The following is a 57,671-nucleotide window of genomic DNA, read 5'->3' on the forward strand; positions in this document are numbered from 1 at the left end:
CTCCTTCCCATCCCGAACAGGACAGTGAAACGACTTCGCGCCGATGATAGTGCGGATTCCCGTGTGAAAGTAGGTCATCGTCAGGCTTTTATTCCCAAACCCCCTCAGTCTTCGACTGCGGGGGTTTTGCTTTTTGGCGCTAGGTTTGTCGTTCAAACGCTTGTGTGACGTTTGCACGCGCAACTCAGGCTCATAATGCAGACATAGCAACAGGAATACTGCATGGGGACAACTGCACTCACTTACACCATCAGCGACCTTGCAGCGGAGTTCGACCTCACGACGCGAGCCATTCGCTTCTATGAAGACATGGGTCTTCTGCATCCAGATCGGGCGGGAGCCAGTGGCAAGCAGCGCATATACTCCGCCAAGGATCGTACGCGCCTGCGTTTGACTTTGCGCGCGAAGCGCTTGGGCCTGAGTCTGCAGGAGGCCAAGGAGATTCTTGATCTCTATGAGTCACCACGCGATACACAGATGCAGTTGAATCGCTTTGTTCAAGTGCTTTCGGCACAACGCGGGCGCTTGCTGGGGCAACTGGCAGATTTGCAGGCCAATTTGGCAGAAATTGATGAACATCTGAGAGAAGCGCAGGAGCTGCTGCAGATGCCAGCGGAAAAAAAATAGCTTATATTTGACGTTAACGTAAACGTAGTTGTCATCTGAAGCCTTCAAGCTGGCAACTCGTTGACCATATGACAGCGAACCCAAGGAGACAAGCATATGTCCGGACTTCCAGGATTGAATTTCCAACTCGGTGAAGATATTGATGCGCTGCGCGATGCAGTGCGCGAGTTTGCACAGGCGGAGATTGCGCCGCGAGCTGCGGAGATTGATCGCAATGATCAGTTCCCCATGGATCTGTGGCGCAAGTTTGGTGATCTGGGCGTACTGGGCATTACGGTGTCAGAGCAGTATGGCGGTGCCGACATGGGCTATCTGGCGCACATGGTGGCGATGGAGGAAATCTCGCGTGCTAGTGCGTCTGTGGGCCTGTCGTATGGCGCGCACAGCAACCTGTGCGTGAATCAGATCAACCGAAATGGCAATGAGGCGCAGAAGGCGAAATACCTGCCCAAGCTGATCAGCGGCGAGCACGTAGGTGCCTTGGCAATGAGCGAGCCTGGTGCGGGTTCCGACGTGATCAGCATGAAGCTGAAGGCCGAGGACAAGGGTGGCTATTACCTGCTAAATGGCAACAAGATGTGGATCACCAATGGCCCCGACGCGGATACGCTGGTGGTGTATGCCAAGACGGAGCCGGAACTCGGTGCGCGCGGCGTGACAGCCTTTTTGATCGAGAAGGGAATGAAGGGCTTCTCGATTGCACAGAAGCTCGACAAGCTGGGTATGCGAGGCAGCCACACGGGTGAGCTGGTGTTCCAGAACGTGGAAGTGCCGGCTGAGAACGTGCTGGGTACAGTCAATGGCGGTGCCAAGGTGCTCATGAGCGGCCTGGACTATGAACGTGCCGTGTTGACCGGTGGTCCGCTGGGCATCATGCAGAGCGTGATGGACAATGTCGTGCCCTATATCCATGACCGCAAGCAGTTTGGCCAGAGCATTGGTGAGTTCCAGCTCATCCAGGGCAAGGTGGCGGATATGTACACCGTGCTGCAAGCGGGGCGCTCTTTTGCCTATACGGTTGCTAAAAACCTCGATCTCCTGGGATCTGACCACGTTCGCCAGGTGCGCAAGGACTGCGCGAGCGTCATTCTGTGGTGCGCAGAAAAGGCGACATGGATGGCTGGCGAAGGTGTGCAAATCTATGGCGGCAATGGGTATATCAACGAGTACCCGCTCGGTCGTCTGTGGAGAGATGCGAAACTCTATGAAATTGGCGCCGGCACCAGCGAGATCCGTCGCATGCTGATTGGCCGCGAGTTGTTTGCTGAAACCTGCTGAAAACTGCGGGCTGCTGGCGTCATCCTTGTAAAAACAACCTAAAGGATTGCTTATGTCCCAAACCTCCATCGAAGAATTGTTTGTCCACAACCGCGAGTGGGCGGACCAGATGGAGCGTGATCGCCCCGGGTTCTTCACCGGACTGATGGCGCAGCAGAACCCCAAATACATGTGGATTGGCTGCTCCGACAGCCGCGTGCCGGCCAATCAGATCACCGGCCTGGCTCCGGGTGAAGTGTTTGTGCACCGCAATATCGCCAATGTGGTGGTGCCCAGCGACCTGAACTGTCTCTCCACCATCCAGTACGCCATCGACCAGTTGCAGGTGGAGCACCTGATGGTGGTGGGCCACTATGGCTGCGGTGGCGTGCTCGCTGCGCTGGAAGATGCCCGGGTCGGCCTGGCCGACAACTGGATCCGCCATGTGAAGGATGTCCGCGACAAGCACACTGAACTGCTGCAAAGCCTGTCGCCACAATGGCGCCATGATGCGCTGTGCGAACTCAATGCCATCGAGCAGGTGATGAATGTGGCGCAGAGCACCGTGATGCAGGATGCCTGGGCGCGCGGCCAGAAGGTGGTGCTGCACGGCTGGTGCTACAGCCTCAAGAACGGTCACATCACGAATCTGGAAATGACCGTGCCTGATGTGGGTGGCATCGCTGAAGTCCGCCGCCGTGCGGTAGAACTCGTGGCCAAGCGTGAGCGCAGCTGAATTCCATTGATTTAAAAACAATAGCGGTTACCGCTTGATGCACAACGATTTCAATATCACACGCATTTGAATCCATTGTGTATCAAGCGCAGGCTGCTCCTCTTTTGTTCCAGGAGACTCCCATGCAAGATTCCGTCGTCATCGTCAGCGCTGCCCGCACCCCCATGGGGGGCTTCATGGGTGATTTTGCCGAACTTTCTGCCAACGATCTGGGTGGCGCCGCCATCAAGGCAGCAGTGGAGCGTGCGGGCATTGCGCCTGAAAAGGTGGAGGAAGTGCTGTTTGGCAACTGCCTGATGGCTGGCCAGGGCCAGGCACCAGCACGCCAGGCGCTGTTCAAGGGAGGCCTGCCCAAGAGCACGGGTGCTGTGACGCTCTCGAAGATGTGCGGCGCAGGCATGGAGGCCACCATTCTGGCCCATGACCAATTGGTGGCGCACAGCCGCGATGTGATGGTTTCTGGCGGGATGGAGAGCATGACCAATGCGCCCTATCTGCTCAAGAAGGGCCGCGGCGGCTACCGCATGGGCCACGACAAGGTGTTTGACCACATGATGCTCGATGGCCTCGAGGATGCCTACGAGCCGGGTCGTTCCATGGGTACCTTTGGGGAGGACTGTGCGGCCAAGTACAACTTCACCCGTGAACAGCAAGACAAATTCGCCATTGCGAGCGTGGAGCGTGCGCAGGCTGCTACCAAATCAGGTGCTTTCAAGGAAGAAATCACGCCGGTGACGGTTTCCACTCGCAAGGGCGAGGTGACGATTTCCGAGGACGAGGGCCCCGCCAAGGCGCGTCTGGACAAGATTGCCGCGCTCAAGCCTGCGTTCAAGAAGGACGGCACCATCACCGCCGCATCCAGCTCCAGCATCAACGACGGTGCTGCAGCCCTGGTGCTGATGCGCGAATCGACTGCCAAGGAACTGGGCTGCACGCCGCTGGCTCGCATTGTTGGTCATGCCACGTATGCACAAGAGCCGGAATGGTTCAGCACGGCTCCCGTGGGCGCGACCGAGAAGCTGCTCAAAAAGATCGGCTGGTCTGTGGCAGATGTGGATCTGTGGGAAATCAACGAGGCTTTTGCCGTGGTTCCCATGGCGCTGATGGCGGAGCTGAACATCTCGCACGACATCGTCAACGTGAATGGCGGCGCCTGCGCCTTGGGTCACCCGATTGGAGCGAGCGGCGCCCGCATTCTGGTCACGCTGCTGCATGCCTTGAAGGCTCGTGGCAAGAAGCGCGGCCTGGCAACCCTGTGCATCGGCGGGGGTGAAGCAACCGCCATGGCGATCGAAATCATCTAAATCTTGCACAATGGGCTGGTAAAGGAGGCTCCTCGCCATGAACGACGAAGCACATACCGACCAGCCCGTGCTGCTGGAGGCCGCAGCCATTGAAGGCTTCTGGCAGGCATTTGCCTACGACGAACGCAATCTCGCGCTTTTGCCCGAGCAGGAGTTTGTCACCAAGGCCAACGAGATTCTGGCGCGGTATGCCCCCGAACTGGCGCTGGAACTGGAGCATGCCGATGGCAGCCTGTTCAAGCGCCTGGTGATCAGCGCCCACGGCAACACCGAGCAGTTCGAAAATGCCATGGCCCTCGTGCGCGCAGCCCCCAGCCTGCCGGGTTACAAGGTACAGGCTTTCCGTACGCGCACCTTGGGTAGCGATTTCAGCATGGGCATGAATGGCTTCGAGCTGGCCTGCTCGGATGTGCTCGTGGCGCACTACGATGCAGGTGGCGTGGTGGGGCTGGAGTTGTCGTTTGAAAAGATCATTCCGCAGGATATGCTGGACCATGCGCGGCACATGAGCTTCATCATGCTCGACCACGTGCTGGGCGAATGGGATTTTGCGGTGCGCGTGGGGCCGGTGGATTTTGTCGAGGCTTTCTCGCAAGGCGTCAGCGGTGCGGAGCCGCTGTCGGTGTTTCCTGCCATATTCGATGCGTTCCTGCGCGACGAAATGGGGCGCAGCTACCGTTTCCCCAAGGGGGATGACGACCGATGGACGGTGTTTGAGGTGCGTCAGCGCGATGCACATGAGGATGCGCCTGCCGATCTGCTGTCGCTGCGCATCGGCGCCAACGCGGTCGCCACGCGGGCTGATCTGGCGCATTACCTGGAGGTGGTCATGCCCGTGGGCACCCAGGACGAGCTGGACGCCGCCAAACAGGTGCAGGAAAGCCTGCAAACTCTCTGGGAGCCAATGGAGCAAGGCATTCTGGCCTTCAGCCGCCTCAATGGCGAGGGCGAATTGGTGTCTGGCTACTACATCGAGAATCCACTGTCTGCCGTGCCGCAGGTGCATGCGGCTGCTCAGCAGTACGCTGAATCTCTGGATGTGGAGGTCAGTGCCATGTTCGATCCATCGTGGCAGGAGTTCTGCGCGCTTTATGCCGCCACGGGCCCGCGGCCCGAGGGGGGCGCTGCATGATCACCACACTCGAACAACTGCGAGCCCTGTATGCCCAGCCGGCAGAGCGTGCCGTGCGCAAGGAACTGAACCATCTCGACGCGCACTGCCAGCGCTTTGTGGCATTGTCGCCCCTATGCGTGATGGCCACGGCGGGCAAGGATGGCGCCATGCTGGACGCCTCGCCGCGCGGCGGGCCGCCGGGCTTTGTCAAATGCACCGATGCGCAGCACCTGCTGCTGCCTGATGCGGGCGGTAACAACCGGCTTGATTCGCTGGATAATCTGGTGCGCGATCCGCGCATCGGGCTGCTTTTTCTGCTGCCAGGCGTGGACGAAACCCTGCGGGTCAATGGAGTAGCCCGGTTGCGCGACGAGGATGCGTTCATCCAGCAGTTTGCCGGTGAGCGGCAATTGCCCAGGCTTGTGATCGAGATCGAGGTGCACGAAGCCTATCTGCACTGTGCCAAGGCGCTGATGCGCTCGCGGCTGTGGAGTGCGCAGGCACAGGTGGCGCGCAGTGTGCTGCCGTCGCTCAACCAGATGATCCACGACCAGATCGGCTTGCAGACGGCACCGGAGCCGCAGGCAGACATGGTGGCTCGTTATGAGGCGCTGATTGCGCAGGAGCAGGTGGGCCGATGACCACGGTTCTGATCATTGGCGCATCGCGCGGTATTGGGCTGGAGTTGGTGCGGCAGTACCGCGCCGAAGGTTGCCGGGTGATTGCCACGGTTCGTGATGCGGGCGCACAGGCGCGTTTGACGGCGCTGGGTGCCGAAGTGCAACGGGTGGATGTGGCACAGCCCGCCAGTGTCAGCGGCCTTGCATGGCTGCTGGATGGCGAGAAAATTGACCTGGCCATGTTCGTGGCAGGTGTCATCCGTCAGCCCGATGCGCGCACGCCGCCCACGCAACCGGATTTTGATGCCGTCATGCACACCAATGTGCTGGGTGCCATGCAGGTACTGCCCCAGGTTGCGCCCTTGGTCGAAGATGCGCGGGGCGTGTTTGCCTTTGTATCGTCTTCCATGTCGCAGATCGAGGGTGTGGACGGGAGTGACGCCTGGCTCTATCGCGTCAGCAAGGCGGCGCTCAACATGGCTGTGGCGGCCGCGCAGCATGACTATCCGCGCGCCAGGCTGGTCACCATTGACCCCGGCTGGGTGCAGACCGAGATGGGTGGTGATGGTGCGCCACTGACCGTGCAAGAGAGCGTGGCGGGCATGCGCGAGACCCTGGCCTCGGTCACCGATGCTGACAAGGGCCGCCTGCTGCACCACGATGGCCGACGCGCCGCCCATTGGTAGCCCATTGAGCAATGTGTGGCGCAAAACCTCTTGCCAGCGTTGAATCTGCATACGCGCAAGCCCCATTTTTTATCGAAACCAAAAAAACACTGGAGACCGACACATGCTTCTGACCGATGATCAGAAAATGATACGAGACGCCGTGCGCGAGTTTGCGCAGGCCGAGCTGTGGCCCCATGCGCCGCAGTGGGACCGTGACCACAGCTTTCCCACGGCCGCACACAAGGGCTTGGCGCAATTGGGTGCATACGGTATTTGTGTGCCCGAAGCCCTGGGCGGAGCCGGGTTGGACTACATCAGCCTGGCATTGGTTCTGGAGGAGATTGCCGCTGGCGACGGCGGCACCAGCACGGCCATCAGCGTCACCAACTGCCCTGTCAATGCGATTTTGATGCGCTACGGCAGCGATGAGCAGAAAAAGCAGTGGCTTGCTCCATTGGCGCGGGGCGAAATGCTGGGCGCCTTCTGCCTGACGGAACCACACGTGGGCTCAGACGCAAGCGCACTGCGCACCACTGCCACCCGCCAGGGCGACAGCTATGTGATCAACGGCGTCAAGCAGTTCATCACCAGCGGCAAGAACGGCCACATCGCCATCGTGATTGCAGTCACCGACAAAGGCGCCGGAAAAAAGGGCATGAGCGCATTCCTGGTGCCCACCAGCAACCCTGGCTACCAAGTGGCCCGCCTTGAAGACAAGCTCGGCCAGCACAGCAGTGATACGGCACAGATCAATTTTGACAACTGTGTGGTTCCTGCCGAGAACCTGATCGGCGCCGAAGGCGAAGGCTACAAGATTGCGCTGGGTGCGCTGGAAGGCGGCCGCATCGGCATTGCGGCGCAAAGCGTAGGCATGGCACGCAGTGCGTTTGATGTGGCGGTGCAATATGCCAAGGAGCGTGAGAGCTTTGGCACACCCATCATCAACCACCAGGCCGTCAGCTTTCGCCTGGCCGATTGCGCCGTGCAGATCGAGGCTGCGCGCCAGCTGATCTGGCATGCCGCCAGCTTGCGGGATGCCGGCTTGCCGTGCTTGAAGGAGGCCGCCATGGCCAAGCTGTTTGCCAGCGAGATGGCTGAGCGTGTCTGCAGTGCCGCCATACAGACCCTGGGCGGTTATGGCGTGGTGAATGACTTCCCTGTCGAGCGCATCTACCGCGATGTGCGGGTATGCCAGATCTACGAAGGCACCAGCGATGTGCAGAAAATCATCATCACCCGCGCGCTGATGTAACCGCTATCGGTTTTGATGCCATGCCCCGCTGTGGTTGCGCGCAGCGGGGCATTTTTATTGAGATTGCTCGCCTTGGGCGGAGAGGAGCAATCCACTGGTCTTCATTCCGGAAAAGGACAGCGTCTACCGTGCTCGCCTAGACCGGCAAAGGCTCAGGGGAGGGGATTTCAGCTCTCCTCCTTGCCCGCATTTTGCCGGGCATCAATGGCCTTCATGTTGTCCAGCAGCTTGAGCAGGTAGTGCAAGGTGTGAACCATGTCGTTGCTCGAAAATCCCTCCAGCGCCTGCTCGTAGTAGCGGCCAATCGATTCGGCTGCATCGTGCTGCCACACCTGCTGGCCTGCCTCCGTCAGCTGCACCAGGCGTGAGCGCTTGTCTGCAGGGTCGGGCACGCTGTGCACATAGCCTGAGGCCTCCATGCGCGAAAGCAGTCCGGTCAGGTTCTGGCGACTCATCAACAGGTAGCGCGCCAGATCTCCCATGCCCATACCTGGTGCGGATTCGGGCCGCGACAGCGCTCCCATCACTGCCCACTGCTGCGTCGTCAGGCCTTGGGCCTCCACGGCCTTGGTACCAGTTTTGTGCAACATATTGGCGCATTGGTACAGCTTGAAGTACAGCCTGTTGGCCAGATCGGTGCGCAGTGGATTCGGGTTTTCTCCAATGCTATTTGCGGATTTGCTCATGATTTTCATATTGCCATGACAATGCATTTGTGTAAATATATTGTCTAATTAAACGATGCAATGCGCAAGAAAGGTTAAATCATGGCACGTTTTGATGGGCAACATGTTGTGGTAACGGGCGGTGGTGGTGGTATTGGCGGAGCCACCTGCAAACGATTTGCTGCCGAAGGCGCCCGGGTGACGGTGCTCGACAGGCAATTGGCTGCAGCCCAGGCAGTGGCCGATGCCATTGTGGCGGCGGGTGGCCGGGCGCAGGCAGTTTCGTGTGACATCACCGACAGAGCTGGCGTGGATGCCGCAGTGCAGCAGGCCGAACAGTGGGCTGCTATCGACGTGCTGGTCAACAACGCTGGCTGGGACGTGTTCAAGCCATTCACCAAGACGAACGAGAGTGAATGGCAGCAGCTCATTGCCATCAATCTGGTGGGCGCATTGCATATGCACCATGCGGTGCTGCCGCGCATGGCAGAGCGCAAGAAGGGGCGCGTTGTCAATATCGCATCTGATGCAGCGCGTGTGGGTTCATCCGGTGAAGCGGTGTATGCCGCCTGCAAAGGCGGGCTGGTGGCGCTGTCCAAAACGCTGGCGCGCGAACATGCGCGCCACAACATCACCGTGAACGTGGTCTGCCCCGGCCCGACGGACACCGCCTTGTTCGCCAGCTACAAGGAAGGAGCAGCCAACCCTGAAAAACTGCTTGAAGCCTTTACCCGATCCATTCCGCTGGGCCGCATCGGCCAGCCGGAAGACCTGCCAGGCGCGATTCTGTTCTTTGCCTCCGGTGATGCTGCCTACGTGACCGGCCAGGTCATCAGCGTATCCGGTGGCCTCACGATGGCCGGTTGAAGGCCCCATTCAAGAAGGAGACTCACATGAAATTCGAAGACATCCTGTACGAAGTGCGCAACCACGTGGCCTGGATCACCATCAACCGGCCCGAGAAGATGAATGCCTTTCGCGGCACCACCTGTGACGAGTTGATTCGTGCGTTGAACAAGGCGGGCTACGACAAGCGTGTGGGCTGCATCGTGCTGGCGGGTGCTGGCGACAAGGCGTTCTGCACCGGAGGTGATCAATCGGCCCACGACGGCAATTACGATGGTCGTGGCACGATTGGCTTGCCGATGGAAGAGCTGCACGATGCGATCCGCAACGTGCCCAAGCCGGTGATCGCCCGCGTGCAAGGCTATGCCATTGGCGGCGGCAATGTGCTGTGCACGATCTGTGACCTGACCATCTGCTCCGACAAAGCCATCTTCGGCCAGGTGGGCCCCAAGATGGGATCGGTGGACCCCGGTTACGGCACCGCATTCCTGGCGCGTGTGGTGGGCGAGAAAAAGGCGCGCGAGATCTGGTACCTGAACAAACGCTATTCCGGCGAGGAGGCCGTGGCCATGGGCCTGGCAAACCTCTGCGTGGCGCCGGAGCAGCTCGATGCAACCGTACAGGAATGGGCCGAGACCATCTGCGAGCGTAGCCCCACCGCGATTGCCATCGCCAAGCGCAGCTTCAATATGGACACCGCGCACCAGGCGGGCATAGCGGGCATGGGCATGTACGCGCTCAAGCTGTATTACGACACCGACGAGTCGCGCGAAGGCGTGGCAGCGCTCAAGGAAAAGCGCAAGCCCGATTTCCGCAAACACGTCAAGTAAAGCGACTTGCAGCAAGAGGTGCCCATGAATCCGTACTTGAACGATGATTTGATGACCTTGGCCGAATCGGTGCGCAGGTTTGCCCAAGAGCGCGTGGCCCCCGGCTTTCTGGAGCGCGACCAGACCCGCGTTCTTGATCGCGGCCTGATGCGCGAGATGGGTGGCATGGGCCTGATTGCCCCGGAGTTGCCTGAGCATCTGGGCGGGCAGGGAATGGGGTGTCTGGCAGCCGGAGTGGTGCATGAGGAGCTGGCGCGCGCGGATCTGAGCATGTCATACGTGCCGTTGCTGGCGTCGCTCAATGCACAAATCCTGTCTGCCTATGGCCAACCTGCTATTGCCGGGCCGTGGCTGCAGAAAATGGTGGCGGGCGAGGCGCTCTGCGCCATTGCGCTGACCGAACCCCGGGGCGGCTCTGACGCGGCCAACCTGCGCCTGCGGATCGAGCGCGATGGTGACTGCTATGTGGTCAATGGTGAGAAGACCTCCATCTCTGCTGCTGATCAATGCGATATTGCCGTGGTGTTTGGGCGCACTGGCACGGTGGAATCGGGAGCGCATGGCGTGACGGCTTTGCTGGTGCCGATGGATTTGCCGGGCATCACGCGCAGCCGCTTTGATTGCCATGGTCAGCGCGCCATCGGCCGGGGATCGCTGTTTTTCGACAATGTGCGGGTGCCGCTGTCGCATCGCCTGGGGGACGAGAACAAGGGCTTTGTACAGGTGATGCAGGGCTTTGACTATTCGCGCGCGCTGATTGGCTTGCAGGTGCTGGCCGTGGCGCGTGCGGCGCTGGACGATGCCTGGCAATACGTCGCGCAGCGCCAGGCCTTCGGCAAGCCCCTGTCTGCCTTCCAGGGCGTGTCGCACCCGCTGGCCGACTTTGATACCCAGGTGAGTGCAGCGCGTCTGTTGTGCCTGCAGGCACTGTGGCTCAAGGACCAGGGCAAGCCCCACAGTGCGGAAGCGGCCATGTGCAAATGGTGGGCGCCCAAGCTCGCATATGACTGCATCCACCAGTGTCTGCTGATGTTCGGCCATGGCGGCTACGACCGGGGTGTGATGGAGCAGCGCCTGCGGGATGTGCTGGGCTTTCAGATCGGAGACGGAACAGCCCAGATCATGAAGACCATCATTGCCCGCGACCGAGCTGGCAGGCAAGCGGTGCCTGCATAGGCAGTACGGCCGCCATCGCGCGGTGACAGGTGCAGAGCTAGTCCATAACAGACAGGAGACACATATGCAGTTTGATGCCGTATTGCTGGCACCGCGCCGCGCGCAGATGCGAAGCCAAGGCTGGTGGCGGGACATCACCATCAACGATGCTCTTGACCATGCGGCGCGGCAGTGGCCTGACCGGCTGGCGCTGGTAGGGCTGCGCGCCGGTGAAGAGACCGCGCAGCAATTTTGCTATGCGGAGCTGGCGCGCATGACTGACCGTGTGGCGGTGGGGCTGTGGCGACTGGGGGTGCGGCCCGCGGATGTGGTGGCCTGCCAGTTGCCCAATGTCTGGCAGTTTACTGTGTTGTACCTGGCATGCGCCCGCATTGGCGCTGTGCTCAATCCATTGATGCCAATCTTCCGTGAGCGCGAACTGCTGTTCATGCTTGGCCATGGTGAAACCAAGGTGATCGTGGTGCTCAAGGACTTTCGCAATGTGGATTACGAGGCCATGCTCAAAGGCATTCAGCCGCAGTTGCCGCACCTGCAGCATGTCGTGGCGATTGGCGGAGCGGGTGCTGACAGCTTTGAAGCCTTGCTTGCGCAGCCCGCGTGGGAAGAGGGTGCCGATGCGGCGCAGATTCTCAAACAAAACCGGGTACAGCCCGATGCCGTCACACAGCTCATCTATACCAGCGGCACCACGGGTGAGCCCAAGGGCGTCATGCACTCGTCCAATACCTTGATGGCCAACATCCACGCCTATGCAGAACGGCTGGCTTTGAACAGCGCCGACGTGGTGCTCATGGCGTCGCCCATGGCACACCAGACCGGCTTCATGTACGGGCTGATGATGCCGGTGATGCTGGGCGCGACGGCGGTGCTGCTGGATGTATGGAACGCGGCCACTGCTGCGCAGCTGATACGGCAATGGCATTGCACCTTCACAATGGCATCGACGCCGTTTCTGGCTGACCTGTCGCGCGAAGTGGCGGTGAGTGGCCCGGTGCCCAGCCTGCAAACTTTTCTGTGCGCGGGTGCGCCGATTCCCGGCCCTCTGGTCGAGCAAGCGCAGGCGGCGCTGGGGGCGCAGATCATCTCCGCCTGGGGCATGTCGGAAAATGGTGCTGTCACCACCACGCTCCCCAGTGATGGCGCGCAGCGTGCGGTAGACACCGACGGGCTGCCACTGCCTGGCGCTGAGGTGAAGGTGGTGGACGATCTGGGCCGGGAGTTGCCGCGCGGTGAAATTGGGCAACTGTGGGTCAGGGCCAATTCCAATTTTGGCGGCTATCTGAAACGCCCGCATCTCAATGCCACCACGGATGATGGCTGGTTCGATACCGGCGACCAGGCGCGCATGGATGCGCAAGGCTATATCCGTATCACCGGCCGCAGCAAGGATGTGATCATCCGGGGCGGCGAGAACATTCCGGTGGTGGAGGTGGAATCTCTGCTTTACAAGCATCCAGCTGTCGCGCAAGCCGCCGTGGTGGCCTATCCGGACGAGCGCCTGGGCGAGCGCGCCTGTGCGGTGATCGTGCTCAAGCCGGGAGCAGCCGAGCCGGCGCTGAGTGATGTGACCGACTTTCTGCGAGCGCAGAAGGTGGCGCCGCACTACCTGCCCGAGCGCCTGGTGGTATTGGCAGAGATGCCCGCCACGCCATCGGGCAAGATCCAGAAGTTCAAGCTGCGCGAGCAGTTGAAGGCCGCACTTGCCTAGCTACACCCCGTCGGGTGCGTCCTCGGTGCTGTCGCGGTTGCGCAGCACAATCGTGATCTGGCCATTGGTTTCGATGGTTGCCTGCTCCACCTCGTAGGTGTGCAGGCAACCGGCGCCGCGAAGGGCGGCTTTCAGGTCATCGCTCGTAATGAGCTCGGCATCCATCACCTGCCGGTTGACCTGGCCATTGGAGATGAGCCGCTTGGGAATGCCATCGACCCAGCGCGATACCCTTCTGCTGCGGTAGCTCATCTGCGCCATGACGGAGTGGCAGGCAATCAGCGTCGTTGCCGAGATGAGGCCGCCGATCAGGGAGTTGTCGCCCGCGTTCATCGAGTTCTGCACGGCGTTCGACAGAATCAACAACAAAATCAGATCGAACGGATCGTATTGCCCGATCTGGCGGCGTCCGGTCAGGCGCAGGAATACCAGCAGGAACGCATAGACCACAAAGCCGCGCACGACAAATTCCCACCACGGAACACTCATAGAAAACATGGCTGACTCCTTTGAACAGGTTCTTAGCGGCTCTTAGAACCTGTGGATGGGCGGCACTTGCATACGCATGCAATGTTCCCGCTGACCAGGCAATCATAGTCCGCAGTCTGTGTTGGGCGAGGCTTACCCCGTGCGCAGGCTGACTCTGGCATGGTTGTCCTTTTGCTATTGTTCCAGTAGCTACTTGCGTGCATTCTGTATGCACCAAAGGCATATTTGGCACAATACGGGCTTTGCCGCCAGTGTGACTCCGGCAAGGAGGCACCTCAGTGGCGGCCCAAACGGTGATCCCGTTGCAAACACCGAAAAGAGAAAGAGCCATGGCCAAGAAGAAAGCGGCAGCAGGCACCGACGCTACTGCGTGCCCTTGTGGATCTGCGGTGGCGTACAGCGCATGCTGCGGCCGCTTCATCGACGACTTTCTGCACATCCCGGCGCCGGATGCCGAGCGGCTGATGCGCTCCCGCTATACCGCATTCGTTCTTGAGCGGGCGCCTTATCTGCTGGCCACATGGCATGCGCCTCAGCGGCCGCCCAGCCTGGATTTCGATCCGCAATGCCGCTGGCTGGGACTGGAGGTGAAAGACTTTCAGGCGCACGACGGCACGCATGCCGAGGTCGAATTCGTCGCTCGCTATAAAGTACAGGGCCGCGCCGTGCGGTTGCATGAGCGCAGCCGCTTTGTGCAGGAAAACGGACGCTGGTTTTATGTGGATGGCGACCAGTTTTGACGGGTCTATGTTCTGCGCACACCCATGAGGATACGAAATGACAAGAATTGCCCGCTTTGACGCGGTACTGTTTGACTGCGACGGCGTGCTGGTGGACAGCGAAACGATTACCAACCGGGTGCTCTGTGCCATGCTCAATGAGGCGGGCTGGGCGCTCTCGAACGAAGCCTGCCTGCAGCTATTCATCGGTAAGATGGTGCGCAGCCAGAAGGATCTGATCGAGGCCAACACCGGCAAGCCGCTGACCGATGCCTGGATGGAGGAGTTCTATGAGCGCCGCAATACGGCGCTGGAGAAGGATGTGAAGGCGATTGACGGCGCCGTGGAAGCGGTGAAGGCACTCCATGCACAGATGGATGGACAGATCGCCTGTGCCTCTGGAGCAGATCGCAAGAAGGTGGAGATGCAGCTGCGGATTACCGGTTTGCTGCCGTACTTCGAGGGCCGCATCTTCAGTGGGCACGAGTTGCCGCGCACCAAGCCTTTTCCTGATGTGTATCTGGCGGCGGCAGCCGCACTGGGGGCCGATCCCCAACGCTGTCTGGTGGTTGAAGACAGCGTGACGGGCACGCAGGCGGGCGTGGCCGCGCAGGCGACGGTGTGGGCCTACCATCCGCCAATGCACGCCGTGTGCCCGGCGCACGAGTTGGAGGCCGCTGGTGCATCACGCTGCTTTGCTCACATGGGTGAACTGCCGCAACTGGTATGAGCGTGCAGCAGGCCTTCAGGAGCCTGGGCGCTGGTGTGCTCCTTGAACAGAGTGAACGGGGCGCTTACTGCCCGGCGCGCAATTGCGCCAGCACCTCCAGCGCGCGGTCGGTGCGCACATCGTGTTCTGCGGCCAGGCGCCGTGCCACCTGGTCGACCTCTTCACCTACGGCGCCTGCCACTAGCGCGATGTTGCGGGCATGCAGCGCCATGTGGCCGCGCTGAATGCCTTCGGTCGCAAGTGCGCGTAGCGCACCCAGGTTCTGGGCCAGGCCAACGGCGGCTGCAATTTCGCCTAGTTCCTGTGCAGATTGAACACCCATGATCTTGAGTGCCAGGCGCGCCACCGGGTGCGTCTTGGTCGCGCCGCCGACCAGGCCTACTGGCATGGGTAATTCGATGGTGCCTATCAGTGCACCGCTGTTGTCCTTTTCCCAGGTGGTGAGCGAGGTGTAGTGGCCATTGCGGCAGGCATAGGCGTGCGCGCCCGCCTCCACCGCGCGCCAGTCATTGCCGGTGGCGACGATCACGGGATCGATCCCGTTCATGATGCCCTTGTTGTGCGTGGCAGCGCGGTAGGGGTCGACGGCGGCAAAGGTGTAGGCATCCAGAATGCCTTCGATGATTTCCTCCCCGCTGCGCTCCTGGGTGGCCAGGGTTTGAGGCATGAGGCGCACACGGGCGCGGGCGAGGCGCAGGTCGGCAAGGTTCGACAGGATGCGCAGGCGCACTGAGCCCCCCGTCAGCTTTTCCACCAGCGGTGATACCGATTCAGCCATGGTATTGACTGTGTTTGCGCCCATGGCGTCGCGCACATCCACGATCAGGTGCATCACCACCATGGCGCCGCGCGGCGAACTGGGGAACACATGCACCTCAATGTCTTTGCAGCCACCCCCAAGGCCAATCAGCACCTTGTCGCGGCTGTTTGCGAGCGCAATGATCTCGTCTCGCGCCTGGAAGAGCGCAATCCGTGCTCCGTAAGGGTCGCCGAGCCCGACGATCTGTACCTGTGCACGCATCAGGGGCTGGGTGCTCGAGGTCTGGAAGCCGCCGCTGTCGCGTGCGAGCTTGGCCATGTACGACGCCGCAGCGATGATGGATGGCTCTTCCACAGCCAGCGGCACGAGCACGTCGCGACCATTGATCTGGAAGTTGCCGGCCACGCCGATGGGCAGCTCGAAAGTGCCGATCACATTCTCGATCATGCCGTCGGCCAGTGTGTGCGGAAGTGCACCGGGCCGGGCGATCAGTGCGCGCTCCTCGTCGCTCAGCTGGCAGGCCTGTGCAATATGTTCCCAGCGTTGTGCAGGGGTGAGGGCGCGGAAATTGGGGAGACGGGAGTCGATGGCCATGTTCAAGGAGGGTCCAAAAAATTGCCGCTTCATTACCCATGCGGCGTCAAACAATGGCTCGAACTGTATGGAAGCTGTACCTTTCAAAAAAGGTACAGTTTGGGCAAACAGCATCGTTGCAGCGCAGCAATGCCTCCAATGGTGTACCGGAGCGGGCTTTTCTCGGACACACTTCGCACCACCATGTCTCGACGCTCTGCCCCCATTGCTGAAAAGCTGGCCGATTTGATCGGCCAGCAGATCGCCAACGGCATTTACCAGCCTGGCGACAAGCTGCCTTCGCTGCGGGAGTTGGCGCAGCTGCACCGCTATGCCAAGAACACGGTGGTGTCGGCGTTTGATCTGCTGGTGTCGCGCGGCATGGTGGAGCCACGGCGTGGCTCTGGCTTCTACGTGTCGCCGCAGGTGCGCAAGGCCAAGCCCGTTGACGAGGACAACGGCCAGCTGGTGCGCGCGATGGACACGGTCTGGCTGGCGCGCGAGCAGCTCATTCGCCAGCCCGAGGTGGCTGCCGTGGGGGATGGTTTCCCGCCGATTGAATGGCTGGCGGACATGCGCATGGACCGTTACCACCAAAAGGTGGTGCGCACCGGTCTCGGCTCGCTGTTTCGTTACGGCAACCGCTTTGGCTATGCGCCGCTGCGCGACAGTCTGGTGCGCAAGCTGGGTGTGCTGGGCCTGTCGGTGACACAGAACCAGTTGCTGCTCACCCAGGGAGCCAATGATGCGCTGGACCTGGTGATCCGCTACTTTGTGCCACCGGGCGCGACAGTGCTGGTGGATGAGCCGGGATACTACCTGCTGTTTGGCAAGCTCAAGCTGGCGGGCGCGCGGGTGATCGGTGTCCCCAGGCTGGCCGATGGGCCTGACCTTGCGGCGCTCGAAAGCATTCTGGAGACAGAGCGCCCGCGCCTGTTCTTCACCCAGTCGCTGGCACACAACCCGACGGGATCGGATCTCAGCCTGCACAAGGCCTACCGGCTGCTGCAACTGGCAGAAAAGCACAACCTGCTGCTTGTGGAAGACGATCCCTTTGCCGATTTCAAACCGACTTCGGCGGTGCGCCTGTCCATGCTCGATCAGCTGGAGCGCACGATCTACATCGGCAGCTTTTCCAAATCATTCTCTGCGGCCCTGCGGGTGGGCTATGTGGCATGCAGCGCCGCGCTGGCCAGTGATTTGGCGGATCTCAAGACATTGATTCATGTGAGCGGATCGGAATACTGCGAGCGCATGGTGGATGTGATGCTGCGCGAGGGGCGGTACGAGCGCCATCTGGTCAAGCTGCGGCAGAAGCTGGGCGCAGCCACCACGCAGGCGCAGCAGTGGCTGGATGAACAAGGATGCACGGTGTTTGCCCGCAGTGCGCAGACGCTGTACCTGTGGGTTCGGTTTCCCGGTGTGGAAGACTCGCTGGAATGGGCGCAGGCACTGCTTGCACATGGCGTGAAGATGGCTCCGGGCCGCATCTTCCATCTGGATTCTGCAGCGCCGTCGCCATGGTCGCGCTGCAATGTGGCCGCCATGTTGGACCCGCGCTTTCAGATCGCAGTGAAGTCGCAATTGGCACTGCGAAAAAATCTGCCGCCCACGGCGGTTGACGGAAAAAATTCTCGATTGAACGTCTTGGGAAGCGAATCGAAAAGCGTACTTGGAGACGTCTTGAAAAACGCGCAGGGAAAGGGTTTGTTAAGCAATCCTACGTAGGCACAAGCCAGAAGAAGCTTTGAAAGAGGAAACACTATATTGAGCCGCACATCGCCACCGAATGGTGCGAAGTCCGGGGCCGGGAAATTGACAACGAAGCAAGGAGACAAGCATGAACAGAACCATCTATCGACTCACCAGAATCGCAGCGCTGGGCGCCAGTGTTTTTGCGCTCTCTGCGCAGGCGCAGGACATCAAGATCGGCTATACCGCTGACCAGTCGGCTAGTGGTGTGGCAGAACTTGGTATCGCAGGCCGTTGGGGGTTTGAGGCGGCCATTGAAGACATCAACAAAGCGGGTGGGATTCTGGGTCGAAAGGTCGTTGGCGTGGTCCGCGATGACCAGGGAACGCCGCCCAAGGCGATTCAGACCGTGCAGGAGCTGATCGACAGCGAGAAGGTCAGCGGCATCGTCGGTCCGGCCAATTCGGGCAATGCGCTTGCATGGCTGCATATTCCGCAGCAGAAGAAGGTACCCGTGGTGGTGCCAATTGGTACCGCAACTGAGATCACCACACGTTACGCCAAGGAGCCGCAGAACTATCTCTACCGCATCTCCATGGTGGACCGCGAGCAGGTGGCACTGTTGGGCGCCTATGCGGTGAAGGCATCCAAGGACAAGAAGATCGCGATTCTTGCGGATTCGACTGGTTATGGCCAGGGTGGCATCAAGGATGCGACCGATATTCTGGCGCTGCATGGCGTGAAACCCGTGGCGGTCGAGAAATACGGCCCCAAGGACACCGACATGACCTCGCAGCTCAACAAGATCAAGGCGGCGGGAGCAGATACCGTGATCATCTACGGTATTGCCGATGGTGCGGCGCAGGTGCTGCGCAGCATGGAGAAGATCAACTACATGCCGATCACCCTGGGAACCTGGGGCAACCTGAGCTCGCTCCTGCCCAAGATGGCGGGCACCAAGCTCGCAGAGCACCTGATCATGGCGGCATCCACCACCGAAGACACTTCGGACAAGACCAAGTCGCTGGGCAAGCGTGTGCGCGTGAACTTCCCGACGCTCACCACCTTCCCATGCTCTGCGCAGGCCTACGATTCGGTGATGCTGCTGGCTGCCGCCATGAAGCAGGCGGGAAGCACCGATGGCGAAAAGGTGGCTGCCGCACTGGAGAACCTCTCCAAGACCGAAGGCGTGATCAAGACCTACGACAAGCCATTCAGCAAGGCCAACCACGAAGGCCTGAGCGTGAGTGACTTTTACCTGGCGCGCTGGAAGGGCAGCGAAGTGGTGCGTTTTGAGGACGATGTCTACAAATCGCTCAAGCCTGCCGACCTGAAGAAGTAAGCCGTTCAGGGCCGCGGCGGTCATGGGGCTGCCCGGCGGCCTTGTCATTTGCAGCATGTGCGTGGGGCGAGTATGTTTGATTCAATACTGCAGGCTGTCTTCAGCGGGCTTGCGTTGGGCAGTATCTATGCCCTGGTGGCGGTGGGCTTCAACATCACCTTCAATACCACCAAGACCCTGAACTTCGGCCAGGGCGAGTTTCTGGTAGCTGGCGCGTTTGTCGCGGTTTCGGTGCTGTTGCTGCTGGTGGGCAAGAACATTACCGATACCCTGGTTCCTGCCGATGTGACGCTGGGCCGTTACCTGCTCAGTCTCGTTGGCACGATGGCAGTGCTGGGTGTGCTGGGCGTGATCCTCTATTACGCAGCAGTGCGCCCGTTTGTGGGGCGTGGCGGCATGGCCTGGGTCATGAGCACCATCGGGTTCGGCATCATCATTCAGAACACGGCACTGGCCATCTGGGGGCCGTCACCCATGGTGATGCCTTCGCCCCTGGGCAGCGATGTGATCCGCATTGGCGGTGCAGGCGTGCTGCCGCAGGAAGTGCTGGTGCTGGTCGCCAGTGTGGCCGTGCTGCTCAGCCTTGATTTCATCATGCGGCGTACCCGGATCGGCAAGGCCGTGCGCGCCGTTGCACAAAGCGGCAGCGCCGCAACCCTCATGGGCATCAATGTGTCTGCGATCGTCGTGCTTGCTTTTGTCATCAGCTCCAGCCTGGCGGGTCTGGCAGGCTTGCTGATTGCACCCATCACCACGGCGTCGGTGTTCATGGGCATGTCGCTCGCGCTCAAGGCGTTTTCTTCGGCCATTCTGGGTGGATTGACCAGCCCGCGCGGTTGCATGCTTGGCGGTTTCATTCTGGGGCTGATCGAGGCGCTGGTGGGGCTGTGGCAGGCAGAGTTGCGCGAGATCAGCATTTTCGTGCTCATCATCGTGGTTCTGGTGGTGCGCCCACAGGGGCTGCTGGGCCAGAAGATCGTGGAGAAAGTCTGATGATGCGCAGCGAGTTCAAGCATTACCTGTGGCTGCTTGTGGTGGCCGTGCTGGTGGCGGCCATTCCGCTGGCGACCAGCAATGATTTCCATCTGCGCATTGTGTTTCTGATTGGGGTGAACTACATCGCAGCATCGGGGCTGAATGTGCTGGTGAACTACACCGGCCAGAAGTCGCTCGGCCATGCCGGCCTGTTTGCTGTGGGCGCATATGCTGTTTCTCTGCTGACTGCTCGATGGGGGTGGAATCCATGGGCAGCATTTGCGGCGGCTGGTGTGCTCGCGGGTCTGTTCGGCGTGGTCATTGCATTGCCAGCCTTGCGCGTGAAAGGCCCGGCGCTGGCGATGGTGACGATTGGCTTTGGCATCGTGGTGGAGAAGATCGTCTCTGAGTGGCAGGACGTGTTCGCAGGCCAGCAGGGCATATACGGTGTGGTGCCGCTGCAGGTCGGTGGGCAGATGTTCAGCACCCAGCATTGGGTCTGGTTCGTGCTGGCGCTGTGTGTGCTGCTGCATGTGATGTTCCGCCATCTGCTAAGGGGGCGGTTCGGCCGCGCGTTTCTGGCGGTGAACACGGCCGAGGTCGCCGCGGAAAGCGTGGGCGTGAGCGTGTACAAGTTCAAGGTGCTGGCCTTTGTGATCAGTGCGTTCACCTGTGGCATCGCCGGAGCGCTGATTGCGCAGCAGAACCAGTACATCAACTCCGATTTCATCACCTTCAATCTGTCGATCTTCTTCCTGCTGATCGTGCTGTTCGGGGGTAACTCGGTCTACGGCCCGCTGCTGGGCGCAGTGGTGCTCACCTTGCTGGATTCGTTGCTGTCCCGTTGGCCGGACGTGCAGCATTTCACCTATGGCGCCCTGCTGCTTTTTGCGCTTTACGCCATGCCCAATGGGCTGGCGGGGTTTGTGCGCAGCTTTGCGCGCAGGTTCACGCCAGGGCTGGTGCCCAAGGAGCAATTGCCGACGGATCTGCCTGCATGGCAACTGAAGCCTTCTGCGGGCGCTGGCACCACCGGTGTTCTGCTGGACGGTGAAGGTCTGTACAAGGCCTATGGCGGCGTGGTTCCGACCAACAATGTCGATATCCGGATTCGGCCCGGGCATGTGCATTCGCTCATCGGCCCTAACGGCGCGGGCAAGACGACGCTGCTCAATATCCTCTCGGGGATCGTGACGCCGGAGCGGGGAACGATTCGGTTTGCGGGGCATGGGATTGTCGGGGTGTCGCCCAACCGTATTGCGCGCATGGGCCTGGGACGTACCTTTCAGAACCTGCGTCTGTTCAGCGACATGACGGTGCTCGACAACGTCAAGGTGGGCCTGCATTCGCATATCAAGGCCGGCTTTTTTGCCAGCTTGCTGGGAGTGGGAAAGGCACATCGCGCGGAGTTGGCTGCGCGAGACGAGGCGCTGCAGATTCTGGACCGGTTGCACTTGCGCGACAAAGCGCTTCACATTGCTGGCAGCCTGCCCTATGGACTGCAGCGGCGCCTGGAACTGGCGCGTGCCCTGGCCACGCACCCGCAACTGCTGCTGCTGGATGAACCTGCCGCAGGTCTGAACCCGCAGGAGACGCAGGAGCTGGTGCAGGTGATCGCCCGTATCCGTGACCTCGGCATCACCGTGCTGCTGATCGAGCACCATATGGATCTGGTGATGGCGGTCTCTGACCATGTGATCGTGCTGGATTACGGCCAGAAGATCGCAGAAGGCACGCCTGCCGAAGTGCAAAGCAACCCGCGCGTGATCGCCGCTTATCTGGGAAGCGATGAGGAAGAAGATGGCAATGATGCGACAGGAGGCTCCCATGTCTGACCAGGCAACTGCATTGCTGCGCGTGGAATCGCTGCAGGTGCACTATGGGGCCGTGCAGGCGCTCAAAGGCGTTTCGCTGCATGTGAATGCCGGTGAGGTGGTGACGATCATTGGTGGCAATGGCGCCGGAAAAAGCACGCTCATGAAAGCCATATCGGGTCTGGAGCCCGCAGCAGGGGGCTCGATTGCATTCCTCGGGCAGGACATCACGCGCATGCCCGGTCATCTGCGCGTACCGTTGGGCATTGCCCAAAGCCCGGAAGGCCGCCAGGTGTTCGCAGACCAGACCGTGCATGACAATCTGCTGCTCGGGGCCTACCACCGCAAAGACGGGGCTGCGGCCATCGCAGCAGACATCGAGCGGCAGTTCGCCACTTTCCCGCGCCTGAGTGAGCGGCGCGGGCAGATGGCAGGCACCATGTCGGGCGGCGAGCAGCAGATGCTGGCGATTGCGCGGGCGCTGATGGCCAGACCCCAGTTGCTGTTGCTCGATGAGCCTTCGTTGGGTCTCGCTCCGCTGATCGTCAAGGAGATATTTGCCATCGTGCGGCAGCTCAAGCAGCAGGGTGTCACCATCCTGCTGGTGGAGCAGATGGCCAATCAGGCGCTGGTGGTGGCGGATCGCGCCTATGTGCTGGAAACGGGGCGATTCACGCTGGAAGGCAGTGCTGCCGATCTTCGGCGCGACCCCAAGGTGCGTGCGGCCTACCTGGGGGCGCATGCATGACAGCCGCAGGCGACAGCGAAGCATTCGACTATGTGGTGGTGGGCAGTGGCGCTGCAGGCGCGATTGTTGCTGCGCGGCTGAGTGAAGATTCGGGTGTCAGTGTCTGCGTGCTGGAGGCTGGCGGGGCTGACTGGCACCCCTACCTCAAGCTGCCTGCGGGGTTCATCAAGGTGATCTTCAACCCGGAGCGGGCATGGCAGTTCAGCTCCGAGCCCTCTGCGCGTACCGCAGGCCGACGTATTCCTCTGCCTCAGGGCAAGACTTTGGGGGGATCCACGTCGATCAACGGGCTGGTGTACAACCGGGGCCAAAGGGAAGACTTTGACGGTTGGGCCGCGCGTGGCAATCCAGGGTGGAGCTATGACGAGGTGCTGCCATATTTCAAGCGCAGCGAAACTTTTGTCGATGGTGGAGACCCGGCATTGCGCGGACATTCGGGCAGCTTGAAGGTGACCCTTCCGCACTGGCCGCACCCAGTCTGCGAAGCCTTTTTGCAAGGCGCGCAAGAGCTGGGCATGCCGCTCAACCCGGATTACAACGGTGCCAGTCAGCAAGGCGTCGGCTATTTTCAACGCACGATCGACCGGGGCTGGCGCGTCAGCACATCCGCTGCATTTCTGCGGCCTGCCCAGCGGCGCAGCAATCTCCGGGTGGTGACAGGTGCGCAGGTTCAGCGCATACGGATTGCAGACGCAGCAGCGACGGGAGTGGAGTATGTGCAGGCGGGCGTGCAGCGGATGGTTCACGCCCGGCGCGAGGTGATTGTCTGTGCAGGGGCGATCAATACGCCCAAGCTGCTGATGCTCTCGGGCATTGGCGATGGCCATCGGCTGCGCGAGCTGGGCATGGAGACGCATGCGCATCTGCCGGGCGTGGGTCAGCATTTGAAGGACCATTTCTCGATTCGCCTGGTGGCTCGCGTCAGGAACGCCATCACCATCAATGAGCTGGCGCGCGCTCCGCGCCTGTGGGGGCAGGCGGCTGACTGGCTGCGCGGCAAGCCCAATATTCTGGCGCTCAGCCCTTCCGTGGTGCATTGGTTCTGGCAGTCGCAGCCAGGACTGAAGCGGCCGGATCTGCAGGGTGTTTTCTCTCCCGCCAGCTACCGCGAAGGCTATGTGGGCATGCTCGACCGGTTTCCCGGCATGACCTGTGGCGTGTGGCAGCACCGCCCAAAAAGCATGGGCAGTGTTTCGCTGGCCTGCGCCAACCCCTGGGCCGATCCGGTGGTGCAGCCCCACTATCTGGACGACGAAGAGGATCGGCAGACCTTGGTACGCGGTGTGCGTATTGCCCGCGCCCTGTTGCAGACCCAGGCGCTGGCGCCGTTTCGCGAGTCGGAAACCATGCCTGGTGCGCAGGTGCAGTCCGATGACGAGATTCTGGACTTCATCTATCGCTACGGTGTCTCGTCCTACCACGTCAATGGTACGGCGCGTATGGGGCCACGTAGCGAGGCAGGTGCTGTGGTGGACGCACAGTTGCGCGTGTACGGCGTTCGCAATCTGCGCGTGGTGGATGCGTCGGTGATGCCCGAGATTCCGTCGGCCAACACTTGCGCCACCACGATGATGATCGGGGAGAAGGGCGCCGAGATGATCCGCAGCGCCCGTTGATGCAGGGCGCTACGGACATCAGCGCTTCTTGCGCGCCCGCATGTCCAGCACATTGGGCAGGGTCTGCGCGCTCTGCCCCGTGGCCAGAATGCGGTGCTTCTGGATTTTTTGTGTTCCGGTGGTCGGGATCTCGTTGGTGAACCACCACCAGCCCGGCACCTTGTAGTAAGCCATCTCCTGCTGGCAGAAGGCAAACAGTTCCTGGCAGATGGCGGTGCCAGCTTCCACACCCGGAGACAGCACGATGCTGGCCAGCACTTCCTCTTCGCGGATATCGTCCGGGGCAGCCAACACGGCCACCTGGTGCACCTTGGGGTGAGACAGCAGCACGGCTTCCACTTCGGCGGCGGCAATGTTCTCGCCGCTGCGGCGGATGATGTTCTTGCGCCGATCCATGAAGTGCAGCAAGCCGTCCGGGTCTTGCACGACTACGTCGCCGGTGTGGAACCAGCCGCCCTCCCAGGCCTTGGCTGTGGCTTCGGGGTTGTCCAGGTATTCGCTGAAGAAGTGCTTGCGCGGCGTTTGGGCGGAGTAGCGCACCAGCATCTCGCCAGGCGTACCGGGTGCCACGGACTGCCCGCTTTCATCGGCCACCATCACTTCCAGGCCTGGTGCGCTTCTGCCAAAGGATCGTGTGCCAACCTGGCGATCCGCGCCATGGTCGGAGATAGTGCGCACCACTTCGGTCATCCCCCACAGCTCGATGAGGGGAAAGCCAAAGCGCGCTTCAAATGCCGCGTGCAACTGCGGCTCTACGCCGGCGCCATAGCCAAAGCGCACGCAGTGCCTGTGCTCCCACTCGGTCGGAGCCTGTTTGAGCAGCAGCGGAATGATCACTCCCAGGTAGTGCACGATGGTGGCGCGTGTACTGGCCACTTCTTCCCACCAGCGGCTGGGAGCAAAGCGGTCGGTCTGGATCTGGCAACCGCCCGACAGGAGCATGCAGTAGAAGGACAGGATCGACGCGTTCACATGAAAGAGTGGCAGCGGATTGAAAAGACGCTCCTTGCCTTCCTGCACCGATACGTAGCCGGGGTGGGATGCATACCATTTGCCGGCCGCCAACTCGTAGGCATGCGACAGCACGCAGCCCTTGGGTTGGCCAGTGGTTCCGGAGGTGTAGAGGATGCTGGCGGGCGTATCGGTAGTGACTGCGCCTTGCGACGGGCTGCGCGCCGGGGGCAGGGTGAGTGCGGTGTAGCTCTCTGGATCGGTGGTGACGATGCCGGGCTGGGTGCGTGTGTCCTGCAGCGATTCCTGCACGGCAGCGAGGCGTGTGGGCAGGCAGACGATCATATCCAGCTGCGCGTGGTCGATGAGGTAGTTCAGCTCGCGCCGCTTGTAGTCAGGGTTGATGGGAACACAGCAGATGCCCAGGCTGTTCATCGCCAGCTTGTGCAGCATGTGCTCGGGTCTGCTCTCCAGAAGCAGTCCCACGCGGTGGCCTGCGCCATAGCCTGCTGCCTGGTAAAGCGTCTTGAGCGCATCGATCAGCCTGCCTGCTTCGGCGTAGCTGAACTCGCGGCCCTCGGGCAGATAGCTGCGCCCTGGGTTGGCGGGGACCGCCAGCAGGCTGAGGTCGGCGTATCTGGCAATGGCTGCTGCCAGCGCTTCGCCGATAGTGGTGTGGTCGTGGATGTCAATCATGTGGTGCCCCCTCGTCAAGGCCTGATCAGCGGTGACGGTATCGGATCGACGCCCTGGGCCAAGGCGGCCTGCTTTTCGACCTCCAGGCTGCGCAGGAACGCAGTGCGCTGCTGCAGACACATCCAGTAGTGCTGGGTTGCCGGGCCCCATTGGGCGCTCATGCCCAGGTAGTCGGACAGCATCAGTGCATAGCCGATGGCCACATCGACAGCCGTGAAGCGTCCCGCGCAAAGATAAGGCTGGTCTGCGGGCAAGGACTGCGCGGCCGCCTCCACCGCGCGCAGGCGGCCGAGAAACCAGCGCTGATAGTCTTCGGCCACCTGGGGTTGGCGCCGCACGGCGGGTTCAAAAAAGCAGTAGCGCAGCACCAGGGTTTGTGGGAAGGTGAGCGTGGCGTCTGCCATGTGCAGCCAGTTCAGATAGCTGCCATAGGCGGCATCATCAGGAGCAACATTCATCTGCTGCGTTGGCACCTTGCTCGCCAGGTATTGGCAGATGGCGCTTGACTCGGTCATGCGTGTGGTGCCATCGATCAGCAGAGGTACCGTACCCAGCGGGTTGAGGGCCAGATAGTCCTTGGCCAGCGCGCGCGGCGGAAAGGGCAGCATGTGCAATTGGTAGGGAAGACCCAGTTCCTCCAGCATCCACAGCGCGCGAAACGAGCGCGCGCTGACACAGTGGTAAAGCTCCATCATGGCAATGTCTCCTGTTGAGGACCCGCGCAAACCATGGCGCGCAGCGGATATGTCCGTCGGCTGCCGATTTGGCCCGGATTGATTTGCGCAAGTCATGCAATTGTTATCGCACCATCTTGGCATGGATGGGGCGTTGCAGGGTTCTTCTAGGTGTCAGCCAGGTTGCACTTCATGCCGCATGCTTCATGCCGGTGGGCGGATGCTCTTGCGGTATTCGGCGGGGGACATGCCCATCCAGGTGCGAAATGCGCGAATGAAGCTTTTGTCGTTGCTGAAACCCGCCAGTTGAGCAATCTGCTTGATGGGGCGGTTGGTGCGGTGCAGCAGGGTGAGCGAGCGTTCGCGCCGCACTTCGTCCTTCAGGGCCTGCAGGGAAGCGCCTTCGTCCTTGAGCTGGCGGTGCAGGGTACGCAGCGACAGATGCAGTTTCTTTGACAGGGTTTCAGCGCTGTGCATGGCCGATGGGTCGGCGGCCAGCAACTGGCGCACGCGCTGCACCATCAGCCGGTCGCGGCGGTAGGGGCGCACCGTCAGCGGCAACGCGCGCTGCAGCATGCGCTGCAAGGCGGCTTCGTCGCGCGCAATGGGCAAGGCGAGGTAGCGGGCATCGAACTGCATGCTGGTGACTGGCGCGTCAAACTGCACTTCGCCGGGAAAGAGCAGTGAATACACATCGGCATGCCCGGGGGCGGCAAACGGCAGAGCCACCTTGAAGAGCGGCAGCGACGAATCCACATACCAGCTCGACAGGCCATGGATGTTGCGCAGCATCGATACCAGGCAGAACTCGCGCAGCTCGCCCAGGCCTGCGTGCTCGACGATCTCCAGCGTGGCCGTGTTGCCATGCACCTGCAGGCTGAGCTGCAGGTCATCCGTCAGCAGGCCATGGTGGCGGCACCAGCGCTTGAGGGCCACACCCAGGTCCGGGCTGGTCAGGGATGCGCGTGCCAGCATGCCGTAGCTGCCCCAGGGCAGTCGGCGGCTGAACCAGCCCAGGGCCTCGTCGTCCAGTTCCTGCATGGCGGCATCGGACAGGGTCTCGAACTGCAAGGCGGTGATGCCAACGGTATCTTGTTCGACCGCAAAGGGATCAATTTGCGCCAGATGCAAGGCTTTGTCCGGATTCAGGCCCCGATGCTGGTAGGCCCGTGCAATCGCGCGCACAAATGCCATGGGCGTAACAGCGGGATGGTGGATAACTGCGGATGACGGAAGCGGCTTGTTCATGGATGGGACGAAAATCTGCCAGCAAACGTTGATTGTACTGGCGACTTTTGCAACCTGCCTGCCACCATTTGCGCGGCCCGCTGGCGTATGCTGGTGCGCAATCAAGATATACCAGATACGCAGGCGCGCGCAGCGCTTTGCAGACAGGAGACAAGCATGAGCGACATCGCTTTGACGACCAGCTACGCGCGCGGCGCCACAGAGCCCCGCCTGCTGGACAAAACCATCGGGCAGCAACTGGTGGATACCGCTGCCCGCTTTGGCGACCGCGATGCGCTGATCAGCCGCCACCAGAATATCCGCCTGAGCTACCGCCAACTGCTGGCGCAGTCCTTTCAGTTGGCGAGCGCGCTGTTGCGCGCCGGCATCCAGAAGGGCGACCGCGTGGGTATCTGGTCGCACAACAATGTGGAATGGGTTTTGCTGCAATTCGCCACAGCCCATGTCGGCATCATCCTGGTCAACATCAACCCGGCCTACCGTACTTCCGAGCTGGAATATGCGCTGAACAAGGTGCAGTGCAAGGCCCTGTTCGTGATGGAGCGCTTCAAGACCAGCGATTACCTGGGTATGGTGCGCGAGTTGGCCCCTGAACTGGCAACCAGCCCACCCGGCCAATTGCAAAGTGCCAAGCTCCCCGACCTGCGTTGGGTGGTGTGGATTGACGCGGTCGGCTTAGACGCTGCCGGCTCAGGTGCGGTCGGCTCAGGTGTGCCCCAAGGTAGCGAGCAGCCCGGCATGGAGCGCTTCTCGCGCTTCATCGCCATGGGTGATGCCCAGGACCCGCAGATTGCAGAGATCGCCAGGACGCTGACGCCCTACGATCCGGTCAATATTCAGTTCACCAGTGGCACCACGGGTTTTCCGAAAGGCGCAACGCTCACCCATCGCAACATCGTCAACAACGGCTATTTCATTGGCGAAGCGATGAAGCTGACGGAGCAAGACCGGCTCTGCATTCCCGTGCCGCTCTACCACTGCTTTGGCATGGTGCTGGGCAACATGGCATGCATGACGCATGGCTCGGCCATCGTCTATCCGAACGATGGTTTTGACCCGGTCACCGTTCTGGAAGCGGTGCAGGCCGAGCGCTGCACGGGCCTGCACGGCGTACCCACGATGTTCATTGCCGAGCTGGACCACCCGCGTTTCTCGGAGTTTGACCTGTCCACCCTGCGCACCGGCATCATGGCTGGTTCGCCTTGCCCGATCGAGGTGATGAAGCGTGTGGTCAGCGAAATGAACTTGTCCGAGATCACCATCGCCTACGGGATGACGGAGACCAGCCCGGTCAGTTGCCAAAGCTCCACCGATACCCCGCTGGACAAGCGCGTTTCCACGGTGGGCAAGGTGCAACCGCATCTGGAGGTGAAGATCATCAACCCGGAAACCGGTGAGACGGCTCCCAATGGCCAGTCGGGCGAGCTGTGCACGCGCGGCTACTCGGTGATGCATGGCTACTGGGGCGACGAAGCCAAGACGCGGGAAGCCATTGATGCGGAAGGCTGGATGCATACCGGCGATCTGGCCACGATGGACACGGAGGGTTACGTCAACATCGTCGGTCGCATGAAGGACATGGTGATCCGCGGCGGTGAGAACATCTATCCGCGCGAGATTGAAGAATTCCTCTACACCCATCCCCAGGTGCAGGATGTGCAGGTAGTGGGGGTGCCCGACAGCCGCTTTGGTGAAGAGCTGTGTGCCTGGGTGATCGCCAAGACAGGGCAGTCGATCTCCGAGGACGATGTGCGCGATTACTGCAAGGGCCGCATTGCACATTACAAGGTGCCGCGCTACATCCGTTTCGTCGACGCATTTCCGATGACGGTCACCGGCAAGATCCAGAAGTTCAAGATCCGCGAGGCGATGATCGAGTCGCTGAAGCTGGAAATTGCCAAGACGGCCTGAAGGCCTGATTGCTACTAAAAGGTGAGCTTGTGGCGCGCGTCAATCCATATTCTCAGACTGGTGTAAGCCTGAAAATGGCTTACCATGCACGCCAGCAGCTACGTTTTTCAGGAGCTTTCCCGCTTGGCGGCTTGTTTGGCGGCGGCACGGCGGGCCACATCCAGGCGTTTGCGCAGGGTGATTTCACTCAGATCGAGCTCCTGCACCAGGCTGCGCAGGGATTCGTCATTGATGCGGTTGTGCTGGCGTTCGGCATAGATCGTGTGCCGCTCCACCTTGATGCACTTGAGCCGCATCTCCAACTCCATCACATAGCGTTCACGCCGCTGCTGCACCGCTTCGGGACTGGCGGCATCGGGCGCGTCGGCGGCGTCGGGCGAACGGTCTTCGTCCAGCATGTCGATACGGTTGCGGTATTCACGGGCGATGCGGCCTTCGATCTCATGCTGCTGGGCCTGCCACTCGGTGGGCTGCTGGGCGGAACTTTCGTCATTGATGGCCAGGCTGTTGATGGCTGCACGGCAGGCCGTGAGGCGCGCCTGGCGCTCTTCGATCACCGACTCGGGCTCGCTGGCCTTGGGCACGCGGCGCAGTACCAGCGGCAGGCCGATGCTGCCGATCACCAGGGTGAACAGGATGGTGCCGGTGGCCAGGAAGATCAGCATGTCGCGTGCCGGAAAAGGCTGGCCATTGTTCAGGAGCAAGGGCACGGACAGCGCGCCAGCCAGGGTGACCGCGCCGCGAATACCGGCCAGGGTGGTGGCCAGGTTCAGCCACATGTCGGGCTTTTCCACCAGCTTGCCAGCCCTGTGCGCCTTGTGCAGACTGCGGCGTACGCCCAGCATCAGCCAGATCCAGCGCAGCACCAGGAGTGCCACCGAGATGATGGCTACATAGCCCACCAGAATCCACCAGTCATGGCCCGCATCCCGCAGGGTGACACCGATGATGGATGGAAGCTGCAATCCGAGAAGCAGGAAGATGGCGCCATTGAAAGCCGATTCGACCATGGCCCAGGTGCCAGCCGTCTGCATGCGCTCGGAGATGTAGTCGGCGCGGTTCAGGTCGCCAAAATTGGTCGCCACGCCCGCCGCCACGGCGGCCAGAATGCCCGATACGCCAATTTCTTCGCCCAGCAGGTAGGCGGCAAAGGGCAGCAACACCAGCAGCAGCACCATCTGCGTGGCGGCCACATCGCCCAGGCGGCGGGTCACGGTTTCGCGCAGGTAGCTGAATCCCCAGCCCGCGACTGCGCCAACGCCCAGGCCGCCCAGGGCAATCCACAGAAATTCCTGCGTCACCTTGGCCCACGAGAACAGGCCCGTCAGGGTGGCGGCAACGGCAAACTTCAAGGCCACCAGGCCCGATGCGTCGTTCAGCAGCGATTCGCCTTCGAGCACATGCATGGTGTGTGCTGGCATACCCAGGTTGCGGGTGATGGCCGATACCGCCACTGCGTCGGTCGGCGAGATGACGGCCGCCAGTGCAAAGGCGACGGTGAGCGGCATCTCCGGAATCATCCAGTGGATCAGGTAGCCCAGACCGATCACCGTAAACAGCACCAACCCGAATGCCAATTTCAAAATAGGCTGGTACAACGCAAAGAACTCGCGCTTGGGAATGCGCCAGCCGTCGGCAAACAGCAGCGGCGGAATGAACAGCAGCATGAACAGGCCGGGATCGAAATCAATGTGCAGGCCATTCTGGGGCCACGACAGCACAGCTCCCAGCATGATCTGTATCAGCGGCAGCGGAATGGCTCGGATGTAGCGCGCAATGATGCCGGTGACGGCACCAATCATCAGCACGAGCAGGACAGTTTCAACGGTATGCATGGTCTGTGGTTTTTATAGTTACAGACTATTCTGAAAGAAAACGCGATTCTGAAGAGAACGCTGGAACATTAGACTAGAAAAGAGGACAAGCATGAGCAAACTTGGTACACAGCTGAACGCCAGATCAGCAGATTTTCAGGCCAACGCACAAGCCATGCGGGCCGTGGTGGATGATCTGCGTGCCCAGGCTGCAAAGATAGCCCAGGGCGGTGGCGAGGCTGCGCGGGCCAAGCATGTGGGCCGTGGCAAGCTCCTGCCGCGTGACCGCGTGCAGATGCTGCTCGATCCCGGTACGCCTTTTCTGGAGCTGGCGCCGCTGGCGGCTCTCAACATGTACAACAACGATGCGCCCGGCGCAGGCTTGATTGCCGGCGTGGGCCGCGTCAGTGGCGTGGACTGCATGATCGTGTGCAATGATGCCACGGTCAAAGGGGGAACGTACTACCCGATGACGGTAAAAAAGCATTTGCGGGCGCAAGAAATTGCTGCGCAAAATCGCCTGCCCTGCATCTACCTCGTCGACTCGGGTGGCGCCAACCTGCCCAACCAGGACGACGTCTTCCCCGACCGCGAGCATTTCGGCCGCATCTTCTTCAACCAGGCCAACATGTCGGCCCAGGGCATTGCGCAGATCGCCGTGGTGATGGGCAGCTGCACGGCTGGTGGCGCCTATGTGCCGGCGATGAGCGATGAGTCCATCATCGTCAAGAACCAGGGCACCATCTTCCTGGGCGGTCCGCCGTTGGTGAAGGCCGCCACGGGCGAAGTCGTGAGCGCAGAAGACCTGGGCGGCGGCGATGTGCACACGCGCCTCTCAGGTGTGGCCGACCATCTGGCCGACAACGACACCCATGCGCTGGCGCTGGCGCGCAAGGCCGTCAGCCACCTCAACAAGGCCAAGGCCACCAATCCGGCGGACCGGGCGCCGCAGGCACCGGCCTATCCGGCCGAAGAGCTGTACGGTGTGATTCCGGTCGACACCCGCAAGCCCTTTGATGTGCGCGAGATCATTGCCCGCGTGGTTGACGGCAGCGACTTCGACGAGTTCAAGAGCCGCTTCGGCTCCACCCTGGTGTGCGGCTTTGCCCGTATCGAAGGCATGGAGGTGGGCATCATCGCCAACAACGGCATTCTGTTCAGCGAATCGGCGGTCAAGGGTGCGCACTTCATTGAGTTGTGCTGCCAGCGCAAGATTCCGCTGGTGTTCCTGCAGAACATCACCGGCTTCATGGTCGGCCGCAAATACGAAAATGAAGGTATTGCCCGCCATGGCGCCAAGCTGGTGACAGCCGTGGCAACGGCAAGTGTCCCCAAGTTCACCATCATCATTGGTGGCAGCTTTGGCGCCGGTAACTACGGTATGTGCGGCCGTGCGTATTCGCCGCGCTTCCTGTGGATGTGGCCCAACGCGCGCATCAGCGTGATGGGTGGGGAGCAGGCGGCCAGCGTGCTGGCAACCGTCAAGCGCGACGGCATCGAAGCCAAGGGGGGCCAGTGGAGTGCAGAGGAGGAAGAGGCTTTCAAAGCACCGATCCGCCAGCAGTACGAAGACCAGGGCCACCCCTATTACGCATCGGCCCGCCTGTGGGATGACGGGGTGATCGACCCCGCCGACACCCGCCGTGTGCTGGCGCTGGGTCTGGCGGCCACGCGCAACGCGCCGATTGAAGACACCCGGTTCGGCGTGTTCCGCATGTAAATTTTGGATGTTTCAGGCTGTTGGCACACGACAGGTGTGCGCAGACGGTCCTGAAACCATAGCAATTTTCTTGCAGATGTGAGACAGGCGCTGCCGCGAGGCAGCAGCGAGGACAACCATGAAAAGCACGTTTTTGACCGTAGAAGCCACCGGGCAGGTCGCCACCATCACCCTGACCCAGCCCGATGTGCGCAATGCTTTCAGCGATGCCGTCATCGCCGACATCACCAAGGCCTTCCAACTGGTGGGCCAGCAGGAGCATGTGCGCGCCGTGGTGCTGGCGGCCGAAGGCCCAGCTTTCTGCGCAGGTGCCAACCTGAACTGGATGCGCGCCATGGCCGACTACACGCGCGAGGAAAACCTGGTGGACGCCGGCAAGCTGGCCGAGATGCTGCGCGTGATCTACGAATGCGAAAAACCCACCATTGCCCGCGTGCAAGGCGATGTCTATGCCGGTGGCATGGGCCTAGTCGCGTGCTGCGACATGGCGGTGGTTTCCTCCAATGCAGGTTTCTGCCTCAGCGAGGTCAAGATTGGCCTGATTCCCGCCACCATCAGCCCCTACGTGATCCGTGCCATGGGGCCGCGCGCCTCGCACCGCTACTTTCTGACGGGCGAGCGTTTTGATGCCGCAGAGGCCCTGCGCATTGGCTTTGTGCACCAGGTGGTCGAGAGCGATGCGCTCGATGGCGCTGTGGACGGCCTGCTCAAGCACCTGCTGAGCGCGGGGCCCGCAGCAGTGCGAGCCTGCAAGAAGCTGGTGCTGGATGTGGCCGAACGCGAGATCAATGCTGGCTTGATCCAGGCCACGGTCGAAGGCATTGCCGACATCCGTGCCAGCGCTGAAGGCAAGGAGGGCGTGCAGGCATTCTTGAACAAACGCAAACCCGGATGGCTGGGAGGCTGATTCAGCAACAAAGCGACCTTGGATGGCAGGCAGCAGGCGGTCGTTGGCGCTATAACCAGCGCGTTTGCTGATTCGATTTGAGGAGCCCGAACCATGGACATCTGGAACACCATCGTCAACTGGCTGCACGGCATTGGCGTGCATCTGGACAAGGACACGGCGCAAACCGTGGGGCAGGCGGCCGACCAGGTCGGCCAGGTGGCGAACCAGATGGGCCACGCCATGGCGCAGTGGGACTGGGGCCAGTTGATGGCGCTGGCCGCAGCACTGGGCTGGGCCAGTGGGTTCCGGCTGTACGCCGTGGTTTTTGTGACGGGCATGCTGGGTGCAACGGGCTGGCTGCCGCTGCCCGGGGCTCTGACGGTGCTGCAGCAGCCAGTGATCCTGGTCATCAGCGGTGCGCTGCTGTTCGTCGAGTTCTTTGCCGACAAGATTCCGGGTGTGGATTCGGTGTGGGATGCGGTGCAAAGCGTGATTCGTGTACCCGCAGGTGCCGCATTGGCGGCCAGCGTTTTCGGTGCGGACAACGCCACCATGGCCACGGCCGCGGCGCTGATGGGCGGAACTCTGGCATTGAGCAGCCAGGTGGCCAAGACCACCACGCGCGCGGCCATCAATACCAGTCCGGAGCCCTTTTCCAACTGGGGTGCCAGCCTGGTGGAAGACGGCGCATCCATCGGCGCGGTGTGGCTGGCCATCAACCACCCGGTGGTGTTTGCCGTGGCGCTGGCCGTGGTGCTGGTGGTGATGTGGATTGTGACCTGGACGCTGTGGAAATTCTTGAAGGCCGTCATCCGCCGGGTGCGGCGCTGGATGGGCTATGACGAACCGGTGGTGCCGGCGACGAGCACCGAGATGCAACGCTTTTGATGGTGCATGGCTGCCCCCCGAGGGCAAGCACATGTGGCTAAGAAATACTGAGGAGATTTTTTATGTATACCAAGATTTTGATCGCCAACCGCGGTGAAATCGCCTGCCGCGTGGCGGCAACCGCCCGCCGCATGGGCATCAAGACCGTGGCTGTGTATTCGGATGCCGATGCGCAGGCCAAGCATGTGGCCGCCTGCGATGAATCAGTGCATATCGGCGGCTCGGCCCCCAAGGACAGTTACCTGCGCTGGGAACGCATCATCGAAGCGGCCAAGGCCACGGGTGCGCAGGCCATCCACCCCGGCTACGGTTTTCTGAGCGAGAACGAAGACTTTGCTGCCGCGTGTGCGGGCGCTGGCCTGGTGTTCATCGGCCCACCCGCTAACGCCATCCGCGCAATGGGCTTGAAGGCCGAATCCAAGCAGTTGATGGAAAAGGCGGGCGTGCCATTGGTGCCCGGCTACCACGGCGCGGGCCAGGATCCGGCCATGCTGCACAAGGAGGCAGACCGCATTGGTTACCCCGTGCTGATCAAGGCAAGTGCTGGCGGTGGCGGCAAGGGCATGCGCCTGGTGGAAAAGTCCGAAGACTTTGCAGCGGCGCTGGAATCGTGCAAGCGCGAAGCCATCAACAGCTTTGGCAACGATGCCGTGCTGATCGAGAAATACGTGCTGCGCCCACGCCATATTGAAATCCAGGTGTTTGGCGATACCCATGGCAACTGCGTCTACCTGTTCGAGCGCGACTGCTCGGTGCAGCGCCGCCACCAGAAGGTGCTGGAAGAGGCGCCCGCCCCTGGCATGACCGAAGCCCTCCGCAAGCAGATGGGCGAGGCGGCTGTTGCCGCTGCCAAGGCCGTGGGCTATGTGGGAGCTGGCACGGTGGAGTTCATCGTCGAGCAGCCCGGTGGCTACGACCAGCCAGAAGTCATGAAGTTCTACTTCATGGAGATGAACACCCGCCTGCAGGTGGAGCACCCGGTGACCGAGGCCATCACGGGCGAAGACTTGGTTCAGTGGCAACTGTTGGTGGCCAATGGCCAGCCGCTGCCCAAGCAGCAGGAGGATCTGAAGATCATCGGCCACGCCATCGAAGCGCGTATCTGCGCTGAAAACCCCGAGAACAATTTCCTGCCCGCCACCGGCACCTTGCATGTCTATCGCAAGCCCGTGTGCAGCAGTTTTGCCATCAGCGATGTGCGCATCGACGATGGTGTGCGCGAAGGCGATGCGATCAGCCCGTTCTACGACAGCATGATCGCCAAACTCATCGTGCATGGACAGGACCGCGCGCAGGCATTGGCGCGCCTGGACGCAGCGCTGGCGGCGGTGCGCATCGTGGGCCTGCAGACCAACGTGCAGTTCCTGCGCCATATTCTGGCCACGCCGTCGTTTGCACAGGCCAAGCTCGATACTGCGCTGATCCAGCGCGAAGAGGCGCGCCTCTTCAAGCGCCGCACCCTGGGCGTGGACACGGCCGCAGCTGCCGCTGTGGTGGCGGAGCTGTTGCTGGAGCGCACTGGTGAAACCGCAGACCCATTCAGCCGTCGCGATGGGTGGCAGTCGCACGGTGTGACCGAGCGCCGCTTTGATTTCGAGTTTGGCGGCGACAAGCTGCAGGCCGCATTGCGCTATGAGCCCAGCGGCCTGGTGCTGACGGTGGGTGATGCCAGCGGTCCGCTGCAATTCACGCCGAATGGCGAACTGGTGGAGTTGCAGTTCAACGGACATCGCGACCAGATCCAGACCTGGCAGCAAGGCGAAGTGGTGCATGTGTTTGCACCGCGTGGCGCTGCCGAGATCACTGCCATCGATGCGCTGGCCCACGCGGGAGACGCAGGCAGCGAAGGCGGCCGGCTCACCGCCCCGATGCCCGGCAAGGTTGTATCGTTTGCCGTGAAGGCGGGCGACAAGGTGAGCAAGGGCCAGCCCCTGGCAGTGATGGAGGCCATGAAGATGGAGCACACCATTGCCGCGCCTGCCGACGGCGAAGTGGTGGAGTTGTTGTTCGTTCCCGGCGACCAGGTGACCGAAGGCGCCGAGTTGCTCAAGCTCAAGGCTGCTGAGTGAGGCAGGCGCGCTTCCTGCCTCGTGGATGACGGGGCAGGGCGCTTTTCTATGCTGAAATGCAGGCCATGAAGATCGTCGTCTATTCCGAAGGGGGCAACCCCGCAGCCTGGCTGGCTGCCATTGCCCAGCATATTCCGAACGCGCAGGCCTGGGCCTGGGCTCCTGGCGCACCGCAGGCCGATTACGCGCTGGTGTGGCGCCCGCCGCAGCAAATGCTGGATGAGCAGGGCGCAGGGCTCAAGGCACTTTTCAACATGGGTGCCGGCGTGGATGGCTTGCTGCAGTTGCAGCTGCCCGCGAATGTGCCCGTGGTGCGGCTGGAGGACGCAGGCATGGCGGTGCAGATGGCCGAGTATGTGTGCCACGCGGTGATCGACCATTTCCGAAGCCTCAGCCAATACCGCGCGCAACAGCTGGCCGGCGAGTGGAAACTGGCCCCACTTCGCATGCGCAGCGATTTCCCGGTGGGCATCATGGGCCTGGGCGTGTTGGGTGACCGCGTTGCCAAGGCGGTGGCACAGTTTGGCTTTCCGGTGCTCGGCTGGAGCCGTTCTGCCAAGCAGATCGACGGTGTACAGACGTTTAGCGGCGCGGAGCAATTTACGGATTTTCTGGCGGGCACGCGCATCCTGGTCAATCTGCTGCCGTTGACGCCAGAGACAGAAAACATCATCGACAGCCAACTGCTGGGGCAACTGCAGCGCGGCGCGTATGTCATCAATGTGGCCCGTGGCGGGCACTTGGTGGAGGCGGATCTGCTGGCCTCCATCGACAGCGGCCAGGTGGCCGGGGCGATGCTCGATGTGTTCCGCACGGAACCATTGCCGGCGGACCATCCATTCTGGCGCTGCCCGCAGATCAGCATCACGCCGCATGGCTCCGCCCGCACCTTGCCGGAGGAGACCTTGCAGCAGATTCTGCGCAAGCTCCAGGCTTTTGCTGCGGGAGAGCGTGTGACCGGTGTGGTGTATGCCGACCGTGGATATTGAACGCAATTGTCTGAACCTGATGGAAAAGAAACAAGGAGCACCCATGGCTACCTATCCCAAGCAAGTCAAGATCATCGATGTGGGCCCCCGCGACGGCCTGCAGAACGAGAAATCACCCGTGCCTGCCTCGGTCAAGATCGAGCTGGTGCACCGCCTGCAGGATGCAGGGCTCAAGGAGATTGAGGTCACCAGCTTTGTGTCGCCCAAATGGGTGCCGCAGATGGGCGACAACGCCGAGGTGATGGCTGGTGTGCAGCGGAGGGCGGACGTGCAGTATTCGGTGCTCACGCCCAACATGAAGGGGTACGAGGCCTCCGTCGATTCCCAACCTGACGAGATCGTGGTGTTTGGTGCGGCGAGCGAGGCCTTTAGCCAGAAGAACATCAACTGCAGCATTGCCGAGAGCATTGAGCGCTTTGCGCCGGTGGTGGCTGCAGCCAAGGCCGCAGGCATTGCAGTGCGCGGTGCCATGAGCTGCACTGTGGGCTGCCCTTATGAAGGCGAGATCGCTCCATCGCGCGTCGCCTACCTCGCAGAGCTGATGAAGGGCATCGGCGTGGAACGGGTCGATGTGGCCGATACGATTGGCGTGGGCACGCCGCTGAAAGTGCAAAAGGCAATCGAGGCGACCCTGCCGTATTTTGATGTGGACCATGTCTCTGGACACTTCCACGACACCTACGGTCAGGCGCTGTCCAACACCTTGGCGGCATTGCAGATGGGTGTCTGGAACTTCCAGTCGTCCATTGCAGGCCTGGGCGGTTGCCCTTATGCCAAGGGCGCCACGGGCAATGTGGCAACCGAGGATGTGGTCTACATGCTGCACGGCATGGGCATCGAGACCGGCATTGATCTGGACAAGCTGGTCGATGCTGGCATCTTCATCAGTGATTTCCTGCAGCGCAAGCTCAATTCGCGCGTGGCGGTGGCGCTGATCAACAAGCGGGCTGGCTGATGTGGCCTTGACCGCAAAGGTGTAACGCAAAGCCCGCCCTGTGCAGTGCGGGCTTTGTTTTGAACGAAATGCGGTTGCAGTGCTTCATCAATGGGTGCTGATAGCTATCAAAAATGAAGTGTATTGCCATGGTCGCTGCGGCAGTGAAGGCAGGGCGGCACAATCTGGGCATCAAGACCAAGGAGCAAGAACCATGTGTGGAGCGGAGTTGAAGAGCCTGCCTGAAGGCGTGCAGCGTGTCGCTAGGGTGCTGCAGGACAAGGGCCATCCGCATGCGCCACAGATGCTCAATGACGCGGCGCGCACGGCACAGGAAGCCGCCGATGCACTGGGTATCGTGGTGGGGCAGATCGCCAAGAGCATCATCTTCCGGCGCAAGAGCGATGACGCCTGTGTGCTGGTGATTGCCTCCGGCGACCGGCGCGTGGACGAAAAGAAGGTGGAGGCGCTGATTGGCAAGGTAGGCAAGGCCGACGCCGACTTTGTGAGGGAACGCACGGGGTTTGCGATTGGCGGAGTGTCGCCCGTAGGGCACGCCAGCGAACCTGTCACCCTGATCGACCGCGATCTGTACCGCTTTGCTCAGGTATGGGCTGCCGCAGGCCACCCTTATGGCGTATTTCCGCTCGCTCCTCAGGATCTGGAGAAACTGACTGGCGCGCCGGTGGCTGACGTGGTGAAGGATGCGGCATGACCGAGTTGGATGACAAACTGGCCGAGCCGGTATATACCAATGCGCCTTTGGCGGCGCGGACCAAGCTGGTCCGCGCCAGTGGTGCATTTGCAGCGGGGTATGACGATGTGGTGCCTTCGCCGTGCGTGTCGGTCTGCAAAATGAATGCGGACCGCAGCCTGTGCCTGGGATGCTATCGCTCGATTGACGAGATCCGTGCCTGGTCCAAATCCGATAACGCAGACCGCTTGCAGATGTGGCAGCAATTGCTGGCCCGTGCGGGCCTGGGCCACGACGGGCGTGCGTTGCCAAAGGACGAGCAGGCCCAATAGGCGCGCAATGGCGCAGCCAACCAACGCTGTGTTGTGACTGTGGTGGAGAGGATCGTATGAAGACTGTTGATTTCTACCTGGATTTTGTCTCGCCCTATGCGTGGCTGGCGTTTCATGCGCTGCCTAAGGCTTTGCAAGGCCACAGCGTGCACGTGCGCTATACGCCGGTGTTGCTGGGGGCCTTGCTGCAGCAGCACAACAACCCTGGTCCTGCAGGTATCGCAGGCAAGCGTGAATGGACCTATCGCCATGTCAGCTGGCTGGGACACTCGCTCGGCTGTGGCCTGGATATGCCTGCGCAACGCCCATTCAACCCCTTGCCGCTGCTGCGTCTGGCACTGCGTACCAGCCACGACGGCCATATCAACCGCTTTACCGCTGACGCCATCTTTCGCCATGTGTGGCTGGGTGGCGCTGCTGCACTGGATGCCGACCGCCTGCAGGCGCTGGAGCTGCAGTTGGCAGAGCAGATCAAGAAGGATGAGGGCGCTGATCAACGCGCCAAGGACCTGTTGCGTCGCAATACCGATGCTGCTGTGGCGGCTGGCGTTTTTGGGGTGCCCGCCGTGGCTGTGGATGGCAAGCAGTTCTGGGGGCTGGATGGCCTGCCGATGCTGACAGCCTACCTGAATGGCGACGCCTGGTTTGCGGGCAATGAATGGGACAGCGTCGCGAACCGGCCATCGGGGCTCAAGCCCGCCTGATCCGGCCCTTATTGCCAAAGATCAGACATGAAAAAACCGGGCGAGCCCGGTTTTTTTGTGGATCGATGGTATGCCATCAGTGCCCGGAGGCACCCGCTGCACCCAGGCCGGTTTCGGAGCGCACCTGTTGCGCGGCGAATGCATCGCGTTCCTTGGCTGCCTGGGCGCTCTTGTCCAGCACCGAGAACAGCCAGACGCCGACGAAGCCGATGGTCATCGAGAAGAGTGCGGGCGAGGTGTAGGGGAACCAGGCCGAGCCCTTGGGGTAGCCCAGCGTTGCTTCCCACACCGAGGGCGAGACGATGGTGAGCGCCACTGATGAGATCAAGCCCAGAAAGCCGCCGATCACCGCACCACGGGTGGTGCAGCCCTTCCACAGCACCGACAGCAGCAGTACCGGGAAGTTGGCCGAAGCCGCCACCGCGAAGGCCAGTGACACCATGAAGGCGATGTTCTGCTTTTCGAACACGATGCCCAGCAGCACGGCGATGATGCCCAGGGCCAGGGTGGTGATGCGGGAGACGCGCAGCTCCGAAGCGCTGTCAGCCTTGCCATGCTTGAATACGGTGGCATACAGGTCGTGCGAGACGGCAGAAGCGCCCGACAGCGTCAGGCCAGCAACGACCGCCAGGATGGTGGCGAAGGCAACGGCCGAGATGAAGCCGTAGAACACATCGCCGCCCACGCTCTTGGCTACCAGCACGGCTGCCATGTTGGCGGTGCCGGCGCCGCCCTTGATCACACCCTTGGCGGTATCGGCCAATTCAGGGTTGGTCAGTACCATGGTGATGGCGCCGAAGCCGATGATGAAGATGACGATGTAGAAATAGCCGATCCAGGTGGTGGCCCAGAACACGCTCTTGCGCGCTTCCTTGGCATCAGGCACGGTGAAGAAGCGCATCAGAATGTGGGGCAGGCCCAGCGTGCCGAACATCAATGCCATGCCGAAGCTGATGGCAGAGATCGGGTCCTTGATGAAGCCGCCCGGCCCCATGATCGACAGGCCCAGCTTGGCAGCCAGATCGGGCGCCGCGCCGCCATTGGTGGCAATCTCGGTCTTGACGCGCACGCCGTCGGCAAACAGCTTTTCGAGGCTGAAGCCATAGTGGGCCATGATCATGAAGGCCATGAAGGTGACGCCCGCCAGCAGCAGGCAGGCCTTGATGATCTGCACCCAGGTCGTGGCCGTCATGCCGCCGAACAGTACGTAGATCATCATCAGCGCGCCTACCAGCACTACGGCGATCCAGTAGTCCAGGCCAAACAGCAGCTTGATCAGCTGGCCGGCGCCCACCATCTGGGCAATCAGGTAGAAGGCCACCACCACCAGCGTGCCGCTGGCAGCAAAGGCGCGGAACGGGCCTTGCGCAAAGCGATAGCCCGCCACATCGGCAAAGGTGAATTTGCCCAGGTTGCGCAGCCGCTCGGCCAGCAGGAAGGTCAGGATCGGCCAGCCCACCAGAAATCCGATGGAGTAGATCAGTCCGTCATAGCCGCTGGCCATGACCGATGCCGAAATGCCCAGAAAGGATGCGGCCGACATGTAGTCACCTGCGATGGCGAGGCCATTCTGGAAGCCGGTGATGCCGCCGCCAGCGGTGTAGAAGTCAGCTGCCGACCGCGTCTTGGACGCTGCCCATTTGGTGATCCACAGCGTTCCCGCTACGAAGGCCACGAAGAGGATGATGGCCGTCCAGTTGGTGGCCTGCTTGGCGGTCTCGCCGACATCGCCGCCAGCGGCATGTGCGGCACCTGCCATGGCCAGTGCAGCGGGAAGAATGAGATTGCGGATGTTCATTGGGCGACGTCCTTGAGGATTTGCTGCGTCATGGCGTCGTACTCGGTGTTGGCGCGCCGCACATAGATGCCGGTGATGAGGACGGTGAAGATGATCACGCCCAGGGCAATAGGGATGCCCAAGGTAGTGATGCCTGTGCCCAGGGGCTTGGCGAGGAATTCCTTGTCAAAGGCGATGAGCCCGATATAGCCGTAGTAGACGACCAGCATCAGGATGGTGAGCGTCCAGCCGAAGGCATTGCGCTTGCGCTTGAGTTCCTGGTACCGGGGATTGGCTTGGATTTTGGCAACGACAGGGTCGTTCATGTTGTGTCTCCAATGAGTGGACCGCATGGGGCGCAGCAATTGAATTGCTGCGTCCATTGGATTCTGGAAAGTACAACTGACGAACCGCTTACGAACCTGCCCGGGTTCGCCCCTGCAACAGGTGGGCTGCGGGTAAGTCCTGATGAAAAAAGAATGTTTGTAACTGGGTGTGAGATGTTTTTGTAAGGAGTTAGTCAGCAATCGTCCGGATAGTGCATCTCGGGCGATGCCCCGTTGCGTTGTCCACCCTAGCGACAGAAAAATTCAGGAGACATCTATGGCAACCAGTGCAGCAGCACGGCCGATGACGAAGGAAGAGCGCAAGGTCATCTTCGCCTCGTCACTCGGTACCGTTTTTGAGTGGTACGACTTCTATCTCTACGGTTCACTGGCGGCCATCATCGCCAAGCAGTTCTTTTCGGGGCTCGATCCTACTTCTGCCTTCATTTTTGCGCTGCTGGCATTCGCCGCAGGCTTTATCGTGCGGCCGTTCGGCGCGCTGGTGTTTGGCCGCCTGGGGGACATGATCGGTCGCAAGTACACCTTTCTGGTCACCATCCTGCTGATGGGTGCCTCGACCTTCATCGTCGGTATCCTGCCCAACTACGCCAGCATTGGCGTAGCCGCTCCCATCATCCTGATCGTGCTGCGCATGCTGCAAGGTCTGGCGTTGGGTGGCGAGTATGGCGGCGCGGCAACCTATGTGGCCGAGCATGCGCCGCATGGCAAGCGGGGCGCCTACACCTCATGGATTCAGACCACGGCAACGCTGGGCCTGTTCATGTCGCTGCTGGTGATTCTGGGCACACGCACTGCAATGGGCGAGCCTGCCTTCAATGACTGGGGCTGGCGCATTCCGTTCCTGGTGTCGATCGTCCTGCTGGGTGTGTCGGTGTGGATTCGCATGACCTTGTCGGAGTCGCCCGCGTTCCAGCGCATGAAGGCGGAAGGCAAGACCTCCAAGGCACCTCTGAAGGAGTCCTTTGGCCAGTGGAAGAACCTGAAGATCGTGATCCTGGCGCTGGTGGGGCTGACTGCTGGCCAGGCGGTGGTTTGGTACTCCGGTCAGTTCTACTCGCTGTTCTTCCTGACGCAGCAACTGAAGGTGGATGCAGTGACCGCCAATCTGATGATTGCCGTGGCCCTGCTGATCGCTACGCCGTTCTTCGTGATCTTTGGTTCGCTGTCCGACAGGATCGGCCGCAAGCCCATCATCATGGCTGGCTGCCTGCTGGCGGTGCTGACCTATTTCCCTGTGTTCAAGATGCTGACCGAAGCGGCCAATCCGGATCTGGCAGCGGCGCAGGCGAGGAACAAGGTGGTGGTGGTGGCCAATCCGGCCGAATGCTCCTTCCAGTTCAACCCCACAGGCACCTCCAAGTTCACCAGCTCCTGCGACGTGGCCAAGCAGTTGCTGGCTGCCAACTCGGTGAGCTATGAAACCGAAGCGGCGCCTGCTGGCACGGCTGCGGTCATCAAGATCGGCAACGATGTGATTCCGAGCTACAGCGCAGCGGGCCTCCCAGGCGATGAGCTGAAAGCCAAGGACGCGGCTTTCAAGAAGGCTGTGGCGGAAACCCTGGCCAAGGACGGCTATCCCACCAAGGCAGACCCTGCCAAGATGAACAAGGTGCTGATGGTGGTGCTGCTGACCTACCTGGTGATTCTGGTAACCATGGTGTACGGGCCGATTGCCGCCATGCTGGTGGAAATGTTCCCGACCCGCATCCGCTACACCTCCATGTCGCTGCCCTATCACATCGGCAATGGCTGGTTTGGCGGGCTGTTGCCTACCACGGCGTTCGCCATCGTGGCGCAGACTGGCAATATGTACAACGGGCTGTGGTACCCGATCATCATTGCCGGTATCACCTTCGTGATCGGAACGCTCTTCATCCGCGAAACCAAGGACGTGGATATTTACGCAGACGACTGATCTGCTTTCAAACAGGCGGTATTGGGAAGGCGCGAGAAGTGCCTCCTGATGCATACAAGAACAGCGCCTTCGGGCGCTGTTTTCATTGCGGCACCTTGCTGAGGACGTTTCTAATGGTTAATACTAGGAATGTCATCAAACTGTGGTAGCAACGCGTCACTCTTCCAAAAACACTCTGACAAATCACTGGCTTCCTCAGGCCTCCCGCCTAAAATTTGCAAGCTATGCAAAGCAATGCGTCAATCTGTATCTACAGTTGCCGCCTGTGCGATGCACAAAAATTCAATAACCCATCTCCCGAGGACTCTATGCGCACCCTGAACCGTTTGATGATTGCAGGCCTGGCAATTGCCGGCTCCACCGCCGCTCTGGCTCAAAGCAGCGTACAAGTGTATGGCCGTATCAACACCACAGTGGAACGCCAAAAGGCGGGTGACGAAACGACTACGGGTCTGTACAACAACTCGTCGCGTATCGGTTTCATGGGCACGGAAGACCTGGGTGGCGGCCTGAAGGCTGGCTTCGTGCTGGAATCGGGTTTTGCCTCGGATACCGGCGCTGGCAACTCGGGCGGCGGCATGAGCTTCAACCGTCAGAGCGAAGTGAATCTGTCGGGCAACTTCGGTCAGATCCGTCTGGGCCACTGGACGCCTTCTTCGTACTTCGCTACGGCCGACTACATCAGCATGCACAACCACGACACGGGTTCGTCGGCTGATGCCTTCTACGCCTATGTGTCGAACGACGGCAAGTCGCCTTCCTACATCTCCAACGGTGTTGCGTACAAGACGCCTACCTTCGGCGGCTTCAACGTGGAAGTGGCGACGGGCCTGTACGAAAAGAACGCGCAGTTCGGCAACAAGAACCTGTACGACGTGGCCGCCAACTATGAAAACGGCCCTCTGGCACTGGGCGCTGGCTACACCAAGCTCGACAACTCGCAGCAGTTCGCGATCCGCGGCTTCTACAAGATTGGCTCCAACATCCTGCTGGGCGGCTACGTGCAGCGCAGCAAGAACATGGGCTTTGACCAGGTCTTTGGTGCCGACACCGGTACCCGCACCGCATACCGCCTGTCGGGTGCCTACCTGCTGGGTAACAACGAGTTCCACCTGAACGTGGGCAAGGCCGGCAAGATGAAGAACGTGGAAGACAGCTCCGCGCTGCAGTACACCCTGGGCTACAACTACAACCTGAGCAAGCGCACCAAGGTGTATGGCTACTACACCAAGGTCAACAACAAGGCTGGTGCTTCGTACATGACCGGCACTGCCGGTGCCGATTTCAGCTCCTTCGCTGTCGGCGTGCGCCACAACTTCTAAGTTGCCTGGGCGGCAGAAAGCCGATCCCCAAAAAACCCGCATTCTCAGGAGTGCGGGTTTTTTTATGTCCCGGTGCTCAGTGGCTCAGTGGGGATTACTCTCTGAATCTGTAAATATGTACAGTAGTTTTTAGGGCTTTGGTACAGGTCTGCTGCGCGTGCCGGTGAACTCCCTAGAATGGTTGCTCTTGGCTTTTTTGGTCTTGTACAGCCGTGCATTCCGATCTGCCTCCGCGTTGCTGCACGCTGCTTTTTCAGGTGGATGGCCAGCACGGATGTCGGGTTGCTTGTGGGAGGCTGTGCTCCGTATTACTGGGTAAATCATCGGTATGGCACAGGAAAATATTCGCATCCGTGGTGCGCGTCAGCACAACCTCAAGAATCTGGATCTGGACATTCGCACGGGTGAATTGACGGTGGTGACGGGCCCGAGTGGCTCGGGCAAATCGAGCCTGGTGTTCGACACCCTGTACGCCGAAGGCCAGCGCCGCTATGTCGAGACTTTCAGTGCCTATGCGCGCCAGTTTCTCGACCGCATGGACAAGCCCGCTGTAGACAAGGTCGAAGGTGTTCCGCCGGCCATTGCCATCGACCAGACCAACCCCGTGCGCAGCTCCCGCTCCACTGTGGGCACGATGACGGAGCTGAACGACCACCTGAAGTTGCTCGTGGCGCGTGCAGGCCATCTGTTTGATCTGCAGACCGCGCTGCCGGTGCAGCATGACACGCCGGAGAGCATCTATGAACAGCTGGTGGCGCGCACGCAGGCCGATGATCCGCGCATCGTGATCACCTTCCCGGTCGAGCTGCCTGCCAATACCAGTGCAGAGCAAGTGGAACAGTGGTTGTCCGCCAGCGGTTTTACGAAGGTGCAGGCTGAGCGTGAAATAGATGCTCCAGCACACAATAGCCAAGCGCAGGATGCTATCAAAAAGAAAGCAAGCGCCGTCAAGACCAAAGTGGCCAAGGCTGGCAAGGGCGACGCAGCGCCGGAGCGCGTCAAGGTGCTGGATGTGGTGGCCGACCGGTTCCGCATCAGCAAGGCAGAGAAGGCGCGGGTGATCGAAGCCATTGAAGTGGCGCTCAAGCGCGGCAGCGGCGTGATGACGGTGTACACGATTCCGGATGCCGAAGAGGTGGCCGAAGCCCGGGAGCCCGTGCTGTGGAAGTTTTCCTCCGGCCTGCATTGCCCGGAAAGCGGTCTGCGCTACCGCGAGCCGATCCCGTCGATGTTCTCGTTCAACTCCGCCGTGGGTGCCTGCGAGGCCTGCCGGGGATTTGGCCGGGTGATTGGTGTGGACTGGGGTTTGGTCATCCCGAACGAAAAGTTGACGCTACGCACCGGTGCCATCAAGCCGATCCAGACCCCCGCCTGGAAGGAGATCCAGGACGATCTGATGCGCCATGCCGAAGCGCACGGAATACCGCGCGACACGGCGTGGGCCAAGATGACGGCCGAGCAGAAGGACTGGGTCATCAACGGCGAAGCGAGCTACAAGGAAGGCAACTGGAGTCGCCAGTGGTACGGTATCCGCCGCTACTTTGAATACCTGGAAACCAAGGCCTACAAGATGCATATCCGCGTCTTGCTGTCCAAATACCGCAGCTATACGCCGTGTCCCACCTGCGGCGGTGCCCGCCTCAAGACCGAGAGCCTGCTGTGGCGGGTGGGCAGCAAGCAGGATGCCGATGTTGCCTTGCCGCCCGCCAAGCGCTTCATGCCGCGCGGTGTGGGCTGGACGCGTGCGCAGTTGGAGAATTTGCCGGGCCTGAGCCTGCACGACCTGATGCTGCTGCCCATCGAGCGTCTGCGCGATTTCTTTGCGAGCATGGACATTCGTCGCAGCAATGATGGTGATGCGCAAGCTCTGAAGCTATTGCACGAAGAAATCACCAACCGCCTCAAATACCTGTGCGATGTGGGCATCGGCTACCTGACGCTGGATCGCCAGAGCCGTACCCTCAGCGGTGGCGAGGTGCAGCGCATCAACTTGACGACGGCGCTGGGCACATCGCTGGTCAACACCTTGTTCGTGCTTGATGAGCCTTCCATCGGGCTGCACCCGCGCGACATGGAGCGCATTACCGTGGCCATGCGGCGCCTGCGCGACGCGGGCAACACCTTGGTGGTGGTCGAGCACGACCCCGCTGTGATGTTTGCCGCCGACCGCATGATCGACATGGGCCCGGGCCCTGGGGAAAAAGGCGGCCAGATTGTTTTTGATGGCACCACCGCCGAGCTGCGCCGGGCCGATACCTTGACCGGCGCCTACCTGGGTGGCCGCAAGCAGGTTGGCATGGGTGCCAAGCGGATGGTGACCGAGAGCACGCCGCGCCTGATTCTGGAAGGCGCGACCGAGCACAACCTGCAGAACGTGTCGGTGGATTTTCCCCTGCAGCGCATGGTCGTCGTGACGGGAGTGTCAGGCTCGGGCAAGTCCACGCTGATCCAGGACGTGCTGGCGCCTGCGTTGATGCGCCATTTTGGCAAACCCACCGAATCGGCCGGCGCGCACGAGCGCCTGCTCGGTGCCGATCACCTGGCCGATGTGGTGTTTGTGGACCAATCCCCCATTGGCAAGACTGCGCGCTCCAACCCCGTCAGCTACGTGGGAGCGTGGGACGCCGTGCGCGAGCTGTTTGCCACGGCACCCCTGTCGCAGCAGCGCGGCTACACCGCATCCAAGTTCAGCTTCAACAGTGGCGATGGGCGCTGCCCAACGTGTGGCGGCTCGGGTTTCGAGCATGTGGAGATGCAGTTCCTGTCGGACGTGTACCTGCGCTGCCCCGATTGCAATGGCCAGCGCTACCGGCCCGAGATTCTGGAGGTGCGCATCGAGCGGGATGGCCGACTGATGACCGTGGCCGATGTGCTGGAGCTGACCGTGAGCGAGGCCGCCACCCTGTTTGCCAAGGACCGCGACGTGATCCGTGCGCTGCAGCCGATTGTGGATGTGGGGCTGGAGTATGTGAAGCTCGGCCAGCCCGTGCCTACGCTCAGCGGCGGTGAGGCACAGCGCCTCAAACTTGCCGGTTTTCTGGCAGAAGCCGCGAAGAGTGCATCCAAATCCAGGCAACCGGTGGCCAAGAAGGGTACGCTGTTCCTGTTCGATGAGCCCACCACGGGTCTGCACTTTGAAGACATCGCCAAGCTGATGCGCGCATTGCGCAAGCTGCTGGAGGCGGGCCACTCGCTGATCGTGATCGAACACAATCTGGACGTGATCCGTGCCAGCGACTGGCTGATTGACCTGGGCCCGGACGCGGGGGACAAGGGGGGCCTGGTGGTGGCCGAGGGCACGCCCGAAGAGGTGCGCAAATCCGGCACCTTGCACACGGCGCAGGCCTTGCGCGACTACGAGATTGCCATGGCGGGCGGCACCGCAGCCGCCGCGCTGGAGAAATCGCACAGCGTGCAGGAGGCCAAGGCGCTCTATAAAGTAGAGCGGGAAATGCATGCCAGCGGCGCGCAGACGGCCAAGAATGCCATCGAAATCGTCAACGCCAAGGAGCACAACCTCAAGCACCTCTCTGTCGATATTCCGCGTGGCAAGTTCAATGTGGTGACGGGCGTGTCCGGCTCGGGTAAATCCACCCTGGCTTTCGACATCCTGTTCAACGAAGGCCAGCGCCGCTATCTGGAGTCGCTGAACGCCTATGCGCGCTCCATCGTGCAGCCCGCAGGGCGGCCCGAGGTGGATGCGGTCTACGGCATTCCGCCGACCGTGGCCATCGAGCAGCGGCTCTCGCGTGGGGGACGTAAATCCACGGTGGGCACGACGACCGAGGTCTGGCATTTTCTGCGGCTTCTGTACGTCAAGCTCGGCATCCAGCATTGCACCAAGGACGGTGCCGCCGTGCAACCGCAAACCCCGGAAAGCATTGCCGCGCAGCTGATGTCGCAGTATCGCGGTCAACTCATTGGCCTGCTGGCGCCGCTGGTGGTGGCGCGCAAGGGTGTGTATACCGAGCTGGCGGATTGGGCGCGCCCACGCGGCTACACGCATTTGCGTGTGGACGGCCAGTTCCTGCCGACCACGGGCTTTCCACGGCTGGACCGCTTCAAGGAGCATACGGTGGAGCTGCCGGTGGCCAGCATCAAGGTCACGCCGGATAACGAAGCGCTGCTGCGCGAAAAGCTCACCACTGCACTGGAGCTTGGCAAGGGCGTGCTGCACGTGCTCTCGGCCATCGATACGCTCGAATCCGCCATGCAGGCCGGTAGCGATACGGCGGCGATTGGTAAGCTACAGGTGTTTTCCACCAAGCGGGCCTGCCCGGTGTGCGCCACAAGCTACGCCGAGCTGGATCCGCGCCTGTTCTCATACAACAGCAAGCATGGCTGGTGCCCCGATTGCGTGGGCACCGGAGTCAAACTCACCAAAGAGCAGCGCAAGGTGTATGACGATTCGGTCATGGCCGAAGACAACCGGGGCCGCGAGCAGAGCTTTGAAGAACCCGAGGCCGAAGATGTGGGCGAAACCGTCTGCCCCACTTGCCAGGGTACGCGCCTCAATGCCACAGCGCGTGCAGTGCTGTTTCATGGCAAATCCATTGCCGACATTGCGCAGCTGTCGGTGACCGATGTGCGTCTGTGGGTGGAGAGCCTGCAGTCGGCAGGGCGCATGACCCAGCGAGAAAGCGATATCGCGCGCGATCTGGTGCCTGAAATCCACAGCCGCCTGGCGTTCCTGGAAGAAGTTGGCCTGGGCTACCTGACGCTTGACCGTGGCGCACCCACGCTTTCCGGCGGCGAGGCGCAACGCATCCGGCTGGCCGCGCAACTGGGCAGCAATCTGCAAGGCGTGTGCTATGTGCTCGATGAGCCCACTATCGGCCTGCACGCCCGTGACAACCATATCCTGCTTAATGCCCTGCACAAGCTGGGTGACAAGGGCAATACGCTGGTCGTTGTGGAGCACGACGAAGACACCATCCGGCGCGCTGACCACATCATCGACATCGGGCCCAGCGCAGGCAAGCGCGGCGGCCACCTGGTTGCGCAAGGCTCTGCTGCCGATGTGATGGCGGCAGCCGATTCGCAAACCGGCCGCTATCTGTTGCATGCGATGCGGCATCCGTTCCAGCCCCGTAGGTTGGTGGCGGGGGCGGTAGAGGCAACGCCTGCCTTGATGGCTGCAGGCGCAGGCGAAGCAGGCGCAAAGCCCAAAAAACGCACGAAAAAGCAGATGGCTGCGGACGCTGTAGCAGCGTTGGCTGCCGACAGCGCACAGGCCAATGCAGCGCTGGCAGCACCGGCGCGCGCGGATGATTCCGCGCCGCTGCACTGGCTGACGGTGCTGGGCGCCAAGCTGCACAATTTGCAGAACGTCCATGTTCGCGTGCCGCTCAAGCGGCTGGTGGCGGTTACGGGCGTATCGGGTTCGGGCAAATCCACACTGGCGCGCGATGTGCTTCTCAGCAATGTGGCGGCCTGGGTGGGCCAGCGCTCCACCAAGGCCGGGCGCGATGAAATGGATGCCGGCAAGGCGCCAGCGCTGGTGGGCTGTACGGGCCTGCAAGGCTTTGAAGGCATCGACCGTGTCCTGGAAGTGGACCAGACCCCGATCGGCAAGACGCCGCGCAGTTGCCCGGCGACCTACATCGGCTTTTGGGACACCATCCGCAAGCTCTTTGCCGAGACCTTGGAGGCCAAGGCCCGTGGCTATGCTGCCGGGCGCTTCAGCTTCAATACCGGAGAGGGCCGTTGCCCCGGCTGCGAAGGCCAAGGCATGCGCACCATCGAGATGAGCTTTCTGCCCGATGTGAAAGTGCCTTGTGAAATCTGCCACGGCGCACGCTTCAACCCTGAGACGCTGGCCGTCACCTGGCGGGGCAAGAGCATTGGCGAGGTGCTGCAGATGGAAGTTGACGAGGCGGTGGAGTTTTTTGCCAGCATGCCGAGCATTGCGCACCCGCTGCAACTGCTCAAGGATGTGGGCCTGGGCTACCTGACGCTGGGCCAGCCTTCGCCCACCTTGAGCGGCGGCGAAGCCCAGCGCATCAAGCTGGTGACCGAGCTCACCAAGGTGCGTGACGACATCACCCGGCGTGGCAACAAGGTGCCGCATACGCTGTACGTGCTGGACGAACCCACCGTCGGTCTGCACATGGCAGATGTGGACAAGCTCATCAAGGTGCTGCACCGCCTGGTCGATGGCGGCCACAGCGTGGTGGTGATCGAACACGATCTGGATGTGATCGCCGAAGCCGACTGGGTGATCGACCTGGGCCCGGAAGGCGGCAAGGACGGTGGCCGCATTGTGGCCACGGGCACTCCGGAAGATCTGGTTCAGATCGGTACGCACACTGGCAAGGCGTTGGCTCCCGTGCTGGCTCGCACCTAGAGCGCACAGGGTTCGGATGGCAGGTTTTCAGGCTGCGCTCCTGGCTGACAGGGTGCAGCGCTGTATTGTGGGCACAATGGGGAGCCCTTTTGCGATGCAGCCGAGGTACGTATCATGACCATAGACCCGAAGCACCCGGGCCAGCCGCCCATACAAGACCCGCCACCGCAGCCCGTGCCGCCGCCGGTTCCTGTTCCCGGGGTGCCGGAGCCCATCGCGGATTGATGCGGGTGGGCGTCGCCGTATGATGCGGTGGTTATTCGATCTCCCCGGAAATCTACAACACCACCATGCGCATACTGCTGATTGAAGACGAGCTGGAAATGGCGAACTGGCTGGGGCGGGCGCTCAGGCAGTCCAATATTGGCGTAGAGCATGCGCACAATGCAGCGGTGGCCACCACACTGCTGCAGGATGGCAGCTTCGATGTGGTGGTGCTGGATCTGCAACTGCCAGACCAGCACGGCTTTGACTGGCTGTCTGCCGTGCGTGCCCGTGGCAACCGTGTGCCGGTGCTGGTGTTGACTGCCCAGGGAGCGGTGCAAGACCGCGTGGAAGGCTTGCACCGTGGTGCGGATGACTATCTGACCAAGCCCTTTGAACTGGCAGAACTGGAAGCGCGGCTTGCTGCGTTGCACCGGCGCAGCCAGGGCCGGGCGCAACCACAGGTGGAGTGTGGATCGCTGCGGTATGACGGCAACCATGGCACTTTCTGGTTGGCCGATGCCGTGCTCAGCCTGACGCCGCGCGAACATGCGGCGCTGGAAGGCTTGGTGGCGCGCATCGGCGCGCCTGTGGGCAAGGCACGGCTGGCGGCCAAGGTATTTCCACAGGAGAGCGCAGTTGGCCCCGATGCCATCGAACAGGTGTTGCACCGCCTGCGCCGCAAACTCGCTGGCAGCGATGTGCACATCGTCACGGTGCGCGGGCTGGGCTATATGCTGGAGCCCACCCTGAATCCGCTGAGTGGCTCGCTTGCACCATGAACTGGCGTGGGCTGCGTTGGCGGCTGCTGTGGGTGCTGGTGCCGGTGCTGGTCGCCCTGTTTGTATTCGACAGTTGGCGCGATTCGGCCAGCCTCAGGCGCGAGCTTGACAGGGCCTATGACCAGAGCCTGCTGGAGCCCGCGCAGGCATTGGCCGACAGTCTGGGATGGGACGAAGAGGGGGCTGTCACGCTTACGGCGCCATTTCATATCATCTCGATGTTCGAAGCCGTCAACGGCCAGCACAAGTATCTGCGCGTGGCAATGCAGGCGCCCGACGGCAGCCGTCAGCGCATGCTGATGGGAGCGGCTTCGTTTCCGCCACCCCCCGATACCAGCGGCTCGCCTCCGCATGATTTCACGCACGGGGCCGATGGAGACCGCCGCTTCTACAACGCCGATGTCAGAGGCCAGCCGGTGCGCGTCGCAGCATTGTTGCGGGTGGTGCATGACCGTAGTGGCCAGGAGTGGCGTGTGCTGATCCAGACGGCGCAAGACACCAAGCGCGTGAGCGGCGTGTTGCAAGACCTTTTGTGGGAGACGCTGTGGCGTGACGCGCGCACCCTGGCGGTGCTGGTACTCGTCGTGTGGTTTGGCATCGGCTGGGGGCTTCGCCCTCTGCGGGCCTTGCGCCGCACCATCCGCGAGCGCGGCAGCGATGATCTGCAGCCGCTGGATACGAGCCATGTACCTGCCGAGGTGCGGCCGCTGGTCGACGCGATGAACGAACACCTGGCCCAGCAGCGCGAGGCCTTGCAGGCGCAGCGCCAGTTTCTGGCAGATGCCTCGCACCAATTGCGCACGCCGCTGGCCATCATGACTACACAGGCTGGCTATGCGTTGCGTGAGAGCGACCCCGCAGCCATTCGCACCAGCCTGCTGAGCATGCGGCAGCAACTGCAGCGCAGCCGCCGGGTTGCGGAGCAGCTGCTGTCCCTGGCCAATGCCAGCCAGCCTGCGCAGGAGGCGCTGCAGCTGCAGTACTGCGATGTCAATGCAGTCGCCCGCGAGGTGGTGCTGGCGCATTTGCCGCTGGCGCTGGAAAAGCAGCAGGATCTGGGCTTTGTCGATGCGCGCGGCGAAGATTTTGACCCGGACGATGCGCCACAGGGCGCTCCTGGGCTGGTGGCGCCTGTCGCAGCCAGCGGCAATGCCTTGTACGAGTTGCTGGCCAATATCGTGCATAACGCGATTCTCTATACCCCGGCAGGCGGCCGGATCAGTGTGCTGGTACAGGTGCAGGCCGAGCAGGTGCGGGTGCTGGTGCAGGACAACGGCCCGGGAATTGCCGCTGCGGACCGTGAGCGTGCGTTTGCACGCTTTGAGCGATTGCCGTCCAGTGCCGCAGGTGTGCAGACGACCGGCTCTGGCCTTGGACTGGCCATTGCGCGCACCTATGCGCGGCGCATGCATGGTGATGTGTTGCTGGCCGACGGCGAGAGTGGTCGCGGGCTCGGCGTTTGCGTGCTTTTGCCACTGGCTCGGCCTGTCATGGGCAAGCTTTCATGAAACTGACAATTTCTACGTAGATATACGTATTTTTGGGATCGGCTCCGCATTTGGCAGCAGTTTGGAAGGTTCGTTTTCTAGACTTTCCAACGAAATTGCAACAAAAAGGAGACGAAGATGCTGCATGCATGGTCTGCGCCCCACGCGGCGCAACTGCGGGGCTTGCCCGCCAGGGAGCTGCCATGAGCTCCGGTGGAAAAAGCTACAACAAGGATTACTACGGCGGTGCCTTGATGGTGCTGGTCGGCGGGTGCGCTGCCTATGCCGCACGCAGCTATAACATCGGCACGCTGGACCACATGGGGCCTGGCTACTTCCCCTTTGCGGTGGGTATTCTGCTGGCGCTGACGGGTGTGCTGATTGCCCTCACGGCCAAGAAGAAGCCGAGCGGAGGCGAGGCCGCCCTGGTGGGCCATAACCACGACATTCCGGATTTTCGCGGCGCGGCCTGCATCATCCTGGGCACGGTGGCGTTCTACTTCTGCGGAGAGTACCTGGGCCTGTTGCCCGCAACCTTCGCTATTGTCTTCATCAGTGCGCTGGGCGACCGCAACAACAGCGTGATGGCGAGCTTCGTACTGGCGATGTCGATGATGATCGTTGCCGTGGTGATCTTCTGGTGGGCACTGCAGGTGCAGATGCCGCTCTTCAAGTGGGGGATGTAAGCCATGGGACAAGCACTGCAAGACCTCTGGTTCGGCTTTGGCATCGCCTTTCAGGGCCATAACCTGATGTGGTCCTTCTTCGGTGTGCTGGTGGGCAACCTGATCGGCGTGCTGCCGGGCATGGGCGCGCTGTCGGCCATCTCGATCCTGCTGCCACTCACCTACACCATGCATCCTGTGCCGGCCATTCTGATGCTGGCGGGGATTTTCTATGGTTCGCAGTACGGCGGTGCCATTGGTGCCATCCTGCTGAACCTGCCTTCGCATCCGCCGCATGCGGTGACCTGCCTGGACGGCTACCCGATGACCAAGAAAGGCAAGGGCGGAACGGCGCTGGGCATCACGATGATCTGCTCGTTCTTTGCAGCGTCGGTCGGCATCATCGTGATGATCTTCGCGTCTCCGCTGCTGACGACGATTGCCTTCAAGTTTGGCCCGGCAGAACTGTTCTCGATCATGTTGCTGGGCCTGCTGGCTGGCTCGACCATGTCGCGCGGCTCTCCACTCAAGGGCGTGGCAATGACCTTGTTCGGCCTGTTGTGCGGTGTGGTCGGCACGGACGTGAACAGCGGCACTTTCCGCTTTGCGTTCGATATTCCAGATCTCAGCGATGGCCTGGAGATGGTGGCCGTGGCCATGGGATTGTTCGGCATTGCCGACTTTCTGCTGAACGTGAACAAGATGAAAGCGATCACCAGCAACACCAAGATGCGCATCCGCGACATGCGCCCTTCGATGGCAGAGCTGAAGGAGGCCTTCTGGCCCATGGTGCGCGGCACGGCAGTGGGCACGCTGTTTGGCGCCATGCCTGGTACGGGCCCCACGATCACCACCTTCATCGCCTATGCGCTGGAGCAGAAAGTGGCCAAGGACCCGAACCAATTCGGCACGGGCATGATTGCAGGCGTGGCGGCTCCCGAGGCGTCGGCCCATTCGAAGACGCAAGTGGATTTCATCCCGACGATGAGCCTGGGCATCCCGGGCGATGCCGTGATGGCGCTGCTGTTGGGCGCGCTGCTGATCCAGGGTATCCAGCCCGGCCCGCAACTGATCACCGAGCATCCGGATATCTTCTGGGGCCTGATTGCCAGCTTCTGGATTGGCAATGTGATCCTGATGATCCTGAACGTGCCGTTGATCGGTGTGTGGGTGAAGATGCTGGCTGTGCCATACAAGTACCTGTTTCCGTCGGCCATGTTCTTCATTGCGGTTGGGGTGTTCACCACCCAGAACAGCCTGTTCCATATCTGGGAGGTGCTGGCTTTCGGCATCATCGGTGCCATTTTGATGGTGCTTGATTTCTCGGTGGCGCCCATCATGCTGGGCTTTGTGCTGGGGCCGATGATGGAAGAGAATTTCCGCCGCGCACTCCTGCTGTCGCGTGGTGACATGCTGATCTTCATGCAGCGGCCGATCAGTGCCACCTTCGTCTGCATCAGCGCATTGCTGCTGCTGGCGGTGACCTGGTCTGCCTGGCGCAAGAAGTCGCGTGTACGCCAGGTTGAAGCGGCGGTGGAGGAAGAGACGGCCGCTGGCGGCGTTGCAATTGCGAAGTAAGCCGCTTCCTGCTTCAAAAAACCAAAAGCCGCTCTCAAGAGCGGCTTTTTCATGCGAAGCCTGGTGGGGCATGTCAGGCGGGCAGAAAGCCTTCCACGGACAGGTAGCGCTCGCCGGTGTCATACGCAAAGCCCAGCACCTTGGCCCCAGCAGGCAGTTCCGGCAGCTTCTGCGCAATGGCTGCCAGTGTGGCGCCGGACGAGATACCGACAAACAGGCCTTCCTCGCGTGCGGCGCGGCGGGCATATTCGCGTGCGGGTTCGGCGTCGACCTGGATGACGCCGTCCAGCACACTGGTATCGAGGTTGCGCGGAATGAAGCCCGCACCGATGCCCTGGATCGGGTGCGGGGCTGGAGCGCCGCCCGAGATGACAGGGGAGGCAGTCGGCTCCACTGCAAATACTTTCAGCTGGGGGAACTTGGCCTTGAGCACGTGGGCAACGCCCGACAGGTGGCCGCCGGTGCCCACGCCGG

The 57,671-nt window shown here is 61.5% G+C and carries 47 protein-coding genes and 1 rRNA gene (1 of these 48 running past the window's edge); 38 read left to right on the plus strand and 10 right to left on the minus strand.

All coding sequences use genetic code 11. The annotated features are described in order from the left end of the window. The 9 genes from rrf to ABIE32_RS18875 form a co-directional block, all read left to right on the plus strand. A 5S ribosomal RNA gene (gene rrf, locus ABIE32_RS18835) occupies nt 1-86 on the plus strand; the annotation flags it as partial. 136 nt (nt 87-222) lie between these two features. Beyond that, nucleotides 223-627, plus strand: a complete 405-nt coding sequence (locus tag ABIE32_RS18840) for a MerR family transcriptional regulator (RefSeq protein ID WP_224151200.1) — start codon at nt 223-225, stop codon at nt 625-627. Nucleotides 628-723: 96 nt separating this feature from the next. Next, nucleotides 724-1,905, plus strand: a complete 1,182-nt coding sequence (locus ABIE32_RS18845; protein ID WP_429018329.1) for an isovaleryl-CoA dehydrogenase — start codon at nt 724-726, stop codon at nt 1,903-1,905. Between the two features lie 52 nt (nt 1,906-1,957). After that, nucleotides 1,958-2,620 (plus strand): carbonate dehydratase, encoded by a 663-nt coding sequence (can, locus tag ABIE32_RS18850; RefSeq protein WP_224151202.1) that lies wholly within the window; start codon nt 1,958-1,960, stop codon nt 2,618-2,620. Between the two features lie 122 nt (nt 2,621-2,742). Further along, complete coding sequence (locus ABIE32_RS18855) at nt 2,743-3,924, plus strand: acetyl-CoA C-acyltransferase (protein WP_429018331.1); 1,182 nt, start codon at nt 2,743-2,745, stop codon at nt 3,922-3,924. Nucleotides 3,925-3,961: 37 nt separating this feature from the next. Next, entirely contained in the window at nt 3,962-5,056 is a 1,095-nt protein-coding gene (locus tag ABIE32_RS18860; RefSeq protein WP_429018333.1) for a hypothetical protein, read from the plus strand. Further along, nucleotides 5,053-5,679 (plus strand): pyridoxamine 5'-phosphate oxidase family protein, encoded by a 627-nt coding sequence (locus tag ABIE32_RS18865; RefSeq protein ID WP_224151205.1) that lies wholly within the window; start codon nt 5,053-5,055, stop codon nt 5,677-5,679. Before ABIE32_RS18860 ends, ABIE32_RS18865 begins: the two co-directional genes overlap by 4 nt. Continuing rightward, nucleotides 5,676-6,344, plus strand: a complete 669-nt coding sequence (locus ABIE32_RS18870) for an SDR family oxidoreductase (protein ID WP_429018336.1) — start codon at nt 5,676-5,678, stop codon at nt 6,342-6,344. Before ABIE32_RS18865 ends, ABIE32_RS18870 begins: the two co-directional genes overlap by 4 nt. A 103-nt stretch (nt 6,345-6,447) precedes the next feature. Next, nucleotides 6,448-7,578, plus strand: coding sequence for an acyl-CoA dehydrogenase family protein (locus ABIE32_RS18875; RefSeq protein ID WP_429018338.1), 1,131 nt, complete (start codon nt 6,448-6,450; stop codon nt 7,576-7,578). A 167-nt stretch (nt 7,579-7,745) separates the two neighbouring features. Here the strand turns inward: ABIE32_RS18875 and ABIE32_RS18880 are convergent, their stop codons facing one another. Continuing rightward, nucleotides 7,746-8,264 carry a MarR family winged helix-turn-helix transcriptional regulator gene (locus tag ABIE32_RS18880; protein ID WP_224151208.1) on the minus strand — a complete coding sequence of 173 codons (519 nt, stop codon included), beginning with the start codon at nt 8,262-8,264 and terminating at the stop codon, nt 7,746-7,748. Nucleotides 8,265-8,345: 81 nt separating this feature from the next. Here ABIE32_RS18880 and ABIE32_RS18885 point away from each other — a divergent pair, with 81 nt between their 5' ends. The 4 genes from ABIE32_RS18885 (at nt 8,346) to aliA (ending at nt 12,803) form a co-directional block, all read left to right on the plus strand. Next, entirely contained in the window at nt 8,346-9,110 is a 765-nt protein-coding gene (locus ABIE32_RS18885) for a glucose 1-dehydrogenase (protein ID WP_429018341.1), read from the plus strand. Nucleotides 9,111-9,136: 26 nt separating this feature from the next. Next, nucleotides 9,137-9,919: a 2-ketocyclohexanecarboxyl-CoA hydrolase gene (gene badI, locus ABIE32_RS18890; protein ID WP_429018343.1), complete on the plus strand. Its 783-nt coding sequence runs from the start codon at nt 9,137-9,139 to the stop codon at nt 9,917-9,919. A 24-nt stretch (nt 9,920-9,943) separates the two neighbouring features. Beyond that, entirely contained in the window at nt 9,944-11,095 is a 1,152-nt protein-coding gene (gene aliB, locus ABIE32_RS18895; protein ID WP_429018345.1) for a cyclohexanecarboxyl-CoA dehydrogenase, read from the plus strand. Between the two features lie 64 nt (nt 11,096-11,159). Continuing rightward, complete coding sequence (gene aliA, locus ABIE32_RS18900; RefSeq protein WP_429018348.1) at nt 11,160-12,803, plus strand: cyclohexanecarboxylate-CoA ligase; 1,644 nt, start codon at nt 11,160-11,162, stop codon at nt 12,801-12,803. Here aliA and ABIE32_RS18905 read toward each other — a convergent pair whose 3' ends face one another. Further along, a complete protein-coding gene (locus ABIE32_RS18905) occupies nt 12,804-13,301 on the minus strand; it encodes a DUF421 domain-containing protein (RefSeq protein WP_224151213.1) in 498 nt (165 codons plus the stop codon). A 320-nt stretch (nt 13,302-13,621) separates the two neighbouring features. Here ABIE32_RS18905 and ABIE32_RS18910 point away from each other — a divergent pair, with 320 nt between their 5' ends. Together ABIE32_RS18910 and ABIE32_RS18915 are read left to right on the plus strand one after the other, a co-directional pair. After that, a complete protein-coding gene (locus ABIE32_RS18910) occupies nt 13,622-14,032 on the plus strand; it encodes a YchJ family protein (protein WP_429018352.1) in 411 nt (136 codons plus the stop codon). A gap of 46 nt (nt 14,033-14,078) precedes the next feature. Then, nucleotides 14,079-14,741, plus strand: a complete 663-nt coding sequence (locus ABIE32_RS18915) for an HAD family hydrolase (protein WP_429018424.1) — start codon at nt 14,079-14,081, stop codon at nt 14,739-14,741. 64 nt (nt 14,742-14,805) lie between these two features. On the opposite strand, the gene ABIE32_RS18920 is transcribed toward ABIE32_RS18915, so the two are convergent. Continuing rightward, nucleotides 14,806-16,095, minus strand: coding sequence for a hydroxymethylglutaryl-CoA reductase, degradative (locus ABIE32_RS18920; RefSeq protein WP_429018355.1), 1,290 nt, complete (start codon nt 16,093-16,095; stop codon nt 14,806-14,808). Between the two features lie 183 nt (nt 16,096-16,278). Here ABIE32_RS18920 and ABIE32_RS18925 point away from each other — a divergent pair, with 183 nt between their 5' ends. The 6 genes from ABIE32_RS18925 to ABIE32_RS18950 all read left to right on the plus strand — a co-directional run bounded on the left by ABIE32_RS18925 (nt 16,279) and on the right by ABIE32_RS18950 (nt 24,261). Next, complete coding sequence (locus ABIE32_RS18925) at nt 16,279-17,802, plus strand: PLP-dependent aminotransferase family protein (protein WP_429018358.1); 1,524 nt, start codon at nt 16,279-16,281, stop codon at nt 17,800-17,802. Between the two features lie 112 nt (nt 17,803-17,914). After that, the gene (locus tag ABIE32_RS18930) at nt 17,915-19,108 is read left to right on the plus strand and encodes an ABC transporter substrate-binding protein (protein ID WP_224151217.1); all 1,194 of its coding nucleotides are present in this window, start codon (nt 17,915-17,917) and stop codon (nt 19,106-19,108) included. 72 nt (nt 19,109-19,180) lie between these two features. Then, nucleotides 19,181-20,101: a branched-chain amino acid ABC transporter permease gene (locus ABIE32_RS18935; protein WP_224151218.1), complete on the plus strand. Its 921-nt coding sequence runs from the start codon at nt 19,181-19,183 to the stop codon at nt 20,099-20,101. A gap of 2 nt (nt 20,102-20,103) precedes the next feature. Further along, nucleotides 20,104-21,918: an ABC transporter permease subunit gene (locus ABIE32_RS18940; RefSeq protein ID WP_429018426.1), complete on the plus strand. Its 1,815-nt coding sequence runs from the start codon at nt 20,104-20,106 to the stop codon at nt 21,916-21,918. Then, complete coding sequence (locus ABIE32_RS18945; RefSeq protein WP_429018361.1) at nt 21,911-22,645, plus strand: ABC transporter ATP-binding protein; 735 nt, start codon at nt 21,911-21,913, stop codon at nt 22,643-22,645. Before ABIE32_RS18940 ends, ABIE32_RS18945 begins: the two co-directional genes overlap by 8 nt. Further along, complete coding sequence (locus ABIE32_RS18950; protein WP_429018364.1) at nt 22,642-24,261, plus strand: GMC family oxidoreductase; 1,620 nt, start codon at nt 22,642-22,644, stop codon at nt 24,259-24,261. The genes ABIE32_RS18945 and ABIE32_RS18950 overlap by 4 nt, the downstream gene beginning before the upstream one ends. A gap of 18 nt (nt 24,262-24,279) precedes the next feature. Here ABIE32_RS18950 and ABIE32_RS18955 read toward each other — a convergent pair whose 3' ends face one another. The 3 genes from ABIE32_RS18955 to ABIE32_RS18965 form a co-directional block, all read right to left on the minus strand. Next, a complete protein-coding gene (locus ABIE32_RS18955) occupies nt 24,280-25,908 on the minus strand; it encodes an AMP-binding protein (RefSeq protein WP_429018366.1) in 1,629 nt (542 codons plus the stop codon). A 14-nt stretch (nt 25,909-25,922) separates the two neighbouring features. After that, nucleotides 25,923-26,603 (minus strand): glutathione S-transferase family protein, encoded by a 681-nt coding sequence (locus ABIE32_RS18960; RefSeq protein ID WP_429018369.1) that lies wholly within the window; start codon nt 26,601-26,603, stop codon nt 25,923-25,925. Nucleotides 26,604-26,786: 183 nt separating this feature from the next. Further along, on the minus strand, nt 26,787-27,845 hold the full coding sequence (locus ABIE32_RS18965; protein WP_429018429.1) for an AraC family transcriptional regulator ligand-binding domain-containing protein: 1,059 nt from the start codon (nt 27,843-27,845) through the stop codon (nt 26,787-26,789). Between the two features lie 141 nt (nt 27,846-27,986). Here ABIE32_RS18965 and ABIE32_RS18970 point away from each other — a divergent pair, with 141 nt between their 5' ends. Then, the gene (locus tag ABIE32_RS18970; protein WP_429018370.1) at nt 27,987-29,741 is read left to right on the plus strand and encodes an AMP-binding protein; all 1,755 of its coding nucleotides are present in this window, start codon (nt 27,987-27,989) and stop codon (nt 29,739-29,741) included. 107 nt (nt 29,742-29,848) lie between these two features. Here the strand turns inward: ABIE32_RS18970 and ABIE32_RS18975 are convergent, their stop codons facing one another. Continuing rightward, complete coding sequence (locus ABIE32_RS18975; RefSeq protein WP_429018372.1) at nt 29,849-31,576, minus strand: Na+/H+ antiporter; 1,728 nt, start codon at nt 31,574-31,576, stop codon at nt 29,849-29,851. A gap of 91 nt (nt 31,577-31,667) precedes the next feature. Between ABIE32_RS18975 and ABIE32_RS18980 the strand changes: the two genes are divergently transcribed. From ABIE32_RS18980 to ABIE32_RS19020, 9 genes are all read left to right on the plus strand, one after another. After that, nucleotides 31,668-33,275 (plus strand): carboxyl transferase domain-containing protein, encoded by a 1,608-nt coding sequence (locus ABIE32_RS18980; protein WP_429018375.1) that lies wholly within the window; start codon nt 31,668-31,670, stop codon nt 33,273-33,275. A gap of 118 nt (nt 33,276-33,393) precedes the next feature. After that, entirely contained in the window at nt 33,394-34,182 is a 789-nt protein-coding gene (locus ABIE32_RS18985) for an enoyl-CoA hydratase/isomerase family protein (RefSeq protein WP_429018377.1), read from the plus strand. Between the two features lie 93 nt (nt 34,183-34,275). After that, entirely contained in the window at nt 34,276-35,052 is a 777-nt protein-coding gene (locus tag ABIE32_RS18990; RefSeq protein WP_429018379.1) for a DUF4126 domain-containing protein, read from the plus strand. A 62-nt stretch (nt 35,053-35,114) separates the two neighbouring features. Beyond that, nucleotides 35,115-37,121 carry a biotin carboxylase N-terminal domain-containing protein gene (locus ABIE32_RS18995; RefSeq protein ID WP_429018381.1) on the plus strand — a complete coding sequence of 669 codons (2,007 nt, stop codon included), beginning with the start codon at nt 35,115-35,117 and terminating at the stop codon, nt 37,119-37,121. 65 nt (nt 37,122-37,186) lie between these two features. Continuing rightward, complete coding sequence (locus ABIE32_RS19000; RefSeq protein ID WP_429018384.1) at nt 37,187-38,110, plus strand: 2-hydroxyacid dehydrogenase; 924 nt, start codon at nt 37,187-37,189, stop codon at nt 38,108-38,110. 43 nt (nt 38,111-38,153) lie between these two features. Next, nucleotides 38,154-39,065: a hydroxymethylglutaryl-CoA lyase gene (locus ABIE32_RS19005; RefSeq protein WP_429018387.1), complete on the plus strand. Its 912-nt coding sequence runs from the start codon at nt 38,154-38,156 to the stop codon at nt 39,063-39,065. Nucleotides 39,066-39,258: 193 nt separating this feature from the next. After that, entirely contained in the window at nt 39,259-39,759 is a 501-nt protein-coding gene (locus tag ABIE32_RS19010; protein WP_429018389.1) for a YbaK/EbsC family protein, read from the plus strand. After that, complete coding sequence (locus ABIE32_RS19015) at nt 39,756-40,070, plus strand: DUF1289 domain-containing protein (protein WP_429018391.1); 315 nt, start codon at nt 39,756-39,758, stop codon at nt 40,068-40,070. Before ABIE32_RS19010 ends, ABIE32_RS19015 begins: the two co-directional genes overlap by 4 nt. A gap of 56 nt (nt 40,071-40,126) precedes the next feature. Further along, nucleotides 40,127-40,774: a DsbA family protein gene (locus ABIE32_RS19020; protein WP_429018394.1), complete on the plus strand. Its 648-nt coding sequence runs from the start codon at nt 40,127-40,129 to the stop codon at nt 40,772-40,774. 76 nt (nt 40,775-40,850) lie between these two features. Here ABIE32_RS19020 and ABIE32_RS19025 read toward each other — a convergent pair whose 3' ends face one another. Both ABIE32_RS19025 and ABIE32_RS19030 read right to left on the minus strand, forming a co-directional pair. Continuing rightward, nucleotides 40,851-42,572 carry a cation acetate symporter gene (locus tag ABIE32_RS19025; protein WP_224151235.1) on the minus strand — a complete coding sequence of 574 codons (1,722 nt, stop codon included), beginning with the start codon at nt 42,570-42,572 and terminating at the stop codon, nt 40,851-40,853. Beyond that, nucleotides 42,569-42,877: a DUF485 domain-containing protein gene (locus tag ABIE32_RS19030; protein ID WP_429018396.1), complete on the minus strand. Its 309-nt coding sequence runs from the start codon at nt 42,875-42,877 to the stop codon at nt 42,569-42,571. The genes ABIE32_RS19025 and ABIE32_RS19030 overlap by 4 nt, the downstream gene beginning before the upstream one ends. 277 nt (nt 42,878-43,154) lie before the next feature. Here ABIE32_RS19030 and ABIE32_RS19035 point away from each other — a divergent pair, with 277 nt between their 5' ends. From ABIE32_RS19035 to ABIE32_RS19065, 7 genes are all read left to right on the plus strand, one after another. Then, entirely contained in the window at nt 43,155-44,813 is a 1,659-nt protein-coding gene (locus tag ABIE32_RS19035) for an MFS transporter (RefSeq protein WP_224151237.1), read from the plus strand. Between the two features lie 308 nt (nt 44,814-45,121). Further along, nucleotides 45,122-46,135, plus strand: coding sequence for a porin (locus ABIE32_RS19040; RefSeq protein WP_224151238.1), 1,014 nt, complete (start codon nt 45,122-45,124; stop codon nt 46,133-46,135). Between the two features lie 328 nt (nt 46,136-46,463). Further along, complete coding sequence (gene uvrA, locus ABIE32_RS19045; protein WP_429018400.1) at nt 46,464-52,481, plus strand: excinuclease ABC subunit UvrA; 6,018 nt, start codon at nt 46,464-46,466, stop codon at nt 52,479-52,481. Nucleotides 52,482-52,771: 290 nt separating this feature from the next. After that, nucleotides 52,772-53,467, plus strand: a complete 696-nt coding sequence (locus ABIE32_RS19050) for a response regulator (protein WP_429018403.1) — start codon at nt 52,772-52,774, stop codon at nt 53,465-53,467. Continuing rightward, nucleotides 53,464-54,975: a sensor histidine kinase gene (locus tag ABIE32_RS19055; protein WP_429018406.1), complete on the plus strand. Its 1,512-nt coding sequence runs from the start codon at nt 53,464-53,466 to the stop codon at nt 54,973-54,975. The genes ABIE32_RS19050 and ABIE32_RS19055 overlap by 4 nt, the downstream gene beginning before the upstream one ends. 182 nt (nt 54,976-55,157) lie before the next feature. Then, nucleotides 55,158-55,640: a tripartite tricarboxylate transporter TctB family protein gene (locus tag ABIE32_RS19060; protein ID WP_224151242.1), complete on the plus strand. Its 483-nt coding sequence runs from the start codon at nt 55,158-55,160 to the stop codon at nt 55,638-55,640. A 3-nt stretch (nt 55,641-55,643) separates the two neighbouring features. Next, nucleotides 55,644-57,197 (plus strand): tripartite tricarboxylate transporter permease, encoded by a 1,554-nt coding sequence (locus tag ABIE32_RS19065; protein ID WP_429018409.1) that lies wholly within the window; start codon nt 55,644-55,646, stop codon nt 57,195-57,197. Nucleotides 57,198-57,270: 73 nt separating this feature from the next. Here the strand turns inward: ABIE32_RS19065 and cysK are convergent, their stop codons facing one another. Continuing rightward, nucleotides 57,271-57,671, minus strand: partial view of a cysteine synthase A gene (cysK, locus tag ABIE32_RS19070; protein ID WP_224151244.1) — the final stretch only. Its footprint extends 517 nt past the window's final position; 401 of the gene's 918 nt are visible here — the last part of the coding sequence; the start codon falls outside the window, past its right edge; its stop codon occupies nt 57,271-57,273.

The sequence above is a fragment of the Comamonas sp. 4034 genome (assembly GCF_050434545.1).
Taxonomy (GTDB): Bacteria; Pseudomonadota; Gammaproteobacteria; order Burkholderiales; family Burkholderiaceae_C; genus Comamonas; species Comamonas odontotermitis.

Coding starts and splice junctions, on each gene's coding strand:
- ABIE32_RS18840 (WP_224151200.1), top strand. CDS start 223: ATGGGGACAACTGCACTCACTTACACCATCAGCGACCTTGCAGCGGAG.
- ABIE32_RS18845 (WP_429018329.1), top strand. CDS start 724: ATGTCCGGACTTCCAGGATTGAATTTCCAACTCGGTGAAGATATTGAT.
- can (WP_224151202.1), top strand. CDS start 1,958: ATGTCCCAAACCTCCATCGAAGAATTGTTTGTCCACAACCGCGAGTGG.
- ABIE32_RS18855 (WP_429018331.1), top strand. CDS start 2,743: ATGCAAGATTCCGTCGTCATCGTCAGCGCTGCCCGCACCCCCATGGGG.
- ABIE32_RS18860 (WP_429018333.1), top strand. CDS start 3,962: ATGAACGACGAAGCACATACCGACCAGCCCGTGCTGCTGGAGGCCGCA.
- ABIE32_RS18865 (WP_224151205.1), top strand. CDS start 5,053: ATGATCACCACACTCGAACAACTGCGAGCCCTGTATGCCCAGCCGGCA.
- ABIE32_RS18870 (WP_429018336.1), top strand. CDS start 5,676: ATGACCACGGTTCTGATCATTGGCGCATCGCGCGGTATTGGGCTGGAG.
- ABIE32_RS18875 (WP_429018338.1), top strand. CDS start 6,448: ATGCTTCTGACCGATGATCAGAAAATGATACGAGACGCCGTGCGCGAG.
- ABIE32_RS18880 (WP_224151208.1), bottom strand. CDS start 8,264: ATGAGCAAATCCGCAAATAGCATTGGAGAAAACCCGAATCCACTGCGC.
- ABIE32_RS18885 (WP_429018341.1), top strand. CDS start 8,346: ATGGCACGTTTTGATGGGCAACATGTTGTGGTAACGGGCGGTGGTGGT.
- badI (WP_429018343.1), top strand. CDS start 9,137: ATGAAATTCGAAGACATCCTGTACGAAGTGCGCAACCACGTGGCCTGG.
- aliB (WP_429018345.1), top strand. CDS start 9,944: ATGAATCCGTACTTGAACGATGATTTGATGACCTTGGCCGAATCGGTG.
- aliA (WP_429018348.1), top strand. CDS start 11,160: ATGCAGTTTGATGCCGTATTGCTGGCACCGCGCCGCGCGCAGATGCGA.
- ABIE32_RS18905 (WP_224151213.1), bottom strand. CDS start 13,301: ATGTTTTCTATGAGTGTTCCGTGGTGGGAATTTGTCGTGCGCGGCTTT.
- ABIE32_RS18910 (WP_429018352.1), top strand. CDS start 13,622: ATGGCCAAGAAGAAAGCGGCAGCAGGCACCGACGCTACTGCGTGCCCT.
- ABIE32_RS18920 (WP_429018355.1), bottom strand. CDS start 16,095: ATGGCCATCGACTCCCGTCTCCCCAATTTCCGCGCCCTCACCCCTGCA.
- ABIE32_RS18925 (WP_429018358.1), top strand. CDS start 16,279: ATGTCTCGACGCTCTGCCCCCATTGCTGAAAAGCTGGCCGATTTGATC.
- ABIE32_RS18930 (WP_224151217.1), top strand. CDS start 17,915: ATGAACAGAACCATCTATCGACTCACCAGAATCGCAGCGCTGGGCGCC.
- ABIE32_RS18935 (WP_224151218.1), top strand. CDS start 19,181: ATGTTTGATTCAATACTGCAGGCTGTCTTCAGCGGGCTTGCGTTGGGC.
- ABIE32_RS18940 (WP_429018426.1), top strand. CDS start 20,104: ATGCGCAGCGAGTTCAAGCATTACCTGTGGCTGCTTGTGGTGGCCGTG.
- ABIE32_RS18945 (WP_429018361.1), top strand. CDS start 21,911: ATGTCTGACCAGGCAACTGCATTGCTGCGCGTGGAATCGCTGCAGGTG.
- ABIE32_RS18950 (WP_429018364.1), top strand. CDS start 22,642: ATGACAGCCGCAGGCGACAGCGAAGCATTCGACTATGTGGTGGTGGGC.
- ABIE32_RS18955 (WP_429018366.1), bottom strand. CDS start 25,908: ATGATTGACATCCACGACCACACCACTATCGGCGAAGCGCTGGCAGCA.
- ABIE32_RS18960 (WP_429018369.1), bottom strand. CDS start 26,603: ATGATGGAGCTTTACCACTGTGTCAGCGCGCGCTCGTTTCGCGCGCTG.
- ABIE32_RS18970 (WP_429018370.1), top strand. CDS start 27,987: ATGAGCGACATCGCTTTGACGACCAGCTACGCGCGCGGCGCCACAGAG.
- ABIE32_RS18975 (WP_429018372.1), bottom strand. CDS start 31,576: ATGCATACCGTTGAAACTGTCCTGCTCGTGCTGATGATTGGTGCCGTC.
- ABIE32_RS18980 (WP_429018375.1), top strand. CDS start 31,668: ATGAGCAAACTTGGTACACAGCTGAACGCCAGATCAGCAGATTTTCAG.
- ABIE32_RS18985 (WP_429018377.1), top strand. CDS start 33,394: ATGAAAAGCACGTTTTTGACCGTAGAAGCCACCGGGCAGGTCGCCACC.
- ABIE32_RS18990 (WP_429018379.1), top strand. CDS start 34,276: ATGGACATCTGGAACACCATCGTCAACTGGCTGCACGGCATTGGCGTG.
- ABIE32_RS18995 (WP_429018381.1), top strand. CDS start 35,115: ATGTATACCAAGATTTTGATCGCCAACCGCGGTGAAATCGCCTGCCGC.
- ABIE32_RS19000 (WP_429018384.1), top strand. CDS start 37,187: ATGAAGATCGTCGTCTATTCCGAAGGGGGCAACCCCGCAGCCTGGCTG.
- ABIE32_RS19005 (WP_429018387.1), top strand. CDS start 38,154: ATGGCTACCTATCCCAAGCAAGTCAAGATCATCGATGTGGGCCCCCGC.
- ABIE32_RS19010 (WP_429018389.1), top strand. CDS start 39,259: ATGTGTGGAGCGGAGTTGAAGAGCCTGCCTGAAGGCGTGCAGCGTGTC.
- ABIE32_RS19015 (WP_429018391.1), top strand. CDS start 39,756: ATGACCGAGTTGGATGACAAACTGGCCGAGCCGGTATATACCAATGCG.
- ABIE32_RS19020 (WP_429018394.1), top strand. CDS start 40,127: ATGAAGACTGTTGATTTCTACCTGGATTTTGTCTCGCCCTATGCGTGG.
- ABIE32_RS19025 (WP_224151235.1), bottom strand. CDS start 42,572: ATGAACATCCGCAATCTCATTCTTCCCGCTGCACTGGCCATGGCAGGT.
- ABIE32_RS19030 (WP_429018396.1), bottom strand. CDS start 42,877: ATGAACGACCCTGTCGTTGCCAAAATCCAAGCCAATCCCCGGTACCAG.
- ABIE32_RS19035 (WP_224151237.1), top strand. CDS start 43,155: ATGGCAACCAGTGCAGCAGCACGGCCGATGACGAAGGAAGAGCGCAAG.
- ABIE32_RS19040 (WP_224151238.1), top strand. CDS start 45,122: ATGCGCACCCTGAACCGTTTGATGATTGCAGGCCTGGCAATTGCCGGC.
- uvrA (WP_429018400.1), top strand. CDS start 46,464: ATGGCACAGGAAAATATTCGCATCCGTGGTGCGCGTCAGCACAACCTC.
- ABIE32_RS19050 (WP_429018403.1), top strand. CDS start 52,772: ATGCGCATACTGCTGATTGAAGACGAGCTGGAAATGGCGAACTGGCTG.
- ABIE32_RS19055 (WP_429018406.1), top strand. CDS start 53,464: ATGAACTGGCGTGGGCTGCGTTGGCGGCTGCTGTGGGTGCTGGTGCCG.
- ABIE32_RS19060 (WP_224151242.1), top strand. CDS start 55,158: ATGAGCTCCGGTGGAAAAAGCTACAACAAGGATTACTACGGCGGTGCC.
- ABIE32_RS19065 (WP_429018409.1), top strand. CDS start 55,644: ATGGGACAAGCACTGCAAGACCTCTGGTTCGGCTTTGGCATCGCCTTT.